62 protein-coding genes and 1 riboswitch (1 of these 63 running past the window's edge) are annotated in these 54,927 nt (G+C 39.6%); of the genes, 42 read left to right on the top strand and 20 right to left on the bottom strand.

The features are described from left to right. A protein-coding gene (locus AC1D0Y_RS00635; RefSeq protein ID WP_043978423.1) for an amino acid permease crosses the window boundary here: on the top strand, window positions 1-1,254 show its 3' portion. 180 nt of this gene lie to the left of the window's left edge; 1,254 of the gene's 1,434 nt are visible here — the last part of the coding sequence; its start codon lies beyond the left edge, outside the window; the stop codon is at window positions 1,252-1,254. Window positions 1,255-1,305: 51 nt separating this feature from the next. Here the strand turns inward: AC1D0Y_RS00635 and AC1D0Y_RS00630 are convergent, their stop codons facing one another. Both AC1D0Y_RS00630 and AC1D0Y_RS00625 read right to left on the bottom strand, forming a co-directional pair. Further along, the gene (locus AC1D0Y_RS00630; RefSeq protein ID WP_235593625.1) at window positions 1,306-2,478 is read right to left on the bottom strand and encodes a hypothetical protein; all 1,173 of its coding nucleotides are present in this window, start codon (window positions 2,476-2,478) and stop codon (window positions 1,306-1,308) included. Between the two features lie 167 nt (window positions 2,479-2,645). Next, window positions 2,646-2,879, bottom strand: a complete 234-nt coding sequence (locus tag AC1D0Y_RS00625) for a YczF family membrane protein (protein ID WP_028411001.1) — start codon at window positions 2,877-2,879, stop codon at window positions 2,646-2,648. Window positions 2,880-3,201: 322 nt separating this feature from the next. On the opposite strand from AC1D0Y_RS00625, the gene AC1D0Y_RS00620 reads away from it, so the two are divergent. Next, on the top strand, window positions 3,202-3,519 hold the full coding sequence (locus AC1D0Y_RS00620; protein ID WP_306460684.1) for a GerAB/ArcD/ProY family transporter: 318 nt from the start codon (window positions 3,202-3,204) through the stop codon (window positions 3,517-3,519). Window positions 3,520-3,547: 28 nt separating this feature from the next. Here AC1D0Y_RS00620 and AC1D0Y_RS00615 read toward each other — a convergent pair whose 3' ends face one another. Next, complete coding sequence (locus tag AC1D0Y_RS00615) at window positions 3,548-4,957, bottom strand: polysaccharide deacetylase family protein (protein ID WP_060747177.1); 1,410 nt, start codon at window positions 4,955-4,957, stop codon at window positions 3,548-3,550. A 157-nt stretch (window positions 4,958-5,114) separates the two neighbouring features. On the opposite strand from AC1D0Y_RS00615, the gene AC1D0Y_RS00610 reads away from it, so the two are divergent. The 3 genes from AC1D0Y_RS00610 to AC1D0Y_RS00600 all read left to right on the top strand — a co-directional run bounded on the left by AC1D0Y_RS00610 (window position 5,115) and on the right by AC1D0Y_RS00600 (window position 7,202). Then, the gene (locus AC1D0Y_RS00610; RefSeq protein ID WP_477707368.1) at window positions 5,115-5,615 is read left to right on the top strand and encodes an RNA polymerase sigma factor; all 501 of its coding nucleotides are present in this window, start codon (window positions 5,115-5,117) and stop codon (window positions 5,613-5,615) included. After that, the gene (gene rsiV / locus AC1D0Y_RS00605; protein ID WP_028411007.1) at window positions 5,612-6,475 is read left to right on the top strand and encodes an anti-sigma-V factor RsiV; all 864 of its coding nucleotides are present in this window, start codon (window positions 5,612-5,614) and stop codon (window positions 6,473-6,475) included. The genes AC1D0Y_RS00610 and rsiV overlap by 4 nt, the downstream gene beginning before the upstream one ends. 196 nt (window positions 6,476-6,671) lie before the next feature. Next, a complete protein-coding gene (locus AC1D0Y_RS00600; protein WP_028411008.1) occupies window positions 6,672-7,202 on the top strand; it encodes an HTH-type transcriptional regulator Hpr in 531 nt (176 codons plus the stop codon). 41 nt (window positions 7,203-7,243) lie between these two features. On the opposite strand, the gene AC1D0Y_RS00595 is transcribed toward AC1D0Y_RS00600, so the two are convergent. After that, window positions 7,244-8,533 carry a protoglobin domain-containing protein gene (locus AC1D0Y_RS00595; RefSeq protein WP_477707288.1) on the bottom strand — a complete coding sequence of 430 codons (1,290 nt, stop codon included), beginning with the start codon at window positions 8,531-8,533 and terminating at the stop codon, window positions 7,244-7,246. 185 nt (window positions 8,534-8,718) lie between these two features. Between AC1D0Y_RS00595 and AC1D0Y_RS00590 the strand changes: the two genes are divergently transcribed. The 8 genes from AC1D0Y_RS00590 (at window position 8,719) to AC1D0Y_RS00555 (ending at window position 16,368) form a co-directional block, all read left to right on the top strand. Then, the gene (locus tag AC1D0Y_RS00590; RefSeq protein WP_060747179.1) at window positions 8,719-9,393 is read left to right on the top strand and encodes a C40 family peptidase; all 675 of its coding nucleotides are present in this window, start codon (window positions 8,719-8,721) and stop codon (window positions 9,391-9,393) included. 261 nt (window positions 9,394-9,654) lie between these two features. After that, entirely contained in the window at window positions 9,655-10,002 is a 348-nt protein-coding gene (locus AC1D0Y_RS00585; RefSeq protein ID WP_043978439.1) for a DUF2642 domain-containing protein, read from the top strand. 19 nt (window positions 10,003-10,021) lie between these two features. Continuing rightward, a complete protein-coding gene (locus AC1D0Y_RS00580) occupies window positions 10,022-10,222 on the top strand; it encodes a hypothetical protein (RefSeq protein ID WP_029323776.1) in 201 nt (66 codons plus the stop codon). A 2-nt stretch (window positions 10,223-10,224) separates the two neighbouring features. Further along, window positions 10,225-11,751: a glycosyltransferase family 2 protein gene (locus AC1D0Y_RS00575; RefSeq protein WP_221840888.1), complete on the top strand. Its 1,527-nt coding sequence runs from the start codon at window positions 10,225-10,227 to the stop codon at window positions 11,749-11,751. Further along, complete coding sequence (locus AC1D0Y_RS00570; protein ID WP_060747181.1) at window positions 11,744-12,967, top strand: nucleotide sugar dehydrogenase; 1,224 nt, start codon at window positions 11,744-11,746, stop codon at window positions 12,965-12,967. The genes AC1D0Y_RS00575 and AC1D0Y_RS00570 overlap by 8 nt, the downstream gene beginning before the upstream one ends. 44 nt (window positions 12,968-13,011) lie before the next feature. After that, entirely contained in the window at window positions 13,012-14,433 is a 1,422-nt protein-coding gene (locus AC1D0Y_RS00565; RefSeq protein ID WP_477707287.1) for a glycosyltransferase family 2 protein, read from the top strand. A 155-nt stretch (window positions 14,434-14,588) separates the two neighbouring features. Next, window positions 14,589-14,984, top strand: a complete 396-nt coding sequence (locus tag AC1D0Y_RS00560; protein WP_013058570.1) for a DoxX family protein — start codon at window positions 14,589-14,591, stop codon at window positions 14,982-14,984. Window positions 14,985-15,153: 169 nt separating this feature from the next. Then, window positions 15,154-16,368 (top strand): cytochrome P450, encoded by a 1,215-nt coding sequence (locus AC1D0Y_RS00555; RefSeq protein ID WP_060747182.1) that lies wholly within the window; start codon window positions 15,154-15,156, stop codon window positions 16,366-16,368. A 23-nt stretch (window positions 16,369-16,391) separates the two neighbouring features. Here the strand turns inward: AC1D0Y_RS00555 and AC1D0Y_RS00550 are convergent, their stop codons facing one another. Beyond that, window positions 16,392-16,760, bottom strand: coding sequence for a winged helix-turn-helix transcriptional regulator (locus AC1D0Y_RS00550; RefSeq protein ID WP_060747183.1), 369 nt, complete (start codon window positions 16,758-16,760; stop codon window positions 16,392-16,394). Between the two features lie 242 nt (window positions 16,761-17,002). Between AC1D0Y_RS00550 and AC1D0Y_RS00545 the strand changes: the two genes are divergently transcribed. The 4 genes from AC1D0Y_RS00545 (at window position 17,003) to AC1D0Y_RS00530 (ending at window position 21,333) form a co-directional block, all read left to right on the top strand. Further along, the gene (locus AC1D0Y_RS00545; RefSeq protein ID WP_060747184.1) at window positions 17,003-17,518 is read left to right on the top strand and encodes an enoyl-CoA hydratase/isomerase family protein; all 516 of its coding nucleotides are present in this window, start codon (window positions 17,003-17,005) and stop codon (window positions 17,516-17,518) included. 139 nt (window positions 17,519-17,657) lie between these two features. Then, window positions 17,658-17,783: a hypothetical protein gene (locus tag AC1D0Y_RS00540; protein ID WP_016765178.1), complete on the top strand. Its 126-nt coding sequence runs from the start codon at window positions 17,658-17,660 to the stop codon at window positions 17,781-17,783. 244 nt (window positions 17,784-18,027) lie between these two features. Then, complete coding sequence (helD, locus tag AC1D0Y_RS00535; protein ID WP_060747185.1) at window positions 18,028-20,346, top strand: RNA polymerase recycling motor HelD; 2,319 nt, start codon at window positions 18,028-18,030, stop codon at window positions 20,344-20,346. A gap of 396 nt (window positions 20,347-20,742) precedes the next feature. Next, the gene (locus AC1D0Y_RS00530; RefSeq protein ID WP_060747186.1) at window positions 20,743-21,333 is read left to right on the top strand and encodes a CPBP family intramembrane glutamic endopeptidase; all 591 of its coding nucleotides are present in this window, start codon (window positions 20,743-20,745) and stop codon (window positions 21,331-21,333) included. A gap of 102 nt (window positions 21,334-21,435) precedes the next feature. Here AC1D0Y_RS00530 and comJ read toward each other — a convergent pair whose 3' ends face one another. Next, complete coding sequence (gene comJ / locus AC1D0Y_RS00525; RefSeq protein WP_028411020.1) at window positions 21,436-21,843, bottom strand: competence protein ComJ; 408 nt, start codon at window positions 21,841-21,843, stop codon at window positions 21,436-21,438. 35 nt (window positions 21,844-21,878) lie between these two features. Further along, on the bottom strand, window positions 21,879-22,253 hold the full coding sequence (locus AC1D0Y_RS00520) for a NucA/NucB deoxyribonuclease domain-containing protein (protein WP_225049535.1): 375 nt from the start codon (window positions 22,251-22,253) through the stop codon (window positions 21,879-21,881). A 445-nt stretch (window positions 22,254-22,698) separates the two neighbouring features. On the opposite strand from AC1D0Y_RS00520, the gene AC1D0Y_RS00515 reads away from it, so the two are divergent. Both AC1D0Y_RS00515 and AC1D0Y_RS00510 read left to right on the top strand, forming a co-directional pair. Further along, window positions 22,699-22,959, top strand: a complete 261-nt coding sequence (locus AC1D0Y_RS00515) for a metal-sensitive transcriptional regulator (RefSeq protein WP_013058561.1) — start codon at window positions 22,699-22,701, stop codon at window positions 22,957-22,959. 156 nt (window positions 22,960-23,115) lie between these two features. Beyond that, the gene (locus tag AC1D0Y_RS00510; RefSeq protein WP_477707286.1) at window positions 23,116-25,065 is read left to right on the top strand and encodes an FUSC family protein; all 1,950 of its coding nucleotides are present in this window, start codon (window positions 23,116-23,118) and stop codon (window positions 25,063-25,065) included. 35 nt (window positions 25,066-25,100) lie between these two features. Here the strand turns inward: AC1D0Y_RS00510 and AC1D0Y_RS00505 are convergent, their stop codons facing one another. Further along, the gene (locus tag AC1D0Y_RS00505) at window positions 25,101-25,919 is read right to left on the bottom strand and encodes a squalene/phytoene synthase family protein (protein WP_028411023.1); all 819 of its coding nucleotides are present in this window, start codon (window positions 25,917-25,919) and stop codon (window positions 25,101-25,103) included. 323 nt (window positions 25,920-26,242) lie between these two features. Here AC1D0Y_RS00505 and AC1D0Y_RS00500 point away from each other — a divergent pair, with 323 nt between their 5' ends. The 6 genes from AC1D0Y_RS00500 to AC1D0Y_RS00475 all read left to right on the top strand — a co-directional run bounded on the left by AC1D0Y_RS00500 (window position 26,243) and on the right by AC1D0Y_RS00475 (window position 32,116). After that, window positions 26,243-26,914: a response regulator transcription factor gene (locus AC1D0Y_RS00500; protein WP_028411024.1), complete on the top strand. Its 672-nt coding sequence runs from the start codon at window positions 26,243-26,245 to the stop codon at window positions 26,912-26,914. Between the two features lies 1 nt (window position 26,915). Then, window positions 26,916-27,950: a sensor histidine kinase gene (locus AC1D0Y_RS00495; RefSeq protein WP_028411025.1), complete on the top strand. Its 1,035-nt coding sequence runs from the start codon at window positions 26,916-26,918 to the stop codon at window positions 27,948-27,950. A gap of 87 nt (window positions 27,951-28,037) precedes the next feature. Continuing rightward, the gene (locus AC1D0Y_RS00490; RefSeq protein WP_050689920.1) at window positions 28,038-28,394 is read left to right on the top strand and encodes a DUF1093 domain-containing protein; all 357 of its coding nucleotides are present in this window, start codon (window positions 28,038-28,040) and stop codon (window positions 28,392-28,394) included. Then, entirely contained in the window at window positions 28,391-29,158 is a 768-nt protein-coding gene (locus AC1D0Y_RS00485; protein WP_060747189.1) for an ABC transporter ATP-binding protein, read from the top strand. Before AC1D0Y_RS00490 ends, AC1D0Y_RS00485 begins: the two co-directional genes overlap by 4 nt. After that, window positions 29,145-31,055 (top strand): ABC transporter permease, encoded by a 1,911-nt coding sequence (locus AC1D0Y_RS00480; RefSeq protein ID WP_060747190.1) that lies wholly within the window; start codon window positions 29,145-29,147, stop codon window positions 31,053-31,055. Before AC1D0Y_RS00485 ends, AC1D0Y_RS00480 begins: the two co-directional genes overlap by 14 nt. A gap of 128 nt (window positions 31,056-31,183) precedes the next feature. Further along, window positions 31,184-32,116 (top strand): patatin-like phospholipase family protein, encoded by a 933-nt coding sequence (locus AC1D0Y_RS00475; RefSeq protein WP_028411029.1) that lies wholly within the window; start codon window positions 31,184-31,186, stop codon window positions 32,114-32,116. A gap of 11 nt (window positions 32,117-32,127) precedes the next feature. On the opposite strand, the gene AC1D0Y_RS00470 is transcribed toward AC1D0Y_RS00475, so the two are convergent. Further along, window positions 32,128-32,493, bottom strand: coding sequence for a DUF3221 domain-containing protein (locus AC1D0Y_RS00470; RefSeq protein ID WP_016765167.1), 366 nt, complete (start codon window positions 32,491-32,493; stop codon window positions 32,128-32,130). A 174-nt stretch (window positions 32,494-32,667) separates the two neighbouring features. On the opposite strand from AC1D0Y_RS00470, the gene AC1D0Y_RS00465 reads away from it, so the two are divergent. From AC1D0Y_RS00465 to AC1D0Y_RS00455, 3 genes are all read left to right on the top strand, one after another. Further along, on the top strand, window positions 32,668-33,276 hold the full coding sequence (locus AC1D0Y_RS00465; protein WP_028411031.1) for a hypothetical protein: 609 nt from the start codon (window positions 32,668-32,670) through the stop codon (window positions 33,274-33,276). Between the two features lie 136 nt (window positions 33,277-33,412). Beyond that, window positions 33,413-33,673: a hypothetical protein gene (locus AC1D0Y_RS00460; RefSeq protein WP_016765166.1), complete on the top strand. Its 261-nt coding sequence runs from the start codon at window positions 33,413-33,415 to the stop codon at window positions 33,671-33,673. A gap of 195 nt (window positions 33,674-33,868) precedes the next feature. Beyond that, window positions 33,869-34,207, top strand: coding sequence for a hypothetical protein (locus AC1D0Y_RS00455; protein ID WP_060747191.1), 339 nt, complete (start codon window positions 33,869-33,871; stop codon window positions 34,205-34,207). Between the two features lie 43 nt (window positions 34,208-34,250). On the opposite strand, the gene AC1D0Y_RS00450 is transcribed toward AC1D0Y_RS00455, so the two are convergent. After that, window positions 34,251-34,724 carry a YtxH domain-containing protein gene (locus AC1D0Y_RS00450; protein ID WP_013058548.1) on the bottom strand — a complete coding sequence of 158 codons (474 nt, stop codon included), beginning with the start codon at window positions 34,722-34,724 and terminating at the stop codon, window positions 34,251-34,253. 327 nt (window positions 34,725-35,051) lie between these two features. On the opposite strand from AC1D0Y_RS00450, the gene AC1D0Y_RS00445 reads away from it, so the two are divergent. Further along, a complete protein-coding gene (locus AC1D0Y_RS00445; protein WP_060747192.1) occupies window positions 35,052-36,527 on the top strand; it encodes a glycoside hydrolase family 32 protein in 1,476 nt (491 codons plus the stop codon). A gap of 50 nt (window positions 36,528-36,577) precedes the next feature. Here AC1D0Y_RS00445 and AC1D0Y_RS00440 read toward each other — a convergent pair whose 3' ends face one another. After that, window positions 36,578-36,859, bottom strand: coding sequence for a hypothetical protein (locus AC1D0Y_RS00440; RefSeq protein ID WP_013058546.1), 282 nt, complete (start codon window positions 36,857-36,859; stop codon window positions 36,578-36,580). An 86-nt stretch (window positions 36,860-36,945) separates the two neighbouring features. Further along, window positions 36,946-37,134 (bottom strand): hypothetical protein, encoded by a 189-nt coding sequence (locus tag AC1D0Y_RS00435; RefSeq protein ID WP_013058545.1) that lies wholly within the window; start codon window positions 37,132-37,134, stop codon window positions 36,946-36,948. Between the two features lie 203 nt (window positions 37,135-37,337). Between AC1D0Y_RS00435 and AC1D0Y_RS00430 the strand changes: the two genes are divergently transcribed. Further along, window positions 37,338-37,523: a hypothetical protein gene (locus tag AC1D0Y_RS00430; RefSeq protein WP_235593627.1), complete on the top strand. Its 186-nt coding sequence runs from the start codon at window positions 37,338-37,340 to the stop codon at window positions 37,521-37,523. An 11-nt stretch (window positions 37,524-37,534) separates the two neighbouring features. Here AC1D0Y_RS00430 and AC1D0Y_RS00425 read toward each other — a convergent pair whose 3' ends face one another. Continuing rightward, window positions 37,535-38,776, bottom strand: coding sequence for an MFS transporter (locus tag AC1D0Y_RS00425; RefSeq protein WP_477707285.1), 1,242 nt, complete (start codon window positions 38,774-38,776; stop codon window positions 37,535-37,537). Continuing rightward, on the bottom strand, window positions 38,773-39,516 hold the full coding sequence (locus AC1D0Y_RS00420; RefSeq protein WP_060747194.1) for a MerR family transcriptional regulator: 744 nt from the start codon (window positions 39,514-39,516) through the stop codon (window positions 38,773-38,775). The genes AC1D0Y_RS00425 and AC1D0Y_RS00420 overlap by 4 nt, the downstream gene beginning before the upstream one ends. A gap of 83 nt (window positions 39,517-39,599) precedes the next feature. On the opposite strand from AC1D0Y_RS00420, the gene AC1D0Y_RS00415 reads away from it, so the two are divergent. Next, window positions 39,600-40,280: a CPBP family intramembrane glutamic endopeptidase gene (locus AC1D0Y_RS00415; protein ID WP_060747195.1), complete on the top strand. Its 681-nt coding sequence runs from the start codon at window positions 39,600-39,602 to the stop codon at window positions 40,278-40,280. Between the two features lie 225 nt (window positions 40,281-40,505). Next, the gene (locus AC1D0Y_RS00410; RefSeq protein ID WP_477707284.1) at window positions 40,506-41,468 is read left to right on the top strand and encodes an aldo/keto reductase; all 963 of its coding nucleotides are present in this window, start codon (window positions 40,506-40,508) and stop codon (window positions 41,466-41,468) included. Window positions 41,469-41,504: 36 nt separating this feature from the next. Here the strand turns inward: AC1D0Y_RS00410 and AC1D0Y_RS00405 are convergent, their stop codons facing one another. Next, the gene (locus AC1D0Y_RS00405; protein WP_060747197.1) at window positions 41,505-41,891 is read right to left on the bottom strand and encodes a MerR family transcriptional regulator; all 387 of its coding nucleotides are present in this window, start codon (window positions 41,889-41,891) and stop codon (window positions 41,505-41,507) included. Between the two features lie 184 nt (window positions 41,892-42,075). On the opposite strand from AC1D0Y_RS00405, the gene AC1D0Y_RS00400 reads away from it, so the two are divergent. From AC1D0Y_RS00400 to AC1D0Y_RS00375, 6 genes are all read left to right on the top strand, one after another. Further along, window positions 42,076-42,246, top strand: coding sequence for a hypothetical protein (locus AC1D0Y_RS00400; RefSeq protein WP_162871439.1), 171 nt, complete (start codon window positions 42,076-42,078; stop codon window positions 42,244-42,246). A 62-nt stretch (window positions 42,247-42,308) separates the two neighbouring features. Further along, on the top strand, window positions 42,309-42,467 hold the full coding sequence (locus AC1D0Y_RS00395) for a hypothetical protein (protein WP_162213596.1): 159 nt from the start codon (window positions 42,309-42,311) through the stop codon (window positions 42,465-42,467). A 426-nt stretch (window positions 42,468-42,893) separates the two neighbouring features. Further along, the gene (locus tag AC1D0Y_RS00390; protein WP_337133992.1) at window positions 42,894-43,415 is read left to right on the top strand and encodes a hypothetical protein; all 522 of its coding nucleotides are present in this window, start codon (window positions 42,894-42,896) and stop codon (window positions 43,413-43,415) included. A gap of 54 nt (window positions 43,416-43,469) precedes the next feature. Continuing rightward, entirely contained in the window at window positions 43,470-43,988 is a 519-nt protein-coding gene (locus tag AC1D0Y_RS00385; RefSeq protein ID WP_028409776.1) for a GNAT family N-acetyltransferase, read from the top strand. A 2-nt stretch (window positions 43,989-43,990) separates the two neighbouring features. Beyond that, on the top strand, window positions 43,991-44,473 hold the full coding sequence (locus AC1D0Y_RS00380; protein WP_477707283.1) for a DinB family protein: 483 nt from the start codon (window positions 43,991-43,993) through the stop codon (window positions 44,471-44,473). Next, entirely contained in the window at window positions 44,457-44,624 is a 168-nt protein-coding gene (locus AC1D0Y_RS00375) for a hypothetical protein (RefSeq protein WP_169305186.1), read from the top strand. Before AC1D0Y_RS00380 ends, AC1D0Y_RS00375 begins: the two co-directional genes overlap by 17 nt. Window positions 44,625-44,635: 11 nt before the next feature. Here the strand turns inward: AC1D0Y_RS00375 and AC1D0Y_RS00370 are convergent, their stop codons facing one another. After that, the gene (locus tag AC1D0Y_RS00370; RefSeq protein ID WP_060747200.1) at window positions 44,636-45,277 is read right to left on the bottom strand and encodes a pyridoxamine 5'-phosphate oxidase family protein; all 642 of its coding nucleotides are present in this window, start codon (window positions 45,275-45,277) and stop codon (window positions 44,636-44,638) included. Between the two features lie 124 nt (window positions 45,278-45,401). Continuing rightward, complete coding sequence (locus AC1D0Y_RS00365) at window positions 45,402-45,656, bottom strand: hypothetical protein (RefSeq protein ID WP_477707282.1); 255 nt, start codon at window positions 45,654-45,656, stop codon at window positions 45,402-45,404. A gap of 298 nt (window positions 45,657-45,954) precedes the next feature. On the opposite strand from AC1D0Y_RS00365, the gene AC1D0Y_RS00360 reads away from it, so the two are divergent. Both AC1D0Y_RS00360 and AC1D0Y_RS00355 read left to right on the top strand, forming a co-directional pair. Then, the gene (locus AC1D0Y_RS00360) at window positions 45,955-46,965 is read left to right on the top strand and encodes an aldo/keto reductase (protein WP_028409780.1); all 1,011 of its coding nucleotides are present in this window, start codon (window positions 45,955-45,957) and stop codon (window positions 46,963-46,965) included. Window positions 46,966-47,162: 197 nt separating this feature from the next. Beyond that, a riboswitch (purine riboswitch) is annotated at window positions 47,163-47,266 on the top strand. 155 nt (window positions 47,267-47,421) lie between these two features. Beyond that, a complete protein-coding gene (locus AC1D0Y_RS00355; RefSeq protein WP_028409781.1) occupies window positions 47,422-48,300 on the top strand; it encodes a 5'-methylthioadenosine/S-adenosylhomocysteine nucleosidase in 879 nt (292 codons plus the stop codon). A gap of 73 nt (window positions 48,301-48,373) precedes the next feature. Here the strand turns inward: AC1D0Y_RS00355 and AC1D0Y_RS00350 are convergent, their stop codons facing one another. Then, complete coding sequence (locus AC1D0Y_RS00350; RefSeq protein ID WP_477707281.1) at window positions 48,374-49,870, bottom strand: carboxypeptidase M32; 1,497 nt, start codon at window positions 49,868-49,870, stop codon at window positions 48,374-48,376. 206 nt (window positions 49,871-50,076) lie between these two features. Here AC1D0Y_RS00350 and AC1D0Y_RS00345 point away from each other — a divergent pair, with 206 nt between their 5' ends. Further along, entirely contained in the window at window positions 50,077-51,627 is a 1,551-nt protein-coding gene (locus AC1D0Y_RS00345) for an ABC transporter substrate-binding protein (RefSeq protein ID WP_060747203.1), read from the top strand. Window positions 51,628-51,793: 166 nt separating this feature from the next. On the opposite strand, the gene AC1D0Y_RS00340 is transcribed toward AC1D0Y_RS00345, so the two are convergent. Then, window positions 51,794-52,528 (bottom strand): class I SAM-dependent DNA methyltransferase, encoded by a 735-nt coding sequence (locus AC1D0Y_RS00340; RefSeq protein WP_477707280.1) that lies wholly within the window; start codon window positions 52,526-52,528, stop codon window positions 51,794-51,796. Between the two features lie 156 nt (window positions 52,529-52,684). Between AC1D0Y_RS00340 and AC1D0Y_RS00335 the strand changes: the two genes are divergently transcribed. Beyond that, a complete protein-coding gene (locus AC1D0Y_RS00335; RefSeq protein ID WP_060747205.1) occupies window positions 52,685-54,034 on the top strand; it encodes a TcaA NTF2-like domain-containing protein in 1,350 nt (449 codons plus the stop codon). Between the two features lie 99 nt (window positions 54,035-54,133). Here AC1D0Y_RS00335 and AC1D0Y_RS00330 read toward each other — a convergent pair whose 3' ends face one another. Further along, window positions 54,134-54,859, bottom strand: coding sequence for an AbrB/MazE/SpoVT family DNA-binding domain-containing protein (locus AC1D0Y_RS00330; RefSeq protein ID WP_060747206.1), 726 nt, complete (start codon window positions 54,857-54,859; stop codon window positions 54,134-54,136). Between the last annotated feature and the right edge of the window lie 68 nt (window positions 54,860-54,927).

The following is a 54,927-nucleotide window of genomic DNA, read 5'->3' as shown; positions in this document are numbered from 1 at the left end:
TATCTAACGATGCTGTGTCTTGGAGAATTATCCGTTGCTATGCCAGTTGCAGGATCGTTTCAAACGTACTCCACTAAATTTATCGGCCCTGCAACCGGTTTTGCGATTGGATGGCTGTACTGGCTAGGATGGGCAGTAACGGTGGCGCTTGAGTTCTTAGCTGCTGGACAATTAATGCAAAGATGGTTCCCAGACTCGCCCGTTTGGTTATGGTGCGCCATTTTTGGAGCGTTAATTTTTTCACTAAATGCACTTTCAGCTAAAGCATTTGGTGAAACAGAATTTTGGTTTTCAAGCGTTAAAATTTTCGCCATCATTATGTTTATTGTTGTAGGCGGAGCGGCGATGTTTGGACTCATTGATATGAAAAGCGGACAGGAAGCACCGCTTCTATCAAACTTCTTTGCCGAAGGGCTGTTTCCAAATGGCGTAACGGCTTTGCTGATTACAATGATTACGGTGAACTTTTCGTTTCAAGGAACAGAATTGATTGGAATTGCGGCAGGGGAAAGTGAAAATCCAGAAAAAACAATTCCAAAAGCGATTAAGCAAACGGTTTGGCGTACGCTTTTCTTTTTCGTCTTATCCGTGTTTGTCCTAGCAAGCATGATTCCTCGTGAAAAAGCAGGCGTCGTAGAAAGCCCATTTGTTGTTGTGTTAGACAGTGTAGGTGTACCTTACGCGGCGGATATTATGAACTTTATCATTTTAACAGCTCTTCTTTCAGTCGCAAACTCTGGATTTTACGCGGCTACACGTATGCTTTATTCTCTTTCAAGAGAAGGAATGGCAAGTCCTGCGCTTGGAAAAGTTAACAAAAGAGGAGTTCCGTTTAATGCACTATTAATTACGCTTGTGATTTCATGTTTTTCGCTGCTTTCAAGCGTAGTGGCAGCTAAAACCGTTTTTGTATGGCTGATTTCACTCGCTGGACTTGGCGCTCAAATTGGCTGGATTGCGATTACCGCTTCACTGCTTGCATTTCGTCGTGCTTACGTGGCTAAAGGTGGAAAAGTGGAAGATCTGAAATTTAGAACACCTCTTTATCCGGTTCTTCCTATCGTAGCGCTTATTACGAACTGTATCGTTATGATCAGTCTTGCGTTTGATCCCGAGCAGCGAATGGCGTTATACTGCGGAGGTATTTTCTTTATAGGCTGCTATGTTTATTATTATTTGAAAATTCGAAAACAAAATCAGTCAAAACAAGAGCAAGAAGTTCAGCTTGCGGAAAATAAACGAATGATTATTTAACATAAAAAACCCGGAAAATCGTGATTTTCCGGGTTTTTCATGTACTCGTTTTTAGCTATCTAGTGTTGTGTCTTCATTTTTACGGCGGCGGAGCCTCCATAGCGTGATAAGAGCAACCAGTGTAAGAACAATACCGCTGCCGAGCAGGATATGACTCACTGTTTTATCCTGCTTTTTTTGGCCTTGCTCAAAATATTTCTTGTACATTGCCACCGCAGCTTTATTTTGCTTGTATTTTCTGGGAACGCTCACTTCTTTTCCGAGTTTCCAGCCGTCTTTATAAGCTTTTTGCTGTAAAGATTTCACATCTTTATTCGAATAAAAACCTGCTTTGTACCATTTTTCTAGCTCGGGCTTGTCCTGAAGACTTTTAGGCGCTCTATAGGTCTGATAAGTGAAAGCTGAGTCGTATCCGTCTGCTTTTACGTCTTTTTGCTTTTGTTTCTGTCCTTTTTCATATCCTTGCTCAAAGGCTGTTTGCGATTCGCCTTCTGCTTCTGCAGGTACTTCGAGTGGAAGGTCGTGATAGCCTTGTACGTAGCCCTGCTTTTCAAACTGCTTTTTTTGGTGCTTCAGCACTTCGGCTTGAGCGGTTTCAAAGCCTTCTGTAAAAGCCTGACGTGTGACATCCTCATCATCATACATGCTCGGAACACTCATTGAATCATTTTCAAGACCTTGGTCATAGCCTTCTTTTTTTGCTTTAACAGATAAGTCCATTAAAGAAATAGCTTTTTTGTAGCCTTGAACATACCCTTTATTCCAGTCGGATGACTTAGAAGGAAAAGGGTCGATTTCTGACTGAACAGTAGCATGTTTGTAATCAAGGACGCCTTGCTGATAGCCTTCCTCTTCGCCGGCAGCCATTTCATTTTCTTGTTCAGTCTTGAGTTCTTCCTCTTTTTGCTGCTGCCCTTTTTTATATCCTACCGTATACCCCATCATAAACCACGTGAATTCTTCAGAAGATTTGTCCAGTCCTGTTGTTTGATCAAACTGTTCGAATTTTTTCTGTGCGTATCCATCTTCTTCTCCAAGCGAATAGCCTTCTTGATAGAGGGAGTCAAAAATTGCTTTTACTTCTTCAGTTGTATCCACGTCTGTTGACTGGTCCAAAACGTCGGAAGAGGAGTCCGGGGAATCGGGAGTAGCATAAGAAGGGACGGGATCACTTGCAAGAATAAGTAAGCAAGCTGTACTAATAACGGCTAATTTTTTTTTCATCATTTCTTCACCTTTTAGTTCAAAGTCAATGTTTATTTTGTAGTTTAAGCGTACAGCTTTTCATGTAGAAAGGCGTGTAAAAGTTTTTCCAATTATGAAAATTATAACATTTAAATGAGAAGGAGAATAGGTGGTAAAAAGGAGAAATATGTGTTTTTTACAGAGTTTTATTTTTGTCGCTGTTTTGCTTTTTTCACTTTAAATGAACGATAAAATACTTCAGCTACAAAACAGAACAAAAGGAAAAAAAGGACAAATAGTTCAGCGAACTCCATAACCCGAAACGGACTGTAGGCATTTTGCAAGGCCATGGAAAAACTAAATCCTTGTATCATATCCACTCCGATAGAAAATCCCATTAAGCATCCTAACAGCAAAGCTGATATCCAAACGATTTTCATACGTCTCACTCTCCGGTTTTGTTTTTTTTCTTGAAAACATTCTACCGATAGTTTTTGTTATTTTTTTTGTCTTACGCTTTGATTGCTCTATTAAAAATTGCATACAAAGCATTTATTTGGAAAAAGCTAAAAAAAGAAAAGAAAGGTGTTTTTAATCGTGCCTTCTTTATTTAAAAATAAAAAAAGCAAAGACAATACAAAGGAAACAGAAGGTTCGGCGTCAGAGGAACAAGAGACAGTCCTTTATTTGTAATGAATGTGATGCTGATGCTGTTAATTATTTATACGGTGCACAAAGGATTTGAAGTAATAGCTAGAACGGCTGGACGTGTTTTTTATGATTGCATTAGTAATCGGAGGATTTGTTAAAATCAGCGTCTTTTTTTACGCTGTGATTGTTGGACTTTCCACACTGTTTAAGGTGAAACGACCTTCTGCGCTGACATATCCTGTGGGCACGGTGATTTTATTTTTTTCTTTGACGATTGCAAGTAACTTTCAAGAGCATTTAAAAGAAGAGCTAACGATTATGCCGGTATTGCTTTTTATCCCTTTTCACGTAGTGATTCCGTTTACGCTGCTCTGTATAGCATTTATTAAACATCGCATGAAAAAAACAAACGCGCTGCAGCCATCCTAACGGCTGCAACGCGTTCGTCTGCTATCTGCTACTGCACATGCAGCTGCTCCCGCTCTTTTTTTACTTGTTCTAGCTGTGAAATCGTAACAAGCTGATACCCTTGTGCGTGAAGCTGCTTCATAATTTCAACCGCTGCTTCGGCACTTGTTTGATAAATATCATGCATTAAAATAACTTTTCCGTCTCCGACTTGGCTCATAACTGCTTGAACGGAGTGAGGAACGTTTCTATATTTCCAGTCTTCGGGGTCGATATCCCATAGAGTCACGCCAAGATTTCCGATATAACGTCTTACATTTGCGTTCACGGCTCCATAAGGAGGGCGTACGTGCAGCGGTTCATAGCCGCTCACTTGTTTAATGAGCGCTTGGGTATCGCCTATTTGATGTTTGACCTGCGCTTCGTTCAACCGTGTGAGCTGAGGATGATCCCAAGAGTGATTTCCGACTTCGTTGCCTTCCTTGACCATACGTTCGATTGTTTCAGGATAATATTGAACGCGGCTTCCTAACACAAAAAAGGTAGCGTGCCCGTTCACTTCTTTTAATCCATCTAAAATCACATTGGTAGATGCAGGGTTAGGTCCATCATCAAAGGTCATCGCAACGACTTTTTTAGTTGGATCAATAGGCGCTCCTTGCTGCGGCATTTCGTTAACGATATGTTTTGGAGGCGTTTCTTTGACTTTATTTTTATTTGCTACTTCGTCTTTGTAAGCATCGCTCAGCATGTCTTTAAATAAATCTTTTTGGATAGCGATTGTTTTGGTTTTCGTTTGTTCAGCACCTAGCTGATAAGGTTTAAAATAGATCACAATACTGTTTTCAAGCAGCGCAAACTGACTGAAATTTTGATCAGCTGCCTGAGTTCCTTTTTGAAGGTCCGGGTCAAAATCAGCTGTTTTCATTTGTTTTTTTAATTCAGCATATGAAATAGCCGAAAGGCGATCTAAATAGTTTGCATCCTCGTTAAATAAATCCTTTAACGCCATTTGTTTTTGATTAGGCAGGTCAAATGTAAAGGTTTTGAGAGAAGACGTTCCTTTCTCTCCATTTACAGATTCATATTCATCAAAGACAACGCTTAGCGTTTGCTTGCTGTAATGGACAATTTTATATGTAATTGTTAATTCAGATTTTTTCTTTTTTGACTGCTTCTTCAGCTTTTTCTCATAGTGTGCGACTTGATCTGTTACGTAAGCTTGAATGGATTGATCGATTTCTTTTTTACCAAAGGAAGGGTAGCTAATGGCATAGCCTCCGTCGGTAAGGTCTTTAACTAGCGTTTGAATTTCAACGTTTGGATAGGTTTGATCTGTTTGAATGTTTGCCGTTTTTTTCTCTGTACTGTTTGCTTTGACGATATACCCTGCTGTACCAAGAAACAAAATACAGCATCCAAGCAGTGTCAAAATACGTTTGTAGCCCATGGTTTTCATGTAGTAATATTCCCCTTTTTGTATATATCTACCTAATAGACGCATGAGACGATCATTTAGTTTTACTTTTTTAAAAAAAACCAAACTATTTTTCTACTTATTCCGTCTACCTTATAGACGTACTTCAGCAAGAGAAAATAGAAGGGTATGAAAGATGATGAAAAAACATGATGCACATCAGATGCTCGTAGCGTGCATAACCGAGCACAAAGCGGATTTTTACCGGCTTGCTTTTAGCTATGTAAAAAATCAAGAAGATGCGCTTGATATTGTGCAAGAATCGATTAAAAAAGCACTCATTTCAATGGACAGTATCAAGGATATTCAATCGATTAAAAGCTGGCTTTATAAAATTGTTGTACGAACAGCAATCGATTTCCTGCGCAAGCATAAACGTTTAACGCTTATGGACGATGAAGCGCTTGAGCACTTGAGCAGCGGACGTGAAGATCAGTATGAAGATATCGATTTAAACCAAGCAATGGATCATCTGCCGGTTAAATATAAAACCATTATTATTCTGCGTTTTTTCGAAGATTTGAAAATGGACGAAATTGCGGAAATTATTGAGGAAAATGTAAATACGGTCAAGACAAGGCTATACAGAGCGTTGAACCTGTTGCGGATTACGATGACGGAGGAGGACTTAGAACAATGAATGAAAAAATAGAAAAGTTAAAGAAGCAGTATCATGACATTCCTATTCCAGAGGAATTAGATGATGTTGTTGCAAAGGCACTTTCTTCATATTCTCGTAAAAAGAAATCCTATATTTGGCCGAGCGCAATTGGGGCAGCAGCGATGATTTTTATCACAACGGTGAATGTGAGTCCAGACGCGGCAAATGCAATGGCAAAAATTCCTGTGCTTGGAAAAGTAGTAGAAGTGATCACATTTGATGAACTAAAGCAAGAAGAAAAGCATTCTCGTATTGACGTGAAAACACCATCGATTTCAGGCTTGGAAAACAAAGGTCTCCAAACAAGCTTGAATGAAAAGTATATAAAAGAAAACGAGCAGCTGTATGAACAGTTTAAAAAAGAGATGAAAACATTACAAAAAGGAGAGAAAGGAAACGTGGCTGTCAGCAGCGGCTATGATATTATGACGGATACCGATGATTTGCTTGTGGTTCATCGATATGTGGAAGAATCGAGAGCTTCAACGTCGAGCGTCAATCAGTACGACACGATTGATAAAAAACACGAAGTGCTCGTTACGCTTCCAAGTTTGTTCAAAGATAAAAGCTATATAAAGGTCATTAGTGAAAATATTAAACAGCAAATGAAAGATCAAATGAAACATGAAGAAGGCAAAATCTACTGGCTGACTGAAGAAGATATGGATCCTTTTAAAGAGATTGATGAAAATCAAAGCTTCTACATTACGAAAGATCATAAGCTTAGAATTGTATTTGATAAATACAAAGTCGCCCCAGGATATATGGGAAACGTTGAGTTTGAAATTCCAACGGATGTTATTTCAAACCTTCTGGTTGGTAAACGGTATATTCATTAAAAAACAGGCGTGAACGCTGAACGTTCACGCCTGTTTTTTTACATAAAGAAACGTTTAAATTTATTTTTATGCAAAATAAGTTGAAATATATAAGCAATCATGTATAATATTTTGTATATATTTTCATTCTTTTTGTTTATAAAGTCTTAGGGGAAAATGATGTGAACGGTTGCATTTCTAGAGAGGAAGTGAAGAGGTGAAACGCACGTTAAATCAAGATACAATTAAAGATGCCATGCTGTTTAATCAGCTTGTGATGCAAGTAAGTAAAGCTCTTTGGAAGTCTACTGAAAAGGATTGGGAGCAGTGGGTTAAGCCGTACGATCTGAGCATTAATGAGCATCACATTTTGGGGATTGCTTATCAGCTGGAAATCGCGTCGATGACCGACATTTCAAAGCTAGGCGTCATGCATTTATCCACAGCTTTTAACTTTGCAAAAAAATTGCACTTGCGGGGCTATCTTACCCTTTCTAAAAATGAGAAAGATAAGCGGAATACATACGTACAGCTCACAGAAGAAGGAAAAAAGATGTTTTTAAAAACGCTTGAGGATTATAACCCTCTTGAAAATCCTTTGTTTCAAGGAGCGATGCCGCTTCGGGATGTTTACGGAGAGCTGCCTGACTTTGTGGAGCTGACGGCTCTGATTCGAAGCATATACGGAGAGGATTTTGTCCAGTTTATCGAACGTTCTTCTCAAGAGCCCGCTAGCTTTAAAAAATAAAAAAAGCCTTCTTGTGCAAGCTGAGAAGGCTTTTTTGCATATCAACTTTTTTCAGTTAACCGTTCAAGTTCTTCTGAGGAATGGGCCATCTTCTCAATACGCAGAGACAGCTGCTTCATTACATCGGCTATTTTTTCAAGTTCTTTTTTTGTTAGAACGGTTTGCTGTTTGTTCTCGGTTGTTATGCTAAGAACGTTCGTGAAAAAAGAAGTAATGTTGTTCATATTGTCAGCCGTATCTTTTGTTAATGTAGCGACTTCTCCGCCTAGGGCCGAGACGCTTTCGATTTGTTTTTGAATGTCTCCGATAAAAGTGGAAATATTAGCAATCGATTTCTTCGTTTCTTCTGCAAGCTTCCGTACTTCCTGTGCCACCACTGCAAATCCTTTTCCATGCTCACCCGCTCGAGCAGACTCAATTGAAGCGTTTAGTGCTAATAAATTCGTTTGCTCCGCAATAGAAGTAACAATCGAAACGATTTGATGAATTTGCTGTGATGTATATTCGAGCGTTTTCATTTTGTTTTGAATGAGCGACGTATTTTTTTGTATGCTTCCCAGCATGTTTTGTTCTTCTTTTAATTTTGCTTGACTCGTAACGGATTCCTTCTCAATGACTTCTGCTAGTTCAGAGCTTTTGTTTGCATAAGAAACGACGTCAGAGGACTGGTTGTGCATTTGATTCATAAACGTTTTCGTTTCTTCAGATAACGAAGAAAGGATAGAGGATGTACGCGAGATTTCTAGCTGAATTTTCTCTTTTTGAGTCTGAAGTCCAGCGCGCCGCTCGTCATATTCAAGCTCATAGGCTTTTAACACAATTTGCTGTTCTAGACTAATAAGCTTTGTCATACTTGCAATAAAAGCCAGACATTCTTCTTTTGATTCCATCCTACGTTCACATACTGAAAGAAGCGAAGTAAATAAATTTTGAAATGCGCACAAATACCAGTTTGGCTCAAGTCCAATTTTGACGTGCATCTTGGAAATTTTTTGACGTTTTACCACAAAAGCATCGTCTATTTGTCCATCAAACATTTCTAAAATATGCCGTTTTAACGTTTGCTTTAATGCATGGACGCTGCTGTGCTTTTCGATAATCGCAACCAAATGAGGCTGTTCGCCAATAGCTTTGTAAAAATCGTTCACGATCTCTTCGATGGCATTCAGCGCGTGAACTTGAAATCTGGCAATCCGTTCGAGATCCTCTGCTGTTAAGGAAATCATGTTAATCTGCTTTTTTATCATCGGGTCCGATACATGAAGCTTTACAGTGATGGATTCGACAGCCGCTGCTTCGGCGTGCGCTTTGTTTCGTTTAAACCAATTCATGTTTATCACCTTTATTTGCTAGAATAGTTGTTTTTCTCTTCTTCTTATATTTCGGCGTTTTACATCCAAGAGTTGAGGCTGTTTAAGGAGATTGTTATCAAATTGTTATCTTCTATTAATTGAATTGTTATCCGCAGATGGTATGGTTGTACGGTGCTTAAAACATGATTCGGGGAGGAAACGAAATGAAAAAAATGCTATCGGCGCTTCTTGTAGGAGGAGCTTTATTTGCAAGTCCGGCAATGGGACACGCTGCGTTTGGCGACACGGTTTTAAAACAAGGGATGACAAATGATGATGTTGAACAAGTTAAAACGGTGTTAAAAGATAAAGGATTTTTAAAAGGCGAAGTATCGCGTTATTTTAATTATGAAACAAAAAAAGCGGTTATGGCTTTTCAAGAGAAACATAACCTAGAAGCAGATGGAATTGTTGGAGAGAATACATACAATGCATTAGGTAAAGGCGGCGTTGTAGAAGGCGAATCAGAAGTGAATACGGATAAAGTAATCAGCAAAGCAAAATCTTTAATGGGCACGCCGTACAAATGGGGCGGCACTACACCTTCAGGATTTGACTGCAGTGGATATCTTCAATATGTATATAAAGAAAGTGTAGGCGTTGATATTCCCAGAACGGTTGAAGATATCTATAAAACAGGTGAAAATGTAAGTGAACCGCAGGTAGGAGATCTTGTGTTTTTTGAAACGTACAAAGAAGGGCCTTCTCATGCAGGTATTTATCTTGGAGACGGAAAATTTATTAACGCATCGTCTTCTAAAGGCGTGACAATTAGCGATAAAAATTCAAGCTATTGGAAAGAGCGCTATATAGGAGCAAAGCGTATTGCAGCTAACTGATTTATCATTTAATAGATACAAAAAGGCAAAGTCTAAGGGCTTTGTCTTTTTTGTATTGGTTTCAGTAGTAGGTAGGAGGTAGGTAGGGGATTCCCCTATACAAAATGGACTAGTCAAGTGCGTATTTGTATGGAAATACGACAAAAGTTCTGTCACCTTTATGATACAGCTTGTATATATTGATAAAGTAATCTCTCAGGTTACGTCAATTGTTATAGGTAATTTGAAGGGATAACAGTATAAAAAGGAGGAACAAAATTTATGTTTTTTTGTTGTTACCGTCGCTATGTAGAAAAGATAAAACACCTTTTGTTTTCAAATCGATTTGCTGAATTTATTCAGGAAAACACAAAGAAAGCAGTAGAAGAAGTCGTTTATTCTGACACGTTCAAAGAGTACGTAATAAGTATTATTAAAGAATCTCAAGAATCACCTTTTAAAGAAATTGCCGAGCAGTATATCGGACAGGAAGTTGTGATTGAAACGACAGCTGGTCCACTTGAAGGTGTGGTCACGTTTGTGGGAGATGATTATTTGGAATTAGTAGAGTCTCCAACGTCAACGGTATTACTGCCATTTACAAGCATTGTGACTATTCAAAGCGCTTAAACGAAAGGAGGAAAAAAATATGTTTCAAGATGCATTACGAGAAAATGTAGGTTCATTTGTGCAAATCATCACAGCTATTGACGTTATTAATGGAACACTGCTTGCTGTTACGGACGCAGCGGCTGTTGTACGTACATCAAGCTCATATGGCGAGCCTGCAGATGTAACCATTCCATTAGTATCCATTACGTATGTTCGAATTTTCAGCGGAGTTGAGTGAGTTTGAAAGTATCAGTGATTATTCCAGCCTGTAACGAAGCTGATTCTTTGTTACCTGTCATTAAAGAAGTTCAAAAAATGAAGCCTTTTGAGATTATGGTCGTCGTAAATGGATCCAGTGATACAACACAGGAAATCGCGGAGGGTGCAGGATGCCACGTTGTTTATTATGAAGAAGCTCTTGGTATTAATATTGGAAGGGCCATTGGGGCTAAAAAAGCAAAAGGAGATATTTTGCTTTTTTTGGACGGAGATATAGCGGTTCCTCATGAGGAGCTGATGAAATATACGAAGGCTATAGAAACCGGTCATGATATAGCGTTGAACAACCTTTCATGGACTATGAAGCGGAAAGTGCGTCCGCATCCGGTTTCCGTTGCGAAATACATGCTGAACTTATGCTTGCAGCGTGAAGATTTATCCATTCAAGCATTAACAGCTATTCCCCATGCTATCAAGAAAACATCGGCAGCTAAAATTGGATACGAGAACTTAGCTCACCCGCCTCTTGCTCATACGATTGCTCTTTTAAAAGGAATGTCAATCGTTGCACCGTGTTCTTCAGACGTTATTTATACCAATAAGATTAGAACTACCCACAAAACCATTCCTACCAATTCTCCTTTCCCTATTTCCACTAACTATATTATTGGAGATCATATTAAAGCGTTAGCTCATCTTATCGAAGAAAAAGGAATAAGAGGCGGGCTCACAGATGGTAATCGAAACCGAGAAGTTGTTTCCGCTTATACACCGAATGTAAAACGGAAAACAGGAGTTAAGTACAGTGCTGTTATTCCAGCAGGTGAAGAAAAAGAGACGATTGCAAACGTGATTAAAGAAGTAAGAAAAGCCGGAGTGGAGGAAATCATTGTGGTTGCCAACGGAGCCGATGAAGTAACGGTCAAACGAGCGATTGAAGCCGGAGCTACTGTTCTTCATTACAAGCAGCGCCTTGGACACAATGTACCTCGAGCAATTGGTGCGATGTACAGCAGCGGTGAAGTTTGCTTGTTCGTAGATGGAGATATTGTGATTTCCGCGGAACATTTGCGTCCATATTTAGAAGCGGCTGACCAAGGAGTTGATGTAGCGCTTAATAATTTAGAGTGTCTGCTTGACGAAGTGCATCCCATCCACTCTGTAAGCGCGGCGAAATATTTTCTTAATATTGTTTGCAAACGTCCGGATTTAACCATTAATACGACGACGGCAATTCCGCATGCAATTAAACGGGATGTAATGGAGAAAGTAGGCTACGAATCTCTTATTATTCCGCCTTTATTTCAATTACAAAGTATTATGTACGGCTTTAATGTCCAGCCTGTTCATTTTGTGGATGTCGCGCGAACAAACCGGATTCGAAAAGAGCATATGAAAGTCAAGGGTTTGGCAGCGTCAACGCAGCGAATCCTAGGTGATTATGTAGAAGCCATGGCGTACTATATCAGCCAAACCAGCGAAAGAGGCGAATTTCTCCCGGACATACGAAGACATGATATTTTGTTTGAGGTGTTGAAGAATGAATAAAAAAGTTGCCGTTATTGGTCTTGGGTATGTGGGGCTGCCTCTTGCTCTTTTGTTTGCTAAGAAAAACTATACCGTGATTGGACTTGATATTGACAAGCGGAAAATTGAAGCGCTAAGACAAGGGAAAAGCTATATTCCAGACGTAAGTAATGATGTGATTCAAAAGGAGAAAAATTTTCAAGCATATGAATTAAAAAAAGGTATTTCGGCATTTCAAGCCTGCGAGTATGTAGTGGTGACCGTACCAACCCCAATTACAGAAACGCACAATCCAGATTTAGGACCAGTTATTAGCGCATCTACTTTCTTAAAAGAATACATGGTAAAAGGGCAAACGATTATTTATGAAAGCTCTACCTACCCAGGTACGCTTGAAGAAATTGTTTTGCCTATTTTGAAAGATTCTAACTTGCAAGCAGGAATAGATTTTTATTTAGCTTATTCTCCAGAGCGAGTTGATCCGGCAAACAAGTCGTATGACATTGAGCATATTCCAAAAGTGATCAGCGGCTACAGCAAAGAGTGCCTTCATCATATACAGACATTTTACGGAATTATTTTCCATAAGGTTGTACCTGTTTCTTCTCCAAAAGTAGCGGAAATGTGCAAGCTGTTTGAAAACATTCAGCGTCTGGTCAATATTTCATTGGTGAATGAAACAAATGAACTGTGCGAGGAATTAGGAATAGATTTTTATGAGGTCTTACAAGCGGCATCTACCAAGCCGTTTGGGTTTACTCCTTATTATCCAGGTCCCGGAATAGGGGGGCACTGCATACCTGTTGATCCGCTTTATTTCTTATGGAAACTAAAGCAAAATGGATTAACGAGCGAACTTATTGAAGCGGCTCATCATATTAATGAAGAAATGCCAAATAAAGTGATTAAACGGGTTGAAAAGCAGCTTAACGCAAATGAAAAGCGCGTGCTCGTGGTGGGCGTTGCGTATAAAAAAGACGTAAATGACATACGTGAATCGCCAGCGCTAACCGTGTGTGAAGGTCTTTTAGAAAAAGGGTATGAATTAACGTATCATGACCCGTATATTGACTCTGCCGTCTTTAATAAGCAAACGTACTTTTCTGTCCCGCTCACAAAAGAGGAAATCGAAAAAAGCGATGTTGTACTGGTATTAACTGACCATAGTCAGGTGGATTGGTCAATCGTAAAAAATGCAAAAAAAGTTGTAGATACAAGAGGTATTTTAAATGAATGAAGCCGCTGAGTTATTCAGTGGTTCTTTTTTTAGGGGTGATATTAATGAAAACTCTTTCTGTCGTGCTGCCTGTTTACAATGAAGAAGACACGCTAAAGACCGTGCTTAAACAAATTAAGAAAGTGAATGTGCTTGAGATTATTGTAATCGCAAATAGCTGTACCGATGCTTCAGTAAAAATAGCAAAAGAAGAAGGGTGCATAGTAAAAGTAGTGGAAAAACGCCTTTCTCCCCATGAAGCAAGAATGGAAGGAGCCAAAGCCGCCAAAGGAGAGGCCGTCTTATTTGTAGACGGAGATATTATTCTTTCGGCTTCTGAGATTGAACGTTTTGTGCAGGCGCTGTTATTCGGACATAGTGATGTTGTACTAAACAAGTGGGAAAAAACAAAGATGAATACTTTTAATCGCAGTGAACTGACGTGGAGTACGGTCCTGCATCATGCACTCGGAAAGCCTCATCGTGTCAACGCTTATTTAAAAGCACCTTACGGCGTGCTGCTGAGCGTATTAAAGAACTACTGGGAGATGCCGCCTCTTTCTTTATTTGTGACGTTTTTAACACAGTATCGTGTAAGCACGCATATTACGATTGAGACAGAGGGAAAGGGAAGCTTTCGCCCGTTTGATCGTCCGCTGCGCAGAAAAGAGCGAATTCAATCCTATCAGCAGCTTCTTCAAACATACTATGCGCTGTCGTCGAATAGTAAAAGGCGAGTGGATATGCTTGCGCAGCCCATTCCAGTTGTGGAGCACGGCTGGGGGAAATTATCTTCTTTTTATGGAGGAAAACAGCTGTCTGTTATTATTCCGGTTTGCAACGAAGAACAAACAATCAAACAAGTGATTGCAGAAGCAAGAAAACTTGAACCGTTGGAAATTATTGTTGTGATTAACGGCTCTACGGATCAGTCAGAGAAGTATGCCAAAGAACAGGGCGTCAAAACTATCGTCTACGATGAGCGGTTAGGGCATGACTGCGGAAGAGCTGCGGGGGCTCTTGCAGCAACAGGAGATATTCTTCTCTTTATAGACGGAGATTTTGTTCTTTCAGCTCAAGAGTTGTATCCATTTGCTTCAGCGGTAGCGAGCGGCGTTGATGTAGCTTTAAACGTATGTGAAGATGAAGCGAAGCTCACGCATGTTGTGCAGGGGTGGAAGTACGTGTTAAACGAGACGGTAGGAAGAAAAGATTTATTAATGAGCTCGATGACAGCTGTTCCTCATGCCATAAGTAGAGAGTGCCTGGAGAAAATTAGGCCCGAATCTCTTGCTGTACCGCCTTGTGCCCAAATAGAAGCCATCATAGAAGGTTGTCATGTGCAGGCCGTTCACCATGTTGATGTAAATAAATTTAACCGATTTCGATATTCTGAACACCTATTATTAAAGAGCCATTCTGCTACGGCAGAACTTATTATTCAGGATCATATTTTTGCATTTCTCTCGTATCTTCAGCGTGACTGAGCAGGGAGTATTGCCTTACTTCTAAAAGAAACGTTTAAAATGAGATAAAGAAATTTGCTGATATCTTGTTTTTCTGTTCTAACCCCTTGAATTTGTTCACAGTTGTAACTAAAATTGTTACATGTGCAGACAAAAGTAAAAAAGGAGGAAAAGAAATGAAAAGCTATCAGCTTGGAACGTTTTTACTTCGTCTTATGTTAGGGCTAACGTTTTTTATTCATGGCCTTGGCAAATTCCAAAGCGGTATTGATAATACGGTCGGTTTTTTCCACAGCATGGGCATTCCTGCGTTTTTCGCTTATGCGGTTGCGGTTATTGAATTCGTAGGGGGAGCCGCTATGATTCTTGGATTTCAAACGCGTTTAATCGGTGTCTTGTTTGCGATTGTAATGATTGGCGCTATTTTTACAGCGAAAAGCGGTGCTGGTTTTACAGGCGGCTATGAGCTTGAGGTTGCCCTTTTTGTCGTTTCGCTTCATATGATTCTAGCAGGAAGCGGCGCGTACGCGTTAGACAACCGGTTACAAAAACCAGAAGAACATTATTCTTAAAAAGGTAGGCGCTATGCGCCTACCCTTTTTTGTAAAAAATATCCTTCTATCGATTCATTTTTACTAAAATATACAGCTATCATTTTTAAGAAAATTCGTATATATGGTACTATTTGGTCATAGATGACTACACAGTCATTCTATTTGAACGATACGGGGAGGTTTTAACATGAAAACCGAAAGAGAAAACGGAATTGTCCGTCAAGTGAATACGATTCAAACAAAAGAAGAGCGATTTAATCCTTTTTCATGGTATGAAGAGATGAGAAACAGCGCGCCTGTGCAATGGGATGAAGAAAGACAGGTATGGGATGTTTTTCACTATGACGGGGTCAAAGAAGTGCTAGAACAAAAGAATGTTTTTTCTTCTGATCGAAGACCTCCACAAAACCAAAGACAAACTGCTCTGGGAACGAGCCTAATTAATATTGATCCGCCTAAGCATGCTGAAATGAGAGCGCTTGTCAATAAAGCTTTTACGCCTAAAGCAATGAAAGCATGGGAGCCTAAAATTGCGCGTATTACAAATGAATTATTACAAGAAGTGGAGCATCTTGAAGATATTGATATAGTCGAGCATCTGTCCTATCCGCTTCCGGTTATGGTAATTGCCGATATTTTAGGCGTGCCGATAGAAGATCAGCGTCAGTTTAAAGATTGGTCGGATATTATCGTAGCGGGTCCTTCTAATAACGAACGTGAAACGCTCGAAAAATTGCAGCAAGAGAAAATGAAAGCAAATGATGAGCTAGAAACTTACTTTTATCGAATCATTGAAGAAAAACGCACGCGTCCAGGAGATGATATTATCTCCGTGCTTCTTCAGGCAAAAGAAGAAGGGAAACAGCTAACGGATGAAGAAATCGTCGGTTTTTCTATTTTGCTGCTGATTGCAGGAAACGAAACAACCACAAATTTAATTTCAAACACGATTTATTGTTTAATGGAAGATAAAGCTTCTTTTGAACGACTCAAACAAGAGAAAGAACTTTTGCCTTCTGCGATTGAAGAAGTTCTTCGCTATCGTTCACCCGTTCAAGCTCTTCACCGAATCGTAAAAGAAGATGTGACTCTGGCAGGCAAGAAACTAAAAGCGGGCGAACACGTCGTTCCATGGATGGGATCTGCGCATCGAGACGCTCAGTATTTTGAAGACCCGGATGTATTTAAAATCGATCGAAAGCCAAATGTGCATATGGCATTTGGAAGAGGCATTCATTTTTGCTTAGGAGCACCGCTTGCTCGAATAGAAGCAAAAATTATGCTGGCTGAGCTGATTGACCGCTATCCGCAGATGGACTGGAGCCCGTCATTTGAGTTAAAGCCGATTGAAAGCACGTTTGTGTACGGGTTAAAAGAATTATTGATTCGTAAACATGTATAAAAAAAGCACGCTTTGCGTGCTTTTTACTCTTTCTCTGCTTGAATTCTCGCTTCAGCAATTTTATCCGTATAATCATATCCCCATTTAAACATCAGCTCGATAATAGGGATGAGCGTTTCTCCAAAAGGTGTTAAATAATATTCTACTTTAGGCGGAACTTGTTTATAGACTTCGCGGTGGATAATTCCGTCGCGCTCGAGTTCGCGAAGCTGCAGTGTGAGCATTCGCTGCGTCACGCCGGGAATGAGTCTGCGCAGTTCATTAAAGCGCCGGCGTTCCTTTGATAATTGATATAAAATGACGCTTTTCCATTTGCCTCCGACTACATCAACGGCTGCTTCCACAGGGCAAGAATAGCCGTGAGGCTCCCATTTTGTTAAGTCGTATTTCATAGTGATTACTCCTTTTATCAGTGAGTTCAGCTGCATTTGTGCTGTTTATACTATAGCACGTCTTATTTGATAAAAACATGGAAATGATTCATGGAATTATTGACGGAAAATTAAAAAAGTAATGGAAATAATTATGAGTTTGTTGTATGATGAAACTATGAAGATAACTTTTCTATTAAAAAGCGAAATGTTTTGAAAGCGCTTTATTTATAAAGAACAACAGGGGAAAGGGCGGAGGAAGGATGAAAAGGTTTATTAAAGTAGAAAAAAGAAATCATGTGGCGGTTGTACGAATGAATCAGTCAATGCTTAATCGTTTGAACAGTGAAGTCATGTATGAGCTGCAAGAAACGATGAATGAGCTGCAGCACGATGCGTCGGTTGGATCTATTGTATTTATGGGAGAGTACTATAAAATGAACGGAGATCATAGAACAACCTCTTTCCTACGTGAAGAAACAGGAAGGCTTTATCAGCCAATTCATGCAGTAGCAGCTCGAGCGATTTTTCAGCGTATTTCATGCAGCTCCAAACAAACGATTGCGCTTCTTACAAACTTTACGTTTGGCGGAGGATATGAGTTAGCTTTAGCATGCGATGTACGAATTGCGGAAGAACCTGTGCAGCTCAAGTTAACAAACGGCATGACCGTTAGTGCGCAAGAAGCGTGCAATATGGGCAAAGTGCAGCACGTTGTGCAAAAAGGAAAAGGATTAGAATATTCACTTACGCTGAACGCATTAGAAAAGGAAGCTTGAAAAACGCTTTCACTTTATTTTTATAAAGTGAAAGCGTTTTTATTTTATTTTGTTGATAAAAAGGTATTGAAAATTCTGAAAAAAAGAGTAGAATGATAACAAATCTACTTATTTTAAATAAGCAAAGGAGCTGGTATCAATGCCATTCATTTTTAAAGAAGCGGTAGTCGGATTGTTTACAGCGGCAGCAGCAGGTTTACTGGCGTTTCAAGGGGTAGAAGTGGTGTCAGCCATCATTCATCTACTAACTTTTTGGAAACAGTAATAGCTAATAAGTAGAGGAACGACCTATAAAGATAAGGGGCTTGAGACTTTCTCAGCCCTTTTTGTTGTGGAGTTCATTATTTTTCAGTATACTAACGGTGGAAATTAAGACATAATATGGTTACATAGCAGGGATTTACGAACTCAGTAGGGAAGTATGTAGACTCTGAAAAAAATAAACAACGATCGCTTTTACCCGGTAACAAGTTTTGTTATCGGGTAACGTGTGTAAGGGGTGTGGATAAGTGAAAGACAAAAATTTAACAGAAGAACAGCAGCGAGTTGATTGGGTAGTAGAAGAAATCAGCCAAAAAGCTGAAAAAATAGGTAAAAGCGTAGGAAACGTAAAAGGCGAAATTGTCGATTTGCGAAGCACGTTTTGGGACGATGTTACGGTTAATATGGATGAGCCAGATGACGTGATTGAGACATTTACGAGCATTAAGCAGCAGGCAGAACTTTTAGCTGAACGTGAAATTACCCATAGACAAGCGTATGATCAATTAAAAACTTTAAAAAAATTAACGCAATCCCCTTATTTTGGACGTTTTGATTTTATAGAAAATGGTGAAAAAGAAGCGGAAGCTATTTATGTGGGCGTGGGCTCTTTAATGGATCAAAAAGATGAAGAGTTTTTAATTTATGATTGGCGGGCGCCTATTTCGAGTCTTTATTATGATTATTCACCGGGAAAAGCGCAGTACGAAACGCCAGGTGAAGCGATTAAAGGCGAGATGAAGCTAAAGCGTCAGTTTATTATCGAAAATAGCGTAATTAAAAGCATGTTTGATACAGGGATTACCATTCGCGACGAGCTGCTTCAAGAAGTGCTCGGACACAATGCAAGCAGTCAAATGAAAAGTATTGTAGCGACCATTCAAAAAGAACAAAACCAAATTATTCGAAATGAAAAAAATAAAGTGCTGATCGTTCAAGGAGTAGCAGGGAGCGGTAAAACGTCTGCGGCTCTTCAGCGCGTGGCTTATCTTCTCTATCATCACCGAAAGCAGCTGACTGCAGAAAACATGATGCTGTTTTCACCAAATCCGCTTTTTAACAGCTACGTCTCAACCGTTCTTCCGGAGCTTGGAGAAGACAATATGAAACAAACAACGTTTCAGCAATATGCCGATGGCCGGTTAGGAAACGAGTTTGAAGTGGAGGACTTGTTCGTTCAAATCGAATATTTGCTAACGGAAAAAGATGCTGCGGCAAAAAAGCAAAAAATGCAGGAAATTCGCTACAAGGCAAGCCGTGAATTTAAAAAGCAGGTAGATGCGTATATCAAAGAACTGTCTACTAAAGACATCATTTTTAAAAACATTAAGTTTCGCGGCGAAATCGTGTTATCTGCTCGGCGTTTGCTGTCTTATTTCTATTCGCTTGATACGGGAATTTCCATTCCTAACAGGATGCAGCTCGTAGCCGAGTGGGCGCTTAAACTCATTAATCAGCTTGAAAAACTTGAACGCAAAAAAGATTGGGTTCAAGAAGAAATTCAGCTCTTAGAAAAAGAAGATTATGTAGAGGCCTATCAGCATCTGCAGAAAAAGGAAGGCTATACGGAAAGCTCATTTGATGATTTCGACCGGGAACAAGCGTATTTAGCAAAGGCCGTTGTAGCTAAGAAAATGAAATTTATTAAGCAGGCGATCAAGCAGCTTAAATTTATCGACATTCGACGTATCTATATGCAGCTGTTTGAAAGGAGGCACCTTTTTCTGCATGTAGAAGGATGGGAAGACACTGCTAAAAATACGGTGCAAAGAGTCATGAACATGAAGCTGTCTTATGAAGACGTAACGCCTTACTTATATATAAAAGATCAAATTGAAGGGCGCAAAGCTAATCCTGTCATTCGCTATTTGTTTATTGATGAAGCACAGGACTATTCACCGTTTCAGCTGGCGTTTTTAAAAGAGCTGTTTCCGCATGCCAGAATGACGCTGCTTGGAGACTTGAATCAAGCGATCTATGCGCACGCCTTGAACGCACCGACCATTCTTTCAAGCGAACTGTACGAAGAGAAAGAAGCAGAAACGCTGACTCTTACGAGAAGCTACCGATCAACACGTCAAATTGTTGAGTTTTCAAGAGATATGGTGGCAAATGGCCATTTAATCGAGCCGTTTAATCGAGACGGTGCGAAGCCAACCGTTACGGCTGCAGATAACGTCCAAGACCTTCATGAGGCAATCATACACAAAATTAATGAATTGAAGCAGCAAAACTATAAAACGATTGCCGTTATTGCCAAAACAGCTGAGGAAAGTCTTCAGGCATTCCAAGCACTTCCTGAAGCAATGTCTGCAAGGCTGCTGACAAAAGAAACAAGTTCATTTGAAAAAGGCATGCTTGTTCTGCCAGCTTACTTAGCAAAAGGAATTGAATTTGATGCCGTCATCATTTACAATGCGTCGAGTGAATGTTACCAAGATGAATACGAGCGTAATTTATTTTATACGGCATGCACAAGAGCGATGCATGAGCTGCACCTGTTCTCGCTTGGTGAAATCAGCCCGTTTATATCAAATAAAGAAACTTATGAATACCAAGCACAATAAAAAGAAGACGGCCGGTGTTCTGATTATCTGAGAAAGTAACAGTAGGATTAGTAAAGGAAATCGAGGATGAAATCGCAAAGGTTTTGTCCTCGTTTTTTTATTTAAACGGATTCAGCTTATTTTCATTGCTTAATTAAAAATTGTTTGGTTAAATTTCCGCTACTATAAAACGAATCAGAAGGACAGTAAAAGGAGGATTTTTATATCCAATATTTACGAATAAATGTATTACTCATCCTTATAATAAGTTTATTTTTCTTCGGGATTGTTCTTTTTTCTTATAAGTTATTTGCTGCAGGAATGTTGCCCATCATAGGCTTGCTTTTTATCTACGCTTTAACCTCTAAATACCGTTCAACTGTTTCTCTGTTTCTATTCTTTTTAGTAGGGACATGTATGTTTCAAGTAGGAAGCAATTATTTCATTGAATGGGATCTATCCAAAGAGATGAAAATCATTGTAAACAGAGTTTTACTTTTGTTTATCATAGGTGGACTATTGCTTTCAGTTTTGTTGTCCAAACAAAAGGTATTTCTTTTTGCATCGTTACCAGACGGGCAGAAACGTATAGTGATGCCATATCATTCGATTAAGCTAACGTACTTTTTACTGTTTGGTCTAATTGGTTCGGCTACAATCTTTGTACCGTTACTGTTCGTTGAAGATATAAGCTATACAAAATCATTCGTCATATACGGTATAGTATTCTCCGTTATAAACGCTATTTTAGAAGAGTTGCTTTGGAGAGGGATCATGCTATCTCATTTAAAAAGTAATCTTTCCACTTTTTATGCTGTTTTCATTACGAGTATTGGATTTGGTCTTTTGCACATATCAATAGGAATTCCTGTAATCATGAGTTTACTTTTTTCTTTTGGTGGACTTTTCTATGCATTTGTCGTTTTAAAGACGAAAAGCATATACCCGGCCATAGTTTTTCATTTTATTATTAATTTAGGTATGGTCTTTAACGGATGGATATTTTAGCATCTTGCACCAAAAAGCTCAGAGCTATATATCGCTCTGAGCTTTTTATGAGTTATTACTGTTGTATATTGCCTGAACTGTTTACAGTAGGCCGCTTTCTTTTTATTGACTTTCAAAATGCAGTAAATACTTCACTAAATAAAGGCCTGAGTTTGTTTTTTCTTGAAGAGGAATGGTCAGGCATGTGACGTAATAATACCCGTTTGGAATATCATAGCTTAAAGTTTCAGATAAGACACTTTTGATTTCAATCCCATCGCTTTCGACGTGAAAAGGAAGGCGAGTGGTCTTTTCAGCCCGTGATGCGTCTGGAGTTTCGTTTACCCACACTTCAATAATGGCTTTTGTGTTCGATACGGCTTCAAATGAAATAGCTTTATCGTCTGCGACATATCCTTTTTGAATATCTTCATCACTCCAGTCGTGATGGGGCTTTGGCTGTCCTTTTTGAAACAGCGTAAACTGATGATAAGACATGGTTAGCTCTTGTTCTTTCCATTTTGTTTTCATGATTTCACCTCTTCAAAGTAAAGCTTGTTCTGCTATTATTGAACGATAAATTGTACGCGTGTACCATCTGGATACTGTTCTAACTGATTTCCAACCCATGAGCCGGCTCCGCGGTTATCAGAAGGTGAAATATAGCGAATGTCAGCTCCTGCTCCGCCTTCTTCGCACATAGCCATTGGCCATTCATCACGGTCATAGCCTGTTTTTGTTGGATATCCTTTCAGGGATTCTTCTCGGTTCGCTTCAGCACCTTCGCGATCAATTGTGCAAACGGCAGAGTGCCCAGCGGCAATTGCGTCACGAATATGATTACCCGTTTCAGGATATCGGTCTAACGGAAAATAAAGCGTCGCATCATAGTTTACTTCAGCTTCCGTTTTTTCAGGAGCTAAAAAAGCCGCATGTCCCATAAACCCTAAAATACATGCCATGATAATGAATAGACTTGCCATTAATTTTTTCCCGTATGTAGCCATCTCAAACCTCCAGTGTAAGTCGTTTTTACAGCTTAACTATACTCTCAGATTGCTAAGTTTAGATTACAGGACAATAAATACGGTGTAAACAAGTATTAACATTTATGTGAAAATGATCTTTTTTTCTTATCTGTAAGGAGTAGAAAAGCTCCTTAATATTCCGGGAATTATACTTTTTATTGTGAACCTGCTTACCAGTCAGGTTAAATGTAGTGTGAAGAGGTAGGTAACGAAAAGAAATCTCAGCAGTGCAAAAAAGAGTAAACTTCCTTTACTTGACATCATACCCTAATAGGTATAAAGTTGTGTATACATTTACTTCTTGCGTACAGCTTAAAAGCAAGAAGCGCAATCATGCATGAGCGGAGGTAGTAGTATGATGGAATATGATAAGCAAGTTAAAAATCGTTTGAAACGTATTGAAGGTCAGTTAAAAGGTGTCTTAAATATGATGGAACAAGGAAAAGACTGCCGTGACATTGTGACACAGCTCTCAGCAGCCAGAAGCGCAATTGATCGCACGATGGGTGTTATTGTCAGCACCAATCTTGAACAATGCGTAAGAGAAAGCATTGAAAAAGGCGAGAATACGGAAAACTTAGTAAAAGAAGCAGTAGAGCTGTTAGTAAAAAGCAGATGAGACATTCGTTTCATCTGCTTTTTGTTTTTATTGTACGCTGCTCATAAGGATAAAAACCGCTGTTCCTAAACACAATACGGATAGGAACAGCGGTTTTTTAGGTTTATCTCGTTTTAAGAACAGGAAAGATATATGGAGAGAAAGGAGGAGGTCAAGGTGAGTCATGACAAAAAGTCACCAACATATAATCATACGGAAATTCATCATAAAATTGAGGCTTCTCCAAAAGCGCCGGGAATCAAAGCTGCTTTTCGCTTTAACCATGCTTCTTCTCCTTGGGTAAGAGGAATCAGCTCAGGCTTGTCTTCAAGTTTACCGATTTTGATAGGGATTTTGTTTGATCATTTGCAGTACGGACTCATTGCAAGCATTGGCGGCTTTACATATTTATATACAAAAGATGAGCCTTATGCGCAGCGTGCCGTTAAGTTATTTTTAGCTTTGCTTGGCGTTACGCTGTGCTTTACACTCGGCTCGTTATTTGCTGACGTAGCTTGGATGAAAACTATTTTATTTGGTCTTATTGGAGCTGTATCGGTTTATGTTTTCGGAGCGTTAAAAATCCCAGGGCCTTCTGCCATGTTTTTTGTCCTTTCATTTGCTGTGAGCACGAGCATTCCAGCGCCGAATTTGCAGGCTGTTTTTTTGCACGCAGGACTCGTTTTTTTAGGAGGAGCACTATCTTGGTGTGTTAGCATGAGCGGCTGGCTTATTAATCCGCGCGGACCTGAAACCGCTGCTGTGGCGAAAGCGTACAGGCAGCTAGCTTCATTTGTCGGGTCTCTTGGTACGGAATCGTTTCACGCCGAGCAGCATAAAACGGTTGTAGAGCTTCGGGCAGCGGAAACGGCGATGAAACAAGCGAAAATTAATCGGAAAAAATCATCGTTTGCGCATCGCCTGTTTTTATTAAATCAAAAAGCCGAAGGGCTGTTTATCTTTGTAATGGCCGCTGCGAACGATTTTAATCCGGCTGTTTCTAAAAAAGCACAAGCGGTGATTGAAACGTTCGCATCCGAAATGGCCACGTTAAAAAAACATAAAAAAATTCGAGACGTTCGAGAAGAAATTGAAGATCTGTCCATCAAAGAAGAGCTACGTACATTATTATTGGATGTAAATGACGTTCTTCAAATGAAGGAATTAAAAGAAACGGAGTACATTCAATTTTCACAAGGCAGCGTAAAAACACGGTTAAAAGCTGCTTTTCACAAACGTTCGTATGTGCTTAAAAATGCTTTGCGCTATGGAATTATTATGATCATTGCCGCAGCCGTTGCCTACACGACAAATATTCCTAGGTCTTACTGGATTCCGCTTACGTGCGCGGGAGTGATGCTTGGAGCAACCGTTCGTGCAACGGTTCAGCGAGGTATTCAGCGTTCGGTCGGAACGATTTTAGGTATTTTAATTGGGACCGGAATTTTAATGCTTGAGCCCACAGGAATCGTGATCGCACTCATTGTCTTTGTGCTTCAATCGACAATTGAAATTGTAATTGTTAAAAACTACGCGCTCGGCACGCTCTTTATCACGCCAAATGCTCTTTTAATCGCTGAAAGCGGTCATCCTGATAAAGCGATTAGCTACTTTACGTCTGCTCGAGTGATTGATATTGTTATTGGTTCTATTATCGGAGTGGTCGGTACGGTATTAGTTTTTAAACGAGCTTCTTCGCTTCGTTTGCCGTATTTGCTTGGAGATGTGATACGAAAAGAAGGACAGTTTTTAGAAATGCTAAGCACCGAACAAGATGAAGAAAGAATTAAACGAGAAAGAAATAAGCTTCAAGGGGAACTCGTTAATCTTCGGGCCCTGTACGATAATGTGATTGGAGAATATTCTAAAACGGCCGTCAAACTAGAAGGATTGTGGCCTGCCGTTGTCGCTACCCAGCAGTTAGGTTATATGCTTCTTGCGTCGTTTGAAGGATATGAGCTGTCAGAAACGGAGAAACGAGAGCTTAAGGAAACATTTGCTCAGCTAGCTGCAGCAGCTGAGCAAAAACGAGCGCCAAAGCTTTCAAGTGTTCCAGCCCTGAAACGATACCCAATTATTCAAGGAGAAATAGTCGCTTTATATGAAAGTCTGCAGGTGGAAATATAAAAAGCACGGAACCCAGGGGCTCCGTGCTTTTGTTTTTACATATCCACAACTTCATTTACCGTTTTATTTACATCGTCACGCGTCATTTTTTCTTTTCCTTTCATCAATGCGTTTAATGTTCCATCAGCAAGCGCTAACGGAATTTTACAGAAATGAAGGATCGGAAGCGATTTGACATCTTCTAAATATTTCTTTCCTAGTGAAAGATTGCGGCGAGCGTAGGCAAACATATCTTCTCTGCTCCAATTGTTAGGAAAGAAGCTGACTCCGCGCTCTGAATCTTCCGAGGTATTACGCAGGATATTAACAGACTGCAAGCCGCGTCCGAACGCAATAGCTAATTCTTTGTCTGTCTCCGTGCCGTCATACCATTTCCAAATGTCATTAAGCATCACACCTACTAGACCAGCTACGTAGAACGTATAGTCATCTAAATCCGCTTCATTTTGAATATGCCAGTCTTTTTCTACCCAATCGGCCATTCCTTTGGCCATAATAGAAGTTGCATCTAATACTTGATCTGCAACTCCAGTCGGACAAAGCGCAATCCAGTTGCCGAGCTGAAGCGTTACGTCAGGTAAATCAGCTTGATAAGGACCTACTAATGCCATGTACTCGTCTTCGTTAAAAGACTTTTTTAACAGGTCACTAATGTCGTAAAGCAAGCGGCTTTTTACACCGGCTTCTAGCTCAGGGTGATCTTCAATTTCATCAATTGCCCTCATACATAAGTAAGCAGATCCTACTGCATCCTGCAATTCTGCCGGCAAGTGGCTAATTGGAATAAAAAATGTTCGGCTTGTCTCTTTTAACATCACCATTGCGTTGTCGCGTAATTTGTTGGGTACACTCATTGATAACTAGCTCCTTTTTACATATCCACATGTCAAATTAGTTTAAGTTTTCATCTTATATACTATAGTAACAAAAAATGAGCATTTAATGGAGTTTAAAGATTACTTATTAACGATATTGTCATTATTTTGTAGTATTTGAACAGAGAAACTTGTAACATATACAAGTTTACACTACGATAATACTCGTTCATTCTTCGTTTTACAGAAATAAATGGTTTATTTTTAAGAAAATTGCTGTCATGCTAATGAATTAGATGAGCTTTTAAGAGAGTATTCAACAGTAGGTTATACATAATACATAGGAATACAGAGGTGAATGTATGAAAATTTTAATTGTAGAAGACGATGATAAAATATATGAATTAGTGAAAGAGAAATTTGAACAGTGGTCATTTGAAGTGGCTGGAGTAGAAGACTTTCAAAAGGTAATGGAAGTATTTATTGCAGAAAGCCCAGAGCTTGTTATTTTAGACGTGAATTTGCCTGTATATGACGGGTTTTACTGGTGTCAGCAAATACGTGCAGTTTCAAAAACTCCTATCGTCTTTCTTTCCTCTCGTGAACATCCAATGGATATTGTTATGGCAATGAATGTTGGGGCAGATGATTATATTCAAAAGCCGTTTAACTTGGATGTTCTTGTTGCTAAAGTGCAGGCGCTTCTGCGGAGAACGTATTCATATGGAGATACGATTTCGGACGTTATCGAGTGGAACGGCGCGGTGCTAGACTTAAAAAAAGGAAGTTTGCATTACAACGACCAAGAAATTCATTTAACGAAAAATGAATTTTTTATTTTGCGGCTTCTTTTGGAAGAACGAGGCAAGATTGTATCGCGAGAAGAGCTTATGCGAAGGTTATGGGAAGATGAGAAATTTGTAAGTGACAATACGCTTTCTGTCAACATCACACGCATTCGCACCAAGCTGGAAGAAATCGGGCTGAATGATAAAATTGTGACTAAAAAAGGCCAAGGATATTTGGTGAATTAAGATGTGGAAAAGTTTTTTAAGAGAAAGACTAAGCTGGATTTTATTTGTTCTTATATGGCTGATTGTAATCGATGCTCTGCTGCTGCTTGAGTATGATATTAAGGTGTCGTCCACTTCGTTTTGGTATTTAAATCTATTAACGCTGTGTCTGCTGATTCTGTTTCTTTTATGGAGAGGAATAAAAGAAAGAAAATTTCTAAAAAAGTTGAGCTTAATGATGCGGAATGATGCGTACGATTTGCAAGAAATGCAGCCATATGTTCGAACAAAAGCAGATGAAGACATGCTGAGTTTGCTGCAGCATATAGATCGTGTGTATCGCAGACAAACTCATGCTCTTCACGTACAGCAGAGAGAGCAGCAGGAATATATAACGACTTGGGTTCATGAGATCAAGACGCCGCTTACTGCGATGAAGCTGCTTATTAATGCTCATCGTACAGAGCTTTACAAATGGCCTTGGCTAAAGGATATTGAAGATGAGTGGATGAAAATTGACGGATTAGTAGATCAGAATTTATATTCTGCACGCCTGCAGTACTTAGAAAAAGATTATCAGGTGCAGGCAGTGTCACTAAGCGAACTTGTTTTTCCAAACGTTGCGTACTTCTCAAAATGGTGTATTGAAAAGAAACTGGATATTGATGAAAAAAATCTAGACATACTGGTACACACTGATTCAAAGTGGATGCAGTTTGTTGTGAGACAAGTGCTGTCTAACGCCATTAAATATAGCCCTCTAGAAGGAAAGCTTTCTTTTTTTAGTGAAGAAACTCCAAAGTACGTAAAGCTATTTATCGCTGACCAAGGAAAAGGGATTCCAACTCAAGATCTTCCCCGGGTTTTTGAAAAAGGATTCACAGGAAATGCGGGAAGAAAAACGAAGGGAGCTACAGGGCTAGGGCTGTATTTTTCAAAAAAAATTACAGATGCTCTTGGCCATCGAATAGAAGTGAATTCACTTTTACACGAAGGCACCACGGTGATCCTGACCTTCTACAAACCGAATTCTTTTGATAACCTTTCAAAAATGTAAGATTGCACGCTGAGATTGTCATCTGCTTCAAACGAATCTTTCCTTGTTTCAAAGTAAGATAGAGCTATACACAAGGAGGGAACGTACATGAAGCGAAAGTGGATTAGCCTCTTAGCTCTGCTTTTGGTTGTAGGAGCAGGTATAGGAGGAATAAAGATTTATCAAAAAGCCGCAACGGAGCATCAATACGGGATTATCCCAAAAGAAGCAAAAAAAGTGGATGAGTATGGACGAGTTCAATATACCATTTCAGTGATAAACGAAAAAGGACAAACAACGTTTCAAACATTTACAACGATTAAACAGTTAAAAGAAGGAACGGTTATTGACCTTTTTGTTCGAGGCAATGAAGTTCGGAAATATGACATTATAACAAAGAATGAGCTGCCGCAGCGAGTGAAAAGCGTGTGGCCTACAAAAGAACGAAAGGAGGAGGAAAAGTGAGCGTTGTTCTTGAAGGGAAAAATGTAACCAAAGCGTTTGGATCAAGAGGAAATGTATACGAAGCGCTGAAAGGAATTGATTTTACAATCGAAGAAGGAGAGTTTGTCGGTATTATGGGACCATCTGGAGCGGGAAAAACGACGCTGATGAACATTCTTTCAACGATTGACCGTCCCACCGACGGCGAGATATGGATTCAAGGAGAAAACGTGGCGCTCATGAAAGATAAGAAGCTGTCTGCTTTCAGACGCAATCATTTAGGGTTTATTTTTCAAGATTATAATTTATTGGATACGTTAACGGTAAAAGAAAATATTCTTCTGCCGCTTACGGTTACAAAAATGTCTAAGAAAGAGATGGAAGCGAAGCTTAAAGACACCGCAACGCGACTAGGCATTTATGAGCTGGCGGATAAGTATCCGTATGAGATTTCTGGCGGACAAAAACAGCGCGTTGCAGCAGCGAGAGCAATGATTACGAATCCAGCCGTTATTTTCGCCGATGAACCTACCGGAGCTCTTGATTCCAAAGCTGCTTCAAGCCTGCTTGAAAAGCTGTCGCAATTAAATCAAGAAGACCGTGCCACGATTATTATGGTGACGCATGATCCGCTGGCTTCAAGCTACTGCAGCCGCGTGCTGTTTATTAAAGACGGACAAATTTACACGGAGCTGTTTAAAGGCGAACAAACGAGACGAGCATTTTTTAAACGAATTATGAACATTCAAGGCGCATTAGGCGGTGAAGGCTATGACCGTATTTGATCTTGTTAAAAAGAATATGCGCAAAAATATTAGCCGGTACAGCCTTTATTTCTTTTCAATGATTTTTAGTATTATTGTGTACTATGTGTTTGCTACGCTTCAGTACGACCAATCGATTTCAAAGGTTATTGGAGAAGAGCTGAGGCTGCAGGGCATTTTTAATGCTTCAAACTACGTTTTGCTTACCTTTATTGTTGTCTTTATTTGGTACACAAACTCATTTTTCATCAGGCAGCGTAAGAGAGAGCTCGGGCTGTATCATTTAGTCGGCATTGAAAAACGTACGATTGGAAAAATGATTTTTTATGAGAATATGCTTCTGGGAATTTTTTCTTTGGTGGTCGGTATTTTACTAGGTACCGTGTTTTCAAGGCTATTTGTGCTGTTTTTACTAAAGCTTATGGGACTGTCGCTTTCTATTACGCTCACATTTTCTTTTCAAGCGGTTTTAAAAACAGCCGTAGTGTTTTTGCTTGTTACCATTTTTATATCGTTTCAAGGCTATTTTATTATGTACCGCTATACGCTATTAGATCTGTTTCAAGCAGAAAGCAAAAGTGAACGCGTAAATAAAATGAATTCGAAACGCTCAATTGCAGTGGGAGGACTGGGTATCTTACTCGTTGGCTACGGATACTACCTTTCATCGGGAAACATTGTGACGCCTAAGTTTTTTCTAATTGTAGCCGTTGTACTGTTCTCGGTCATTTTCGGTACATTTTTACTTTTTAAAGCCACAATTGAGTGGCTGATGGGGCTTTACCGAGAGCATGCAAGCCGATATTATTCGTTTGCAAATATGCTAAGCGTTTCTACCATGATGTATCGAATTAAAGCAAATGCACGAGTGTTAACCCTAATTACGATTTTGTCGGCTACTACACTTGTAGCAGTTGGTGTGACGTATTCCTCGTACTATAATACAAAAGCCGACGCCAGAAGCATGCAGCCTTATGACTATACGCTGCACAGCAGAAAAGCAGCGCAAGAATTTATGGATGTACTGGATGAGCTAGATATCCAATCAAATCGGTATGTCTATCATATCGTGAAGCACTCTGCTGATTTATCGGATTTTCGATTTATTACATCGGGCTACTATAAAGATAGGGAACAAATCAGTTTTTTAGATGAAGAAGAAGTGCGGAAAAATGGCGTTTCGGTTCCTGCGCTAAGCGCAAACGAAACTGTTATTTTTGATTCAATGGCAAAAGGAAAAGTGTTTAAGCCTAGTACAGGTAAAACCGCAGCTGTGCAGCTGAACAAATCAGAAGAGCTTACTTTAAAAGTCGTTAAATCCGAGCCTTTGCTCATTCTTGATTCTGACAGTGCCGGCTATCAGTTTGTAGTCCACCACGATACATTTAACAAGCTTTTAAAAGCTGGGCAAAAGCAAGCGGTGTACGTATTTAATACCGATGATGGAAACAAACAGAATGAACTTGCTAAGAACTATCATCAAATCGCAAAAGAAGCTGGCGAAAGCCGTACTTCATACTATGATGTGTTTCAGGCAGGCTTAATGAGTAAAGGATTGTTTATTTTTATTGGAGGGTTTTTAGGGCTCGTCTTTTTGATGGCAACGGGCAGTATTATTTATTTTAAGCAAATCTCTGAAGCGGAACAAGAGCGCAAAAGATTTGAAGTTCTGCGTAAGCTTGGGTTTTCAGTGTCTCAAATGATGAGCGCCGTTCGAAAGCAGCAGCTGTTTACGTTTGGTTTGCCTTTAGTGATTGGCATCTTGCACAGTCTATTTGCGCTGAAGGTCATTACGAACCTAACCGGTGAAAGTCTGATAGTCCCTGTTTTAATAGCGGATGCAGTATACGGGATTATTTATTTCTTTTTCTACTGGCTGACAATGAATTACTACCGAATGGTAATAAAGCGACTATAAAGAAAAGACTGTTTCGATCAAAGAAACAGTCTTTTTTGGGTTGGGAAAATAAAAGGTATGGAGTAATGAAATCCTGAATATAAAAAAAGGGTATATAAAAAGTAGAGAGTTGTATTGGAGGGGAAAATGTGAAAGCAGATGCTGTATTTGAAGGGGGAGGCGTTCGAGGAATTGCATTCACGGGTGCGATTGAAGCGATGGAAGAAAGCAATGTAGAATGGCAGCGTCTAGCAGGTACGTCAGCGGGAGCGTTAATTGCGGCACTTTTAGCGAGCGGCTATAAAAGCGGTGAAATTCGCAGAGAGCTTCAAAACATGGACTATGCTAAGTTTCGCGGGAAAACGATCATTAACCGAATTCCTCTGATTGGAAACTTGATTGAACTGATGGTTCATTTAGGTTTTTATAAAAATGATTATTTGGAAAAATGGGTGTATGGTTTGCTGCGTGAAAAAGGAATCGAAACGTTTGCGGATTTGCCGGCAGATAGGCTGAAAATTATTGCCTCAGACATTTCGAACGGGCAGATGCTTGTGCTGCCTGACGACTTGCCTCGCTACGGAATGCAGCCAAGCGATATGAAGATTTCACAAGCCGTGATGATGAGTGCGTCCATTCCTTTTTTCTTTCGTCCGGTCATCTGGAAGTCCAAAGGGTTCAAGAGATCATACATTGTCGATGGAGCGCTTTTAAGCAATTTTCCGATTTGGCTGTTTGATACGGAGCATCCGCGTTTCCCGACATTTGGTTTTCGATTTGTCAAAGAAGAAATTGATACAGCCGCTATTATTCCGACGCCGGTCCATTTATTTAAAAGTATGTTTACGACGATGCTGCAAGCTCATGATTTGCGGTATTTGAACGCGGAGACAAAAGAACGAACGGTGCAAATTCCAACCGGTGTGATTACGGCAACGGATTTTGCCTTAAAGGAAGAAGAAATCGAATTTTTATATGAATCTGGTTATATATCAGCAAAGCGCTTTTTAGAAAAGTGGGATTTTGAACAGCATAAAATGAATCGGACCGGACGGCAGCTGACACGAAGAAAGCTCCCGTAACAGGAGCTTTTCTACGGCTGTTTTAAAATGTTGACTTCAACAGCTTCGCCTTTTGCCGGAACGGAATACTGAACGCTTTTGTCTTTTTTGAGCCATGCTTTAACGAGCTGTCCTTTTTTGTACGTTTGATCATCCGAAACTTTTACATAAATAGGCTGTACATCGCTAGAACCAAGTATTTCTTTTGTTGTATAGTCAAGCGCGGTATCTCGCGGAATGACGTTTGCAATAAGAATTTCATCCTGTTTCACTTCTAAAATGCGCCCTTGAACTAAATAGCCGGCCGGCTTCTTTGACTGCTCGGCGTTATCAGAACAGCCGCTTAAACAAATAAAAAAGAGAAGAAAAAGTGCAGTTGATTGAACGGTAAACTTCATAAAATCTCCTTTCCGTTTCAACATGACTACCATTATAACGCGTTTGACCATTTCTTTTCCAGTTTTCGGAGAAAGCAAGAGGTAATCGTTGACGTTATTTCAGCACGCATGATATGTTTTAACTCATAAACGCTATTTTTACTAGAAGTCACGCTTAGTACGGGAGGTCCTTATATGGATGTTACCTTTTTAACCAATGTTATTCGACATATATTAGAACGAGATAATTTTGTCATTGACTTTGAAGAATCAGATGAACAAAATATTCACTTTTGGCATCGAGACGAGCCGTTTCGCCTTTTTATTTCAGAGCAAACGGAAAGTTATTTAGTATGGACCGTTTTTGAAGATGAAAAGGAACAGTGGAGCGGAAAAACATTTCTCCAAGAAGTGACGAATACGTGTAAAGACTGCAGTGAGCCAATTGCGCACTGGATTTATAAAGATGGAGGCAAAGCAGGTTATTGCGATCATTGTCTTCAAACGTTTGGAAATGCGTATTTTACAAATGCTGATGATATCAAGCAAAACCTTCATTTAATTGACGGTTCTATTTGTTTTATTACCGATGAAACCGGAAGCGATTGGTGGATTGCATATGAAGGATTCAAACGAGTAATTGCAAGATTAGAAGAAAATCCCGATCAGAAAGTCGAAATGTACAAGCCCGAATATCCGGTCTTTAAATGGGAAATACATTTTCTAACGGAAAACAATTCTGCTAGCTTTAAGTTCAAAGATGACTTTGCATCTGGAATTTTACCGAAGGGAAGAATACTCTAACATCCTTGTTATAAGGGTGTTTTTTCTTATAATGGGAAGTTTTTTTGAAAAAAATAATTAATTTAGGTTAAAAAGAAGGAATTAAAGGGTAAAGAGTAGAAGATATATCACTATAGGAAGAATGGGGGAAATAATTATGACAACTACAACAAATTTAACACTGGGGTACAAAATGTACACGATTGATTTTAGCCGTCCAACGCAGTCTAACGAGGCACTGCTTGATTTCTTTAAAGATGTGCAGCATAGACAGGGAAATAATGCAGAAAGCTTTTCTAAAACATTAATGGAAATCGAAGAAATCAAAACAAAATATGTAGATCATGAAATCGTACTGCTGGCTAAATCGCTTGAACAGCAAATAAGCCGCTCAAATGCAGAAAAACTTGAGGTCTGATAATCACCAGAAATGGTCGATTTATCAGACCTTTTTTATTTCTATCGATGCAGCACTTTTGGGGTGAAGTCAAGGGGACAGGATATCTGGTAGTATAGGTTTTTGGTCGAAGATAAAATTCTGTACATGTCAACGGATGTTTGATTTCATCAAAAGTTGTAGATGAATAGACTATCAAGTCGTTGGAGGCGTTGTATGGTTGGAATTTGCAGCTGGAAGTGTGCAGTGAGTGGAATAAGTATTGCCAGTGTCTACAGTAAGCAGCCGTCATGGCAGCGGGAGTGTTATTTGGTGACACCTGGTAAAGTTTATTATGAGTCGTGCTATCAGGGGTACGGAGAGTTTGCGGGAATGGATATTTTTTGTTTGATAAGAGAAAGCAGAGCGGGGAAAGAAGACAGTGAAGAGGTAGTGGCTTTTAAGCCTAAGATTGTGCTGGCGAAATATTACAGCGGACAGCGTTATGAAGAACTGCCGGAATCAGAGCCGTGTCCGTACGGAGGATATTTTTTTGAAGGGTGGAAGGAAGGGTAGCGAATATACATAAAAGCTGTAGAGATATCTCTACAGCTTGTTATTAACGTCTTGTTTCATCGACAGATTGTTCTAAGTCACTTACTTCTTGCGTAATTGTATTTAATTCTTCTTGGACCGCTTCAGCTTCAAGAACAGGATCTTGAACGATTTCTGTCGTTTCAAGCTCTTCTGCTGCAGCCGTTTCTGCAAGCGGCTGTTCTTTAGCAGTGCGCAGAGATTTCACTTTGTTGACAACTTGCGAAGACTGTTCGGAGACTTTTTGTGAAAGACGAGCCGTGCGCTGTTTGAGATCTTGGCCTTTTGCATATACCGTTTCTTTCACTTGACCTGTTTTAGCAAGTGCTTGATTCGCTCCATCTTGAATAGAAGCACGCAGCTCTTTTCCTGACTTTGGCGCTACTAGTAAAGCTGTTGTTACACCCACTACGCTACCTACTAACGTGCCGACTAATAACTCTTTGCTTCCACCTTTTGTTTCTTTACCCACTGTTTCTTTTACGTTTTCTTTTGTCATGACATTTCCTCCTTTTATAATATGTAATATGAAGGGTTTACCATTTTGTTGAATACTTCCTGCAAAACGCAAATGATTCGCTAAAAAAATCTGCAAGTGCCGTCGGACGCTCGTACAGGCTGGTGAAATTTGATTGTATATAGTATTCAACCACCTGACAGAAAAACCTTCTTTTCTGCTATAAAAACAAAAAAAAACTTATCTATAAAATCCGACACAAGAAAACGACAACATTCGTTCTTTGGTAGCATTTTCACTTGAAATTTTATATCATAGAGGGCAAGGAGAATACGTTCTCTTTTTTTAGATGCTGGAGGGATTGAAGAAATGGCTGAATCGAAGTACAGAACGATTTTAGAAGCAAAATCTGGAGAGTTAGAAGCATTAAAAGACAAAGCAATCAAAGACAGCTGGCAGCCGATTTATCATATTCATCCACAGTACGGGCTGATGAATGATCCAAACGGATTGGTTCAATTAAACGGTGAATATCACGTGTTTTATCAGTGGTATCCGTACGGCGCGATGCATGGAATGAAGCACTGGGCTCATGTGAAATCTACGGATTTAGTAACGTGGGAACGCCTTCCGGTTGCGTTAACGCCAACGGAAGAATATGAATCGCACGGCGCATACTCAGGCGGCGCGATTGAAAAAGATGGTCAAGGGCTGCTGTTTTATACGGGGAATGTAAAATACGAAGACGGCTCACGTTCAGCTAATCAGTGTATCGCGATGCTAAACAGGGATGGAAGTGTAGAAAAATACACGAATAATCCAGCGGTACGAGGCGTTCCTGATGGGTATACAGGACATGTGCGCGATCCGAAAGTATGGAAAGAAAATGATACATATTATATGCTGCTAGGCGCTCAGCGTGAAAACGAAACGGGCGCGTTAATTGTGTATGAATCAAGCGATGCGCTTCAGTGGTCATTTAAAGGTGAAGTTAAAACATCGCTTCCTGACTTTGGCTATATGTGGGAGTGCCCGGATTACTTTAAACTGGACGGAAAAGATGTGTTTGTCTTTTCGCCGCAAGGAATCAAAGCGGATGGCCACGATTTTCATAATATTTATAATGTGATTTACGCGGTGGGAACATTTGATGTGGAAAGTTTAACGTTTGAAATGGAGTATTACCGTGAAATTGATAAGGGGTTTGACTTTTATGCACCGCAAACGTTCCAAGATGAAAGCGGACGTCGCTTGCTGTTTGCATGGATTGGAAACCCGGACGTTGATTATCCGTCAGACGAATACGGATGGGCCCATGCCTTAACGCTTCCTCGTGAGCTTTCGCTTGAAGGAAATGAACTTGTTCAAAAGCCTGTAGAAGAGTTAAATAAGCTTCGAGATCAAGCGGTTCATTTTAGAGGAACGCTAAAAAATGAAGAAGTGATCATTGATGAAGCAACAAACAATGCATATGAAATCAATATGACGTTCCGCGAGATAGAGGCCAAACAGTTTGGTTTAGAGCTGTTTAATAGTAAAGAAGAAGAGCTTCGCCTCGTGTTTGATACAGGAAAGCAAGAAGTGCGACTCGACCGTTCTTCATTCCACCATCAATATGCAACGGAATACGGTGTGGTTCGCTCTGAAAAATGGACAGCGTCAAATGAAGTCGATGTTCGCGTATTTGTCGACAAAAGCATCGTCGAAATTTATATAAACGGCGGCAAAATTGTCTTCACTTCCCGGGTATTCCCGAAAAAAGATTCCAAATCAGCTGTAAATGTATTTGCAGAAGGGGCCGTGGACTACCGTATTGATTATTACGGCATGTCCCGCGGTATTTAATATAATAAATGAGAAAAGCCAATGAATATCATTCATTGGCTTTTTGGTTTCTATAAAAATAAAATACAAATACATGAAGCAACTAAGTGAGGAACAGCTGCAATAATAAAACGTTTCATCCACTCTGTATCCTCTCGCTGCCGGACGGGTGTAAAGTAAGGACCTCTCGTTTCAAATCGAAATGCGTCGAGAAGCGTAACGAGTGCAATCGCTGTAAGTAATATGCCAAGAGGACCTGAAATATAGTAAATATACTGCCAGTTGCCTGCTGTAATAGAAATGATAATCACAATAATTAAAGATATAATGCCAGATATTAATCCTGTTTTCAAACTCAAAATCTCCTTACATCCAGTTTTTGCTTATCTATTTTACCATAACCGAATGAAGGTTTGTATATACGGCTCGGGGCGGATATTTACTTCTTAATTGACCTTCTATGTAAGTATCTTCTCGTATAAAATGAGTTTCCTAGCAAAAGCAGTGTCCCTAGAATCCAGCCAGCTGCAGGGGAATAAGGAAAGATATTTTTTAAAGCCATCCCAAAAGAAATAGAGGCTGCTCCGAGTATAAATAAAAGCAGCGTGATTCCTTGACGTTTTTTCATATGTACCACCTCTCTTACTAATTTTACCATAAAATGTGAGTGTAGTAGAATGAAATGTAAGGTGTCATACAAAAAAAGAAGTATATGGTAAAATTTAAGGAGTAGGAAGGGAAGAGGAATGCAGTGATTAAAAAAGGATTTATAGCAGGTATCGTGATGGTCGGGATTGTTCTTGCTCTTGCTGCTTTTTTGTGTCAGGCACAATGAGAGCAGTGTCACTGGTTTTAGCTTTGGCATACCTTATTGACAGTATCGTGCTAGGAAGTACAGGCACATTCTTTTCAGTCAAAAAGACGCGCAGGGTGAGCCGAGTTGAAGATGCAAAACGATTTGGAGCTATTGCAGTACCGAACGTATTAGCTGCTTTGATTTATGTAGCCGCTGGTTGATGAACAGAAGTCTATAAAATCTGAACGTTTCTTTCCCGTTTATCACGCAGAGGCATCAGCATACTCACAAATCCAACGCTTACAATGATGATTGCCGCCGTTAAAAAAGTTGTCTGAGCACCTGCAAGCTTTACAACCATGCCTCCAAGAAGAGGACCAGTAAGTAAAACGGCACTCGTTAAGGTGTTGATGAATCCGTACACTTTTCCGAGGTGTTCCTTGTCGCTGTATGTTTGAACGATATAGTTAAACAGTAGTAAATTAAGCCCAACTCCGGCTCCTCCAATAGGTGCAGCAATCAAAATGAAATAGCGTGACATAACGGCTGGATTAAAGCAGCTAATGAAAAATAAAGCCCCTCCAAATAGAAGCAGTCCAAGTGATAACAGTCTAAATGGATGGTGAACCTGTTTTTTTCTATTAAGATACATTCCTGTTGCTAGCGCCCCCAGTCCGATTCCAGAAAGCAGCCAGCCGAGCATTTCCGGATGATGAGGCAGCACATCTCGTAGGAAGATGCTGATTTGAGCGTCAACAAGCATCACTACAAAATACGAAAGGTGAAACAAAATAACGGCGCGTAAAAGGATTGAGTGCTGAAAAACGATTTTCCAGCCGTTTGAGTACGTTTCTTTCAGTTGATGGGAAGAACGAGCAGCTTGCCCTTGAATGTTTTTACGTGCTTTTTTAAGTGAAAACAGCACGCCAATAGAAATCATACAAGCTGCGGCATTAGCTAAAATGCATGCTTTTGGCGTTGTAATCGTCAGCGCGGCGGCTCCGAGAAACGGCCCCACAACTTTGGCAATTTGAAACATAATGTTTTGTAAAGTAGAGGCCTGCAGCAGCTGATCTTCTTTGACCACTTCTCGAACGTAAGAGAGCTGTGCGGGCACTTTCATAACAGAACTCATAGAGCGCAGCATCAGCACTCCAAGTGCCAAAAGCGGTTCATTTGTAAAAAATAACAGACATGTGAACAGAAGACGGACTAGTTCAGACAGAAACATCAGCTGTACTTTATCATAGCGGTCGGCTAAATTTCCTGCTGCTTGACTTAGCAGGATGCTAGGTAAAGCGTACGCGACAGGAATAAGCGTAATCCAGAGGGAATTTGCGTGCCACACGTATGTAAAAAGCGTCATCACCGCAAACATATCAAATAAATCTCCGAAGCTTGCTGCAGTGCTTGAAATAAATAATTTTTTATAAGAAGAATTAGCAAACAGCTTTTCTTTTTTCAATACCTTCATTCCTTTATGTGTTGTTCGTAAAAAATAATCGCATCTTCAATAAATTGAAGGACTTCGCTGTCAATAGGGTAGAGATTAAGTGAACTTGATGCCTCAGGAGATTTGCGAACATCCCAAAAGGCTTTTTCTAAAGCCGCATGAGGGCCAAATAGCTCACTCGATAAAAACAGTATATCAGCTGCAATCAGCTGTCCATCTTCAGATTGAGGTGCACGCTGGTGCTTTAAGCAAAGCTGAACTCGTTTTATGATGTTAATCCATTTATCGGCACTCGCATTCTCCATTTTAGGCAAATCATGCTGCAGAATCTCACTTTCTTCTATTGAAAGCGAAAGGAGATCCGTCCAGCTGCTCTTGGCATTAGTTTCATTGTCAACTAAAGGAAGGAGCTGCTTCCAGTTTAATTCACCTTCTATTTTTATACTGTTGCGAAGCGTGTGAGTATGTTCTAAAGCTTGTTGAATTTCCATCGCTTTTTGCTGAAGCTTTTGCTGATGAATCGCTAGAAGTTCATCGATACTCACTTGATGAAGAATAAGTTCAATATCTCGCAAAGGAACGGCTAAGTTTTTTAAAAGAGTAATTTTCTCTAGTGTGACTAAATCCGTTTCTGAGTAGGACCGCTTTCCGTTTTCGGCTTTTGACGATGGATGAAGCAAGCCGATTTGATCGTAGTAACGAAGCGTACGCACCGTAAGGCCTAGTTTTTTAGCGGCTTGCCCAGTAGAAAAATAAATCATTTTTAACCCCTCCAAAAAAATGCTTGCAGGTAACGTTACGTCACCTTTTACACTGAATATATGTAAAAGGGAGGCGAAGTAAATTGAAACAAAAAAATCAAGGATTATGGACAATAAAATCATTCGTAATTATGTTGGGCGTCACGTTTGTTGGTGTGCCTATCTTAATTGAAGGCATATTGCAGGACGCTTTATATTCCCTGTTTAAAAATGACCTTTATGCTGGAACAGCTACTGGATTTGTTATGGCAGCTGTGTTTTTATCAGCTCTGTATGGGCTGATGGTTCAGGCTGGTGATAGAAAAATTGGTTTTCAATCGTTTTCAAAACGGCACTGGCCGCTCATTCTTTTTTGGCTCTTTGTGCTGATCTTAGGAAGTGTGGGGATTGTTGTACTCATGGAATGGCTTGGTATAACACATGAAAATAAAAAAACAGCTAGTTTGCAACAAGATCTGTCGCTGTTTTCATTTATACTTGCTTTTGTTTCAGCCGCTGTGATCTCACCTTTTTATGAAGAGATTATCTACCGAGGATTTTTTTATACGTGGCTGAAACGTAAAGGAGGGATTGTCGTTGGATTAGTGGGAAGTTCGTTTATTTTTATGCTGGTGCATATTCCAACGTACAATACCTTGCCCGTTAACTTTTTATCAGGTCTCGTGTTTGCATGGGTGTACGAAAAAACAAAGTCGCTGCTTCCAAGTATGATCATTCACGCTTGTTTTAATGGAATCGCCGTTATTTTAACAGCGGCAGCTTAATGTAGTTTCCATAACGAGTAAGCTATGATTAATCTTACCATATTATGTCTACTGAAGAAGCGAATTACAAAAAATAAGTGGAAATGAACCCGAAAACTGCTAGAAGCACTGCCTGTTCTTAGCCGTTTTTTGTATATGCATGCACGCTTAAGGCTTGTCTTAAAGTGGACGTTAAGGTGTATGATAAGAGAGAGTAGAGACAGCTATAAAAAGGAGAGGGTATCGATGCAATATCGAAAGCTTGGAACAACAGGTCTGGAAGTATCAAATTTATGTCTAGGTACCATGGCGTTTGGACGATGGATTGACGAAAAAGCGTCGGCAGCTATTTTACATAGCGCCATTGAAAACGGAATTAACTTCATTGACACAGCCAACTATTACGGAAAAGGGCAGGATGAAGAGTTTAGATATGGCACAGGGGAATCTGAAGAAATTATTGGACGTGCGTTAAAAGGAAAACGGGATGATGTTGTACTTGCAACAAAAGTCGGCATTGCCGTAGGAAAAGGCAAAAATGATAAAGGCCTTTCACGCACACACATTATGAGAGAAGTGGATAATCAGCTGCGACGACTGCAGACAGACTACATTGATCTTTATCAAGTTCATCTTTTTGACCACCATACACCGATGGAAGAAACACTTCGCGCGCTAGATGATTTAGTTCGCCAAGGCAAGGTTCGTTATATTGGCTGTTCCAATTATGCCGCGTGGCAAATCGCAAAGTCTCATCATATTAGTGACAAAATGAATCTTGAAAAATTCATTTCCATTCAGCCCCAGTATAATCTTCTCTCTCGTGAAATTGAACAAGAGCTGCTGCCGTTTAGTCAATCTGAAGGTGTAGGCGTCATGGTATACAGTCCGTTAGCGCGCGGCATGCTTTCAGGCAAATATAAAACACCAAATGACGTGCCGCCAGAAAGTCGCGCTGCGCATGGTGAAAAGCTGCTGCGAAACTACTTTACAGACCAAAATTTTCAGCTGGTGGAGCAGTATCGCAAGTTAGCAGAACAAAATGAAGTAAGCTTGTCTCAGTTTGCTCTTTCATGGGTATTAAATCAGCCCGCTGTAACATCAAGCATTATCGGAGCTAGCAAATTGCACCACGTAAAAGATGCGGTTGAAATCAGCGATTGGACATGGTCAGAAGAGCTGTTGAATACCGTGAATTCACTCTATTAATAAAAAATCCGCAGGTGAACCTGCGGATTTTTGTGTTTAAATTTTAATTTCCTTTTGCGTTAATTTTGCTTCTAGTGAGTCGTACAAAGCGAGCTTATAGTTGATTTGTTCAAGGTATTTAAAAGTTTTGGCCATTTCTTCTTCTACCGCTTCTTTGTGCTGAAGCATCATGTTTTTTCGTTCTTTAATCGTGTTTTCGCCTTGTTTATAGAGCTCTACATAGCGCTTGATTTCTGCAAGCGGCATGCCTGTTGAGCGCAGAGCTAAGATAAAACGGATCCATTCAATATTCGTCTCATTATAGAGGCGTTTTCCATGTTCATCACGCTCTACAAAAGGAAGGATTCCTTCTTTTTCATAGTAGCGTAAAGTCGGTGCGGAAAGCCCGGTTTTTTCATTCATTTCTTTCATGCTATAAGACAAGATTGTTCACTCCCACTTATGAATCGTATAGCTTACTTTAAGGTATATGATAATCGATAGTTGAACGTTTTATCAAATTCTTTTTCGTTTTTTAAAAAATATGGAACTTTTATACAGTTTGTCCGTAATAACAAGTAGACAATAAGAAACTTACTGTAAAAGGTTAAGTAAAGGGGATAGAGTAATGAAAAAAGTAAAATGGATTAGTTTTATCCTGCTGCTGATTTCAAGCGGAGTGTTTTTTATCAATCATCAGTACGCCATTTTACTAGCGGCTTGGACTGTGTACGGAATGGCTTTATCAATCTTGGTTTATTTCTTTTCATACGATATGAGTGATTCAAACAAAGAGTAAAAAGCGTATACGCGTTTCTTATTGTCTTCAACATAAAAGCAGAAAATGAAAGGGTGGAAGAAATGGGAGAACTTTTTTGGATGATTTTGTTCGGAGCGTGTATTTGGGTGCCGCTAATTTGGAATAAAATTGCGATTGGCAAGCGCATCGCACACGAAGAAAAGAAAGCAGGACGTGATTTAACAGGGGAAATCAATCCGTTTACCGGAGGAAGAATGTAAATAGGCGTAAAAAAAGCTGTGACAAAAGTATTTTCGTTGAAAGAAGATCCGAATGATGAATCGAGATTTTTAATGCAGAATCAACTTCGTTCGGTTTTTTATTAGTATGGTGAACGTAGGTGTCATGTATATAGTAGTTTCTAGCTGTTGATTGGAGGATAAGGTGAAGACTCCTGCGGGAAAAGCGGAACAGGTGAGACCCACGAAGGAACGCAGGCGAGGCCGTCCGCGGAAAGCGAAGCCTTGCACGGAAATCAACAGCGGTGTAACCAGCAGTCCAGCTTATTTATCCCATTTGTTCGTCTTTAGGTTGGAGTAATTTTGTTATGTCTAAGCCTCTTTATTAGTAAAGAAAACAATAGTTTAATTTTGTTATTAATAGTATAATTAACCATATTTCTTTTAGATAGAAAGGCTGATGAAAAGGTGTTCATATTCTTTTTAGCCGGCATGGTACTTGTGCTGGCGATGATTATTTTTTCGCGTACGCTGTGGGTGCCCGGCGGAATGGTAGAACGTCTTAGCAAGAAAAAGTGGTTTCAAAACCATTGGCTGAGTGGAGGCTATTTGTTTGGCATTAATGCTTTATATTTTGGTACTACAATATTTTTACTCTATCTTCTTATGTTTACAGATATCCCTTATCTACATATTGTTCTTATGTTTTTAGCGACGATTGTAAGTGTTTTCACGTGGAGCGCCTTTAGTGCCGCATGGACAGGGTCATTTAAAAACCGTCTTAAAATGGCTTTAACGGGAAGCAGCTTTTATTTAATATTGGCATTGATTATGGTGATCCAGTGGTTAAACGTTAAGCCTCTGTATCCCAATGAAGATACGTTTATGCGAGCTTTAGGGTGGATGCTTGGCTTTTTCGTTTCAGCCGTCGCTTTTAGTGTATGTTTTATCTTCACGGCGTTTCTTGGAAAACGTTCAGCACGTGTGTAAGGATATCATCCGTTTTTTTCTAGTTAACTACTATTCACGAAAGCAGGGATAAACGTGATTCGAGAAATTTTAGCTTCCGATGCAGCCGCTTTTTTAGCGTTAAATAAAGAGCTTGATCGAGAAACAGCATATATGCTGTACGAGGAAAATGAGCGTGCGACTACGCTTGAACAGCAGAAAAAAATGATTACAACTTTTTTAAAGATGCCGAACTCGACTATTTTAGTGGCGGAACAAGACGGACAGCTCGTCGGACATCTATCTGTGATTGGCGGAAGCGTTAACCGAAAAAAACACAGCGCATACTTAGCTGTTGGCGTGCTTCAATCTTACGGAAACCGAGGTATCGGCACTTCGTTGTTTAAAGAAATGGAGAGATGGGCAGCACAGAGCGGCATTAAACGAGTGGAGCTAACGGTGATGACCCACAATGAACCGGCCATTTCGCTGTATAAAAAGATGGGTTTTGAAATAGAAGGGAAAAAAGTATGTTCGCTCGTTGTAGATGAAAAATCAGTCGATGAATATTATATGGGGAAAGTTTTTGAAAAAACGTGCTTAAAGGAGAAATGAACATGGAAACGACGATTGCTCAGTTAGATGAATGGGTGATAAAGCTCCCTAAAAAGCTTGAAGTATTCTCTGAAGCAGCGGCGTCAAACCGTCCTGCTCCTAAGAAGTGGTCACCGAAAGAAATTGTAGGGCACTTATGTGACTCAGCCATTCACAATTTGCAGCGGTTTATCAATGTGCAGCATGAAAAAACACCTTTGGCCCTGACGCCTTACAAACAAGATGAATGGGTAGAACTGCAGCACTATCAAGATACGTCGATGGAAGAAATAGTTGCCCTATGGCGCAGTTTAAATAAGCAAATTGCTTCCGTTCTTTCGCATATACCAACAGAAAAGCATATGTATCAATTCGAATTAGAAGATGGAAAATTCGTTTCGCTCCATTGGTTGGCTAAAGATTATATTGCTCATTTAGAGCATCATATTAAGCAAATTGACGCTCAACTGCCGCTAAGAGGCAAAGAGGATGAAAAAAGAACATAAAAAAGAAAAATCTCAGGTGAAAGTCGATTTTAGAACAGGCCGCGCCTATGGTGATCATGAATACATAGGAAGTTCAAAAAAAGGCGTGCTTCTTGCTTTATTACCAGTTCTAATCATTGCCGGAGGTATACTGTTTCTGATGGTAAAATGACAAAAGCCGCATTATAGCGGCTTTTTTTCATAGAGGTGCTGAGTTTTGCTTTCTTCGGGATTGTTGCGGCTTTCTAGGGTGGAAAAGCCTGCGTGCTCTGCGACAATTTTAGCTGCGGAAGGAAGCGTTTCGACTCTTTCCCAAGATGCTGGATCCCACAGCTTTGATCGCTTGAATGCTTTGTTGCAGTGGAGAAAGCATTCTTGTACTTCAACGCCGATAGCGAGCAGCGGAGTTTTATTGTGAACCGCCATTGTTTCAAGCAGCGCTTTTTCTTTTACAATGCAAGCTTTGCCATTAATCCGCAGCGTTTCTTCTATGCCTGGAATTAAAAAAAGCAGCCCTATTTGAGGATTAGATAAAATATTTTCCAATGAATCTACTTTTTGATTGCCGCGCCTCTCTGGAATCAATAGTCTTTTCTCATCGACGACTTGTACAAAACCAGGGTGATCCCCCCGCGGAGAACTGTCGCAAATTCCTTTATAATCAGCTGTAGCGATGATAACAAAAGGGGAATGTTTAATAAATTCCCGGCAGTGTCGATCTAAATAAGAAATTATTTTTTGATGCGCCAATTTGTTAGGCGCTCCGACTATACGGCGAAGCTCTTCCTTCGTTTTTACTTGTTCTTTAAAGTGACTGTTTTCCATTCCTTTTTTCACTCCTACTTTTTGCGTATACTGAAAATACCATTTTTACATGTGAAATACTATGTTTTTATATTTAAAAAACAGAAAAATCAGTATATTAAAAAGAAGTAGAAGCGTTGTAACGCTAATTTCGGTCTTTTTTTAAGTTTTTGATTGCGTTATCAAATATGTCATTAACCGTTTTCATATGTTCACTGACAAGATGGTCGGATTCTTTTTCTCTCTGGCGCATGTCTTTTAACAAATCATCCATATCATCTAGCAAACTTTGAAAATACTCATCTTTTTGTTCTTCTTTCATTGTGGAATCGTCCATTTCATCAAGCTTATCGAGCTTATCTTCAATTTTTTTGAAGTATTCATCTCTCAAGAATCTCACCTCATTTATAAAGTAGCTTTCTGCTTATTGTATGCACAATGTTTGTTTGCATGAGTAAGAAGTAGAAAGTACATAAATAAAAGAAGAGTCTGAAAAGCTCATTTACTCCTTAGTAGGTTACTTTTTAGTTCCCATATTACTTTGAAGTGCGTACTTTTTTTTATTGTGTATATGCTTCATAATAAATTTTGTCAGGGGATAATAATCACATTTAATGAATAGATCAGTCATTGAGTTTACCTTCATACTGATCAATTTCTAAAATAGAGTTGTAAAAATTTCAGGAGGTTTTATGAATATGAGAGAAATACTGCAGGGAAAACTAGGGTTTGGAACAGCACCACTGGGCAATATGTATCGTAATATTCCAGAAGAAGAGGCCATCGCAACGGTCGATGCTGCTTGGGAAAGCGGAATTCGCTACTTTGACGCAGCCCCTCTTTACGGAGCTGGTTTAGCCGAGATGCGCCTTGGTGAAGCCCTGTCAAAAAGAAATCGCGATGAGTATGTGCTAAGTACGAAAGTAGGTCGCGTTATTTCAGATGAACTAGAAGACACATCTTCACGTGATATGGGAGAAAAAGGCGGACTTTTTGAATTTGGCCGTAAAAATAAAATTATTAATGATTATAGCGCGGATGCAACTCTTCGTTCGATCGAGCAAAGCTTAAACCGTTTAAAAACAGATCGCTTGGACTTTGTGTATATTCATGATGTTGCGCAAGATTTTTATGGAGATGAGTGGGTAGGACAATTTGAGTCTGCTCGAACGGGCGCATTTCGTGTGCTTACACGTTTGCGTGAAGAAGGAGTTATTAAAGGATGGGGACTTGGAGTAAACCGAGTAGAGCCAATTGAAATCATGCTGGAGCTGGAAGAAGCAAAGCCGGATGTCTCGTTGCTAGCTGGCCGTTACACGTTATTAGATCATGAGCGTGCGCTGCAGCGAGTAATGCCCGAAGCCGTAAAGCATAATATGGACATTGTGGTCGGCGGACCATATAGCTCAGGCGTTCTTGCTGGAGGTACGCACTTTGAATATCAAAAAGCATCTTCAGACATTATGGCAAAAGTAGAAAAAATCAAAGCTATTGCAGATCGTCATCAGATCAGCATTAAGGCTGCTGCTGTCCAATTTTCACTGGCTAATCCAGCGGTTGCTGCTGTTATTCCAGGCGCTAGTCGTCCAGAGCGTATTGCCGAAGACAAAGCAGCATTAAACACCGCAATTCCAGCAGCCTTCTGGGAAGAAATGCGTGAACAGAAGCTTGTAGCTCCTCATGCACCGCTGCCAATTAACGTGAAGTGAAAGTAGAACGATAAATATAGGCTTTCAGTAAGCATAAAAAGTGTCTCGAAGTTTCGGTTTTGAGACACTTTTTTTGTATTGAGATAAAAATTAACAAAAGATTCAGTAGGTTTAAATCATAAAAACGAACGTTTGAACAATTTTTTAATTAAAATATTCGTCTATGTATTGAATAACCATTTTGTATTTGATACATTTAGAAAGTGAAAAATATTGCTCGTATATGCTTGGAAATATGGTCTGAGTGTCTCTACCTGGTTCCCATTCAAAGAACTGGACTACGAGTTAAAGTGTAAAAACGTTCGGTTTATCAATATATAAATGTTATTCCGTGCTTAACTTCTTATACTTTGACTCTAAAAAGCTTAGAAAATCAAAAGTGTTCTAGGTTTTTTCTTTTGTCCAATCATCGAGTGTATGAAACAACAAAACGAAATGGAGTGAAAGTAACAATCTATGAAAAACAAGGTGTTAAAATCAGGAATTTTATTGGGTATTAGTATGATTCTATTACTATCTGTACTTGCCGGGTGTAATTCAGCTTCAAAAAAGGAAGCCGGAGATAAACAGAAGCAGAAGCCTGTTATTGTTCAAGGGCCGATGCCGATAGAAGCGCAGAAATTCGCTAAAAAATTAGAAAATGTAAAAGAAGAAAAGTCAGGGAATTTTGTTTTTTACAAAGGAACTGTCGATAATTATCCGGTTATTGTAGTTAAAACGGGAAAAGGAATGGAAAACACGGCAGCTGCTACAGCGGTAGCTATAGAAAAATACCATCCTAGAGCAATTATCAATCAAGGAACATCAGGCGGACATGATGAAAATCTGAACGTGTTTGATATTGTATTAGGAAAGAGAACAACAAATATAGGCTCTTTAAAAACAGAAGATAAAAAAGAAGGCGAAGGAATGGATCCTGCTGCGTGGAAGCCGATGGATTTAATGGCTTCTGAAGGAAGCGCTGGTGAAGATCCTGATGCTGAAAAAGCTCGCTATTATGAAGGAGATAAGAAGTTACTGGCGGCTGCAAACGCAGTAAAAGATACATATAAAAAAGGAAAAGTGGTGGAAGGAACGATAGGATCAGCGGACACGTGGAATAACGAAGTGGATCGAATTAAGTGGTTCCATACTAAGTACGGGACGTCTGTAGAAGAAATGGAAGGCGCAGCGGCAGCACAAATTGCAGGAAGCTATGACGTTCCATTCTTAGGTATTAGAGTGCTATCTAACAACAAAGTAAACGGTGGAAAATATAATCCAAACACAGCAGCAGCTTGCCAAGACTATGTTTATGAAGTAATTAAACATTATATTAGCACAAACGCTAAGTAAATCTTTCTTTAAAAAAGCATCAAAGATTTTGTTTCTCTAACAAAAGGCTTTGATGCTTTTTTTGATGGCAAATTTAAAGTTTGTATAACCCTTCATATTTTTTCGTCAAATAATTAATTAACGGCTGAGCATCAATTCTAGCTATAGAAAGGCTCGTTAAGATCTCTTTTGGCGTTTTTAGTTTTCCATACTGGTGGATATGCTGTTTTTGCCAGTCTGCTATAAGCGATAGATTTTGACTCGAAATGATTTCATCAAAGTCAGGATGGTCTTTGATCATGGATTCTCTTAGCTGAGCTGCATAAATAAAGCCTAAATTGTAGGAAGGGAAGTAGCCAAACGCTCCACCGTACCAGTGGCCGTCCTGCAATACCCCGTCACGGTCTGTTTCCGGTTTGATCCCCAAGTACGCTTCATATTTTGTATTCCATGCCGAAGGAAGATCCGAAACGCGAAGCTTGTCAGCGAATAAATCTCTTTCTAGTTCGTAGCGAATGATAATATGGAGCAGATAGGTAAGATCATCTGCTTGCAAACGAATGAGAGAAAGTGTGACTTCATTTAAGGCAAAGTAAAGAGTTTCAAATGAAATATCACCGTAGATCGCAGGTTCTAACTCTTTGAATAAGTGAGCGTGATTTCTCCAGAAGCCTTCGTGTTTTCCAATGATACGTTCCCAAAAAAGAGACTGAGATTCATGCAGTCCCATAGAAGTGTATGCGCCCAATCCTGTGTCAAGCAAGTCAGAGCTAATTTGCTGGTTATAGATAGAATGTCCGCCTTCATGTAAAAACATAAAAGCTGCCAGTTTTACATTGTGTTCGTCGTATCTTACTGCAAGCCGTGCGTCTTGCGAGTGAATGCCTGCACTGAACGGGTGGGTCGTGATACCGATTTGGCCAGACTTAAAGTTATAGCCAATAGCAGTGAGAAGGTGTTTTCCGAGCTTCTGCTGATTTTCGATTGAAAACGGCTTGCTGATAAATGATGTATCATGTGTAATCGAAGAGCGTTTAATTTTTGTCAGCAAAGGAAGAATAGCATCTTTAATTTGTTGAAAAAGCGAATCGATGGTTTCACTAGAAACGTCGGGCTCATATTCTTCTAAAAGCTGTTCGTAAGGAGCGAGGTGAGGATTACGGTACTCCGCAAATCTTTTATGCATATGAATCATCTGCTGCAGGTTGTCTTTGACGAGTTTAAATTCATTTTGCTCTCTAGCCTGTGACCAAAGAGCATGAGTAGCAGCTTTTAAAACGGAAAATTGATGATAGTCTTCCAGTGGTACAGCGGAAAGTTTTTGATAGATGTTCCAATAGTGCTGTACTTGTTTTTGCTGTAGTTGATTTAGATTGTGTTCTTGAAGATGCTGCAATTCTTTTGCAAAGGCTGGATCTGTTTGCAGCAGGTAAAGCTCTTTTGAAAGCGTGCCTTGAATGGTTGCATGCTGCTTTTGGCTATTAAGAGGGGCGGATGTTTTTGCGTCCCACGATAGAAGAGATAAAGCTTGTTTGTAGTGTTCGATCGTTGCAATATGTTCTTTAATATGAAGACGGATGGCAGAGTTCATAATATCCTCCTTTAGATAAAATACTTTACTTATAAACATACTAAGAATTAAGAATTGGAACAAGATAAATTGAATCAGTAATTGCAAATAAATAGTTTAATTTTTCTAATTTCACAAACAAATGGAAAGGTGGTAGGATGGTTTATATTCCTACTAACCTTACAAATATAGTAGGTTTTTAAGAAGCGATTTTAACTATTGGGGGAATGACGTTGAAAAAGGTTAAGGTGAAATGGTTATTATTTATTGTGATTGCTTTATTTGCTGCCGGGTGCAGTAATAATCAAGCAAGCTCAGGCGATCAAAGCACCAGTGCCGCTTCAAAAGACGGAGGTACGCTAAACATTGCGTTTCAAAGCGAGCCAACAACTTTAGATCCTCAGATTACTGGGAATTCTTCGGTTAAAGATGCGGCGCGAAATATTTACGAAGGACTCGTTATTTTTGATAGTAAAGGTAATGTAGAACCTGATTTAGCAGAAAAAATTGATATAAGCGATGATAAAAAAGTCTATACGTTTCAGCTGCGAAAAGGCGTAAAGTTTCATAATGGAAAGGAAATGACAGCAGACGATGTAGAAGCTTCGATTAACCGCTGGATTAAGCTGTCTTCACTTGGCAAAACAAACTTTGTTGGTGCACAAGTCAAAAAAACAGGAGACTACACGGTTGAGCTTCATTTGAAAACACCGAATGTGAATACGCTGGCACTGCTAGCAGACCCAATTCCAGCGGCCGCTATTTTTCCAAAAGAAATCATCGAAAAAGCACCTGCTGAAGGAGCTACTGAGTTCGTTGGCACAGGTCCATTTAAAGTGAAGGAATGGAAAAAGAATCAATATATCACGCTAGAGAGGTTTAAAGATTATTCTTCAAAAGGACGAAAAATTAAAAAGACTCCTCACGTAGATGAAATTAAAATTAGCTTTTTAAGCGATGAATCTACTAGAATTTCAGGCATTACAGCCGGACAGTTTGATATTGCCTTAGGTGTTTCAAGCGACAATGCGGCTCAAATTGAAAGTACGCAAAACGTTAAGAACAAGCTGGCTCCAGGCGGATTCATTGGTTTATTTTATAACACGCAAGAAGGGTTCTTTAGCGATTTAAATGCTAGAAAAGCTGTAAATGCTACGATTAATGCAAAAGACATTTTATCAAGTTCATACGGGGGTTCTGATTACTATGAACTGACTTCATCGATTGTGAATAAAAAGTTTCCGAACTACTACAGCGAAGCAGGAAAAGAAGAGTACAATCAGCATGATGAAAAGAAAGCAAAAAGCTATTTGAAAAAGGCTGGATACAGCGGGCAGGAACTGCGCCTTTTAACGTCACGCGATTATCAAGATCAGTACAATACGGCTGTTATTGTACAGCAAGAGCTTGAAAAAATCGGTGTGAAGGTAAAGCTGGAAGTGTATGACTGGGCAACGTTTACGGATAAAGTAAATGATCCTAAAGCATGGGATATTTACCCCGTAGACTGGGCGGCGCGTTCAACCATTTTCCAAGGCTTTTGGACGTCAGGAGGAGCTCCGGTTGAAAAGTCAACGAAATACTTAGATAAAATCAAAGCCGCTGCTTCTGTAGAAGATGCACGACCAGCTATTGATGCTACGCAAAAATACGTATGGGATGAGCTTCCGTTTACGTTAATTGGTCATAAAGTCAATATTAACGCCGTGTCTACACATGTAAAAGGCTATGATTTTAACTTAGGTCCTGTATTTTATAACGTGAGCGTGAATAAATAAAATACGCTAAGTTTAAACAAAAAGCGGTTTTATACGAAGAAAGTTAGGAAAGAAGCTGGGACAAAGGTAGTTTAGTTGAAGGAAGATCCGAACGATGAGTTGAGATGCTTAATGGGGAATCCAACTCGTTCGGATTTTTTATGGTTACGGTGAAAATAGGTTTCATTTATCTGTTCTTCACGCCGCTCATCAGTAAAAACAAAGGAATACGCATTCGACGCTCGTAAGTTTCAGCGCTGTCGAAACGTTCTTTTTGAGGACATGCTTCTTTTAAATTTGTAACGGTGAATCCGCTTTGCTGCATCAAAGAAAAGTACTCTTCAAGCGTGCGATGATACTTTTGAACGCATCCGCCCATCCAGTGCTGCTGACGGAATCCCATTGAGAAGTAGTTATCCACCGTCCAGCTTGTGCGCAGAGCAGAAGGCTGCAAAGTGGAAGTAATGACTGGATGTTCCACAGAAAAGATAAATCTTCCTTCAGGTTTGAGTGCTTGATTCACTTTAGTGAAAATGGAGGCTAAGTCTTCCATGTAGTGGAGGGACAGTCTTGCAGTAACCAAATCGTATTCGGTGCGTGGTGGAGTATAATGCTCCATCGATTCATGAAGCACTCTTGCATTTGGATAATTTAAAAGCTGTTGCTGAGCCGCGTTTATCATATTGATCGAGCCGTCTACTCCGGTATAAGAGAAACATCCCTGTTCAAGAAGCTCCACGCCAAATCGGGCGTTTCCGTACCCTAAGTCTAAAACGTCTGCATTTGTAATATCACCTAGAAGCTGTAAAATGGCCGGTTTTTCAATCGTATCGTTGGCATTTTCTTTTTGCTGCCGGCGTTTTGTATAAGCCAAAAACGTCTCATCATTATCGTAAAATTCAGCTCCTGTCGGGATCTTCAACTAAATCAGCCTCCTCTATGCAAAGTATCTTATTATAATCATATATTCAAATTATTTACAATAATTTTGATAGATATGGAAATGTTGTTTTATTTTAGTATAATTGTAGTGTTAATGAATCGTTCTGTGTAATTACGGAAGAAAAGAGGAGAAGTCATGAAACGTTCCACTATAAGCGTCAGTGTGGTTAGTATTCTGCTGTCGGTTAGTTTACTTATAAGCGGCTGTCAGCAAAATGAGGTATCTTCCCGCGACGAAAAAGAAAGCATCACTTCAAGTGCTCAACATCCTGAACAAAAAGAAAGTGCTATTCACACATCGGAGCAAAATGATGATAAGGAAAAGGGCAACCATCAAAAGTCAAGCACTCCTTCAACAAATACTACATCTCCTGCTAAAGATGAAAACAACGTATCTACCCCTACAAAACAAACGGCTAATGTATTAATCAAGTCATATTTGCAAGGTTTAATAAAAGGAATCAACAATGGTTCTTTCAAAGAAGTAAAAAGCTATCTGGTGAAAGGAAGTTCTCTTTATAGAGATCAGCAGTCTTTAATTAGTCAGTTACATGGCAAAGGGATTCAAGAAAGATTAGTAGAATATGAAGTGGTTGACTTTAAAAAAGCAGGATCTGCTTATGATATCCAAACCCATGAAGTGATTATGATTGTTCAGCCTAATGGTTCAGAAACGATAAAGGAGTACGATTGGGTATATTCAGCCGTATGGTCGGATGATCAATTACGCTTAAAGGATATTTCTAAGGCAGAGAACACTGCTTCAATCAAAGCATCAGCACCATCGACGCAAAACAGCGGAAACTATGACGGAGAATGGTCAAGAGATATTCATCATCAAGAAGCAGGATTAACTATCACTAATTCAACAAGCGGCTCTTTTGATTTTACAATAGGTGCAGTATACGGTGCGAATGCAGGAGGAATAGAAGGAAAAGCAGAGGTGAAAGGAAATAAAGCTGTTTATAAAGACACGGAAGAAGCTACGGAATGCATACTAAACTTTACGTTAAGTCAAAAAGAAATCAAAATTGATGCTACTGCAGGCTGTTCCTATTACGGCGGGTTAAATGTTTCTTTTGACGGCACGTATAAAAAAGGAAAGATCACAGAACATACGAAGACCTTATCAGAACTCGATATCCTTCCAAGCGAACAGGATGAAAATGTGAAAAAACTTGTAGGAAATGACTACGAAACGCTTGTTGATAACTTTCAAATCGTCCATGATGAAAAAGATTTAGACGGCTTAGGAGCGACAGCGCTATCAGGTGGAGTAACCGGTTTGTACACGCTTATGGAAGGAATCATTGAGTATGATAAGCAAGGCTATTATTACGTAGCGTTGATTGTTGACAGTGACAAAGTGAAATTCTACACGAATAATCCCGCATATCGAGATCGTATCACACTCACAGTAAAAGAGTGGATGAGCCGCTTTAGCGATTATCCAGTAGAGACAATATATAAAGAAATAAAAAGATAAGTCTAAAAGCTAAGAGTTGAGTATAGAAAGGGTCAGTCTATGCCTAACTCTTAGCTTTTGCTTTGAAGCTGTAGGAAACCATTTGTTTTGGCGTCGTTCTTATTTCGGTAATTTTTCAACAATTGCTGCGTCTATTTGCTGAGATAATACGCTGCTAATCTCTTTTTCGTTCTCCACTTTTTCTAAAATGAGCTGCTTATTACCTGTCTTGACTTTTAACATCGTACCTGAGTGGATGGAGAAATCATCTCGCAGCTTTTTAGGAATAGTAAGTCGAAAACGGTCATCAATTTTTCGAGATTGAGCCGTAAATGTTAAAGTCGTTTTCTTACCAAAATTCATTTCATATTTTTGAATTACAATGTTATTTTCTTTGTTAATAAAAAATTGAACCTCCATGTTTGCATCCAATTCGACGGACGTTAAAAGTTCAGAAGTGAGCTGAATCTGCCGGCCGGTTAATGTTGCATAATAAAGAGGAGCCACCGCAGTTTTTTGTGAAAGCGCTATCGATTTTTCGTCTCTTTTTTTCATAACAATTTGCTGTTCTACCATGTATAGTTCTACATAATCAAAGGGCTTAAGTTCATAGTCATCTCGCAGGGATCTTGGAATGACTATTCTACCCATATGGTCAATTGTTCGAATGAAGATATGAGAAGGAACCGGGACATTTTCATCATGATGATCGATAATAATCCAATCATCACAGCTCCGCAAAAAAACTTTGTCGTTTGTCTCGAGTTTTGTTAGTTGCATAAACAAAGAAGGAAGGGATACTCTTCCCATTTCGTCAATTATACACTCTTCTTTTTTTGTACGCATCTTGCTACTTAATCCTTTCTAAAAACATTTTAGATGGGGTATGTTACTTAAATTACACAGCATTTATT

The organism is Priestia sp. P1_B12_1 (genome assembly GCF_056406695.1).
Note: the sequence above shows the minus strand (reverse complement) of the source record. Positions and strands in the feature narration are given on the sequence as shown.

Excerpts from the sequence above, each read along its gene's own strand:
- AC1D0Y_RS00630 (WP_235593625.1), bottom strand. The coding sequence starts at position 2,478 with ATGAAAAAAAAATTAGCCGTTATTAGTACAGCTTGCTTACTTATTCTT.
- AC1D0Y_RS00625 (WP_028411001.1), bottom strand. The coding sequence starts at position 2,879 with ATGAAAATCGTTTGGATATCAGCTTTGCTGTTAGGATGCTTAATGGGA.
- AC1D0Y_RS00615 (WP_060747177.1), bottom strand. The coding sequence starts at position 4,957 with ATGAAAACCATGGGCTACAAACGTATTTTGACACTGCTTGGATGCTGT.
- AC1D0Y_RS00610 (WP_477707368.1), top strand. The coding sequence starts at position 5,115 with ATGAAAAAACATGATGCACATCAGATGCTCGTAGCGTGCATAACCGAG.
- rsiV (WP_028411007.1), top strand. The coding sequence starts at position 5,612 with ATGAATGAAAAAATAGAAAAGTTAAAGAAGCAGTATCATGACATTCCT.
- AC1D0Y_RS00595 (WP_477707288.1), bottom strand. The coding sequence starts at position 8,533 with ATGAATTGGTTTAAACGAAACAAAGCGCACGCCGAAGCAGCGGCTGTC.
- AC1D0Y_RS00590 (WP_060747179.1), top strand. The coding sequence starts at position 8,719 with ATGAAAAAAATGCTATCGGCGCTTCTTGTAGGAGGAGCTTTATTTGCA.
- AC1D0Y_RS00585 (WP_043978439.1), top strand. The coding sequence starts at position 9,655 with ATGTTTTTTTGTTGTTACCGTCGCTATGTAGAAAAGATAAAACACCTT.
- AC1D0Y_RS00580 (WP_029323776.1), top strand. The coding sequence starts at position 10,022 with ATGTTTCAAGATGCATTACGAGAAAATGTAGGTTCATTTGTGCAAATC.
- AC1D0Y_RS00570 (WP_060747181.1), top strand. The coding sequence starts at position 11,744 with ATGAATAAAAAAGTTGCCGTTATTGGTCTTGGGTATGTGGGGCTGCCT.
- AC1D0Y_RS00565 (WP_477707287.1), top strand. The coding sequence starts at position 13,012 with ATGAAAACTCTTTCTGTCGTGCTGCCTGTTTACAATGAAGAAGACACG.
- AC1D0Y_RS00560 (WP_013058570.1), top strand. The coding sequence starts at position 14,589 with ATGAAAAGCTATCAGCTTGGAACGTTTTTACTTCGTCTTATGTTAGGG.
- AC1D0Y_RS00555 (WP_060747182.1), top strand. The coding sequence starts at position 15,154 with ATGAAAACCGAAAGAGAAAACGGAATTGTCCGTCAAGTGAATACGATT.
- AC1D0Y_RS00550 (WP_060747183.1), bottom strand. The coding sequence starts at position 16,760 with ATGAAATACGACTTAACAAAATGGGAGCCTCACGGCTATTCTTGCCCT.
- AC1D0Y_RS00545 (WP_060747184.1), top strand. The coding sequence starts at position 17,003 with ATGAAAAGGTTTATTAAAGTAGAAAAAAGAAATCATGTGGCGGTTGTA.
- AC1D0Y_RS00540 (WP_016765178.1), top strand. The coding sequence starts at position 17,658 with ATGCCATTCATTTTTAAAGAAGCGGTAGTCGGATTGTTTACAGCGGCA.
- AC1D0Y_RS00530 (WP_060747186.1), top strand. The coding sequence starts at position 20,743 with ATGTTTCAAGTAGGAAGCAATTATTTCATTGAATGGGATCTATCCAAA.
- comJ (WP_028411020.1), bottom strand. The coding sequence starts at position 21,843 with ATGAAAACAAAATGGAAAGAACAAGAGCTAACCATGTCTTATCATCAG.
- AC1D0Y_RS00520 (WP_225049535.1), bottom strand. The coding sequence starts at position 22,253 with ATGGGACATGCGGCTTTTTTAGCTCCTGAAAAAACGGAAGCTGAAGTA.
- AC1D0Y_RS00515 (WP_013058561.1), top strand. The coding sequence starts at position 22,699 with ATGGAATATGATAAGCAAGTTAAAAATCGTTTGAAACGTATTGAAGGT.
- AC1D0Y_RS00505 (WP_028411023.1), bottom strand. The coding sequence starts at position 25,919 with ATGAGTGTACCCAACAAATTACGCGACAACGCAATGGTGATGTTAAAA.
- AC1D0Y_RS00500 (WP_028411024.1), top strand. The coding sequence starts at position 26,243 with ATGAAAATTTTAATTGTAGAAGACGATGATAAAATATATGAATTAGTG.
- AC1D0Y_RS00495 (WP_028411025.1), top strand. The coding sequence starts at position 26,916 with ATGTGGAAAAGTTTTTTAAGAGAAAGACTAAGCTGGATTTTATTTGTT.
- AC1D0Y_RS00490 (WP_050689920.1), top strand. The coding sequence starts at position 28,038 with ATGAAGCGAAAGTGGATTAGCCTCTTAGCTCTGCTTTTGGTTGTAGGA.
- AC1D0Y_RS00480 (WP_060747190.1), top strand. The coding sequence starts at position 29,145 with ATGACCGTATTTGATCTTGTTAAAAAGAATATGCGCAAAAATATTAGC.
- AC1D0Y_RS00470 (WP_016765167.1), bottom strand. The coding sequence starts at position 32,493 with ATGAAGTTTACCGTTCAATCAACTGCACTTTTTCTTCTCTTTTTTATT.
- AC1D0Y_RS00465 (WP_028411031.1), top strand. The coding sequence starts at position 32,668 with ATGGATGTTACCTTTTTAACCAATGTTATTCGACATATATTAGAACGA.
- AC1D0Y_RS00460 (WP_016765166.1), top strand. The coding sequence starts at position 33,413 with ATGACAACTACAACAAATTTAACACTGGGGTACAAAATGTACACGATT.
- AC1D0Y_RS00455 (WP_060747191.1), top strand. The coding sequence starts at position 33,869 with ATGGTTGGAATTTGCAGCTGGAAGTGTGCAGTGAGTGGAATAAGTATT.
- AC1D0Y_RS00450 (WP_013058548.1), bottom strand. The coding sequence starts at position 34,724 with ATGACAAAAGAAAACGTAAAAGAAACAGTGGGTAAAGAAACAAAAGGT.
- AC1D0Y_RS00445 (WP_060747192.1), top strand. The coding sequence starts at position 35,052 with ATGGCTGAATCGAAGTACAGAACGATTTTAGAAGCAAAATCTGGAGAG.
- AC1D0Y_RS00435 (WP_013058545.1), bottom strand. The coding sequence starts at position 37,134 with ATGAAAAAACGTCAAGGAATCACGCTGCTTTTATTTATACTCGGAGCA.
- AC1D0Y_RS00430 (WP_235593627.1), top strand. The coding sequence starts at position 37,338 with ATGAGAGCAGTGTCACTGGTTTTAGCTTTGGCATACCTTATTGACAGT.
- AC1D0Y_RS00425 (WP_477707285.1), bottom strand. The coding sequence starts at position 38,776 with ATGAAGGTATTGAAAAAAGAAAAGCTGTTTGCTAATTCTTCTTATAAA.
- AC1D0Y_RS00420 (WP_060747194.1), bottom strand. The coding sequence starts at position 39,516 with ATGATTTATTTTTCTACTGGGCAAGCCGCTAAAAAACTAGGCCTTACG.
- AC1D0Y_RS00410 (WP_477707284.1), top strand. The coding sequence starts at position 40,506 with ATGCAATATCGAAAGCTTGGAACAACAGGTCTGGAAGTATCAAATTTA.
- AC1D0Y_RS00400 (WP_162871439.1), top strand. The coding sequence starts at position 42,076 with ATGAAAAAAGTAAAATGGATTAGTTTTATCCTGCTGCTGATTTCAAGC.
- AC1D0Y_RS00395 (WP_162213596.1), top strand. The coding sequence starts at position 42,309 with ATGGGAGAACTTTTTTGGATGATTTTGTTCGGAGCGTGTATTTGGGTG.
- AC1D0Y_RS00380 (WP_477707283.1), top strand. The coding sequence starts at position 43,991 with ATGGAAACGACGATTGCTCAGTTAGATGAATGGGTGATAAAGCTCCCT.
- AC1D0Y_RS00375 (WP_169305186.1), top strand. The coding sequence starts at position 44,457 with ATGAAAAAAGAACATAAAAAAGAAAAATCTCAGGTGAAAGTCGATTTT.
- AC1D0Y_RS00370 (WP_060747200.1), bottom strand. The coding sequence starts at position 45,277 with ATGGAAAACAGTCACTTTAAAGAACAAGTAAAAACGAAGGAAGAGCTT.
- AC1D0Y_RS00360 (WP_028409780.1), top strand. The coding sequence starts at position 45,955 with ATGAGAGAAATACTGCAGGGAAAACTAGGGTTTGGAACAGCACCACTG.
- AC1D0Y_RS00355 (WP_028409781.1), top strand. The coding sequence starts at position 47,422 with ATGAAAAACAAGGTGTTAAAATCAGGAATTTTATTGGGTATTAGTATG.
- AC1D0Y_RS00350 (WP_477707281.1), bottom strand. The coding sequence starts at position 49,870 with ATGAACTCTGCCATCCGTCTTCATATTAAAGAACATATTGCAACGATC.
- AC1D0Y_RS00345 (WP_060747203.1), top strand. The coding sequence starts at position 50,077 with ATGACGTTGAAAAAGGTTAAGGTGAAATGGTTATTATTTATTGTGATT.
- AC1D0Y_RS00335 (WP_060747205.1), top strand. The coding sequence starts at position 52,685 with ATGAAACGTTCCACTATAAGCGTCAGTGTGGTTAGTATTCTGCTGTCG.
- AC1D0Y_RS00330 (WP_060747206.1), bottom strand. The coding sequence starts at position 54,859 with ATGCGTACAAAAAAAGAAGAGTGTATAATTGACGAAATGGGAAGAGTA.